The following is a 57671-nucleotide window of genomic DNA, read 5'->3' on the forward strand; positions in this document are numbered from 1 at the left end:
GGATGCGGAAGTGGTCGGGGCGGGGCCAGTTGAAGCCGGTGCCCTGGACGACCTGGATCTTCTCGCGCAGCAGCAGGTCCAGCACGAACTTCTCGTCGTCGTGGATCTTGTGCACCGAGGGGTCGATGCGCGGGAAGGCGTAGAGGGCCCCCTTCGGCTTCACGCACGACACGCCGGGGATCTCGTTCAGCTTCTCCCAGGCGCGGTCGCGCTGCTCACGCAACCGGCCGCCCGGCGCGGTGAGTTCATGGATGGACTGCCGGCCGCCGAGCGCCGCCTGGATGGCGTACTGGGCGGGCGCGTTGGCACACAGCCGCATGGAGGCCAGCATGGTGAGGCCCTCCAGGTAGTTCTGCGCGTGCCGGCGCGGGCCGGTCACGACGAGCCAGCCGGAGCGGAAGCCCGCCACGCGGTACGTCTTCGACAGGCCGCAGAAGGTGAGGACCACCAGGTCCGGTGCGAGCGCGGCGGCCGAGTGGTGCACGGCGCCGTCGTACAGGATCTGGTCGTAGATCTCGTCCGCGAAGACCATCAGGCCGTGCCGGCGGGCCAGGTCGAGGATGCCCTCGATGATCTCCTTGGGGTAGACCGCGCCGGTGGGGTTGTTCGGGTTGATGATGACGACGGCCCTCGTGCGGTCCGTGATCTTCGACGCCATGTCGTCCAGGTCCGGGTACCACTCGGCCTGTTCGTCGCACAGGTAGTGCACGGCCTTGCCGCCGGCGAGCGTCGTCACCGCCGTCCAGAGCGGGAAGTCCGGGGCGGGGATCAGGACTTCGTCGCCGTCCTCGACGAGCGCCTGGACGGCCATGGAGACGAGTTCGGAGACGCCGTTGCCCAGGAAGACGTCGTCCACGTCCACGTCGAGTCCGCGCTCCTGGTAGCGCTGTGCCACGGCCCGGCGCGCCGAGAGGATGCCGCGGGAGTCCGTGTACCCGTGTGCCTGGGGCAGCATCCGGATCATGTCCTGGAGGATCTCCGCCGGTGCCTCGAAGCCGAAGGCCGCGGGGTTGCCGGTGTTGAGGCGCAGCACGCTGTGGCCCGCCTCCTCCAGGGCGTTCGCGTGCTCGATGACCGGGCCCCGGATCTCGTAACAGACCTCGCTGAGCTTGCTCGACTGCCGGAACTCCATGCGGTGCGCACCTCCAGGTTGTGGTGTTGCTTGGTTTTACCAAGTAGGTGCTTGGAAAGTCCAACGCGTTGTCTAGACTGCGTCGCATGTCACCTCGCCGAAGCTACGACCAGTACTGTTCCGCTGCCCGGGCCCTCGACGCCGTGGGTGACCGCTGGACCCTGCTGATCGTCCGCGAGTTGCTGGCCGGTCCGCGCCGCTACACCGACCTGCACGCCGACCTGCCCGGCGTGAGCACGGACGTGCTCGCCTCCCGGCTCAAGGACATGGAACGGGACGGTCTGACGACCCGGCGCCGGATGCCCCCGCCGGGCGCGGTGTACGTGTACGAACTCACCGGCCGGGGCCGCGCGTTGCTCCCCGTGCTGCAGGCGCTGGGCGAGTGGGGCGCCCCTCTCCTGGCGGACCGCCGCGCCACGGACGCGGTGCGCGCCCACTGGTTCGCGCTGCCGCTGCTGCGCTCGCTGGAGGGGCTGGGCGAGGGGCTCGTCCAGGTGTGCCTGGACGAGGGTGAGTTCCACGTCCGCCTCGGGGACACGGACGGGCCGGTGTACGGGGAGGGGCCCGCGCCCGGGGAACCCGACGCCAGGCTCCTGCTGGACACCGGGACGTGCGCGGAGCTGGGGCGGGGCGGGCTGACCGTGCGCGACGCGATTCGGGACGGCCGCATCGTCGTCCAGGGGGAGGCCCCCCTGGCCAAGTCCCTCCGCACCCCCTGACGACCGTCGCCCCGCCGCCGACCGCGGGCGCGCGCCCCGACTTCGACCGCGGGTGCGCCGTGGCTGGTCGCGCAGTTCCTCGCGCCCCTGAACAGGCCCTGGCGGGCCTGCACGGGGCATGGCCCCGTCAGGGGCGCGGGGAACTGCGCGATCAGCCACAGCCGGTCCGCTGGCAAAGGACGGGCCCCGGACGGGGGTGCCGTGCTTCAGGACGAGTGGCCGATGGGCGAGTCCGTCGGCCGGGCGGCGAGGGGGTTGGGCAGGCGTGCCCAACTGTCACCGGGCCGCTCCGGCGACAGCCGCATCAGCGTCAACGCCTTGGCGGGCACCGGCTCCCGGAGCAGCGCCAGGAGATCCGGGCCGCGCGGCAGATCCCGTACGGCCGCGCGCAGCGCCTCCCGCAGCGCCGGCCCCGAACCCGCCGTCGCGGCCAGCGTGCCCGCGACGAGCGAGCCGAAGAGCTTGCTGCGCAGGACCGACTCGTCGTCCGTCACGATACGGCCCGTCAGATCGGGGACCGGGATGCGATGGCGGGCCAGCCGGGCCGGGCTGATCCGGATGTCCGCCAGATCGCGGTAGACGAGCCGCACCGGCGTGCCGGCGGGGGACAGCACCACGAGCAGGTTCTGCCCGTGCGCCTCCAGGGCCACGCCCAGTTCGAGGAGCCGCAGTCCCACGGTGAGCGCGAGCCGGCTGAACTGCGCCAGCCAGGCGGGGGACTGCGGCCGGATGCCCGCGGCCAGGGCGGCGACCGGGACGACCTGCTCGCCCGGCCCCGCGTACAGGTCGGGGGACTCCCGCGAGACGGCGGCCAGATCGGGCGAGCCGGCGCTCACCGCGCCGAGCGTCCTGGTGATGTGCAGCAGCCCGTCCAGTCGTCCGGCCATCGACTCCATGAACGCCGACACCGTCGCGGCCGAGGTGATCGAGTACACCGAGATGTCCCGCACGGAGGAGGTCAGCCGGGCACTGAGCGCGGTCTTGACGTGCGGGCCGCCCGGCACGGCCAGGGTGCGCAGGGACATCAGGGGATGCGCGGCCAGGCCGTTCCCGACGGGCTGCTCGTCCTTCAGCACGTGCCGCGCCTGCCACGGATGCACGGGGATCAGCACCCGCCCCGCCTCCCGGTAGGGCCACGCGCCCGTCGACCGGCAGTCGTCCTCCCGTACGGCGACCATGCCCAGCTCGACCACCGGCCGGTGCTCGGGGGCGTACGCCAGCTGCTCGGCCACCGAGAATCCGGGCCGGGAGCGGCAGTTGGGGTGGAAGGGGTGCCCGTCGACGACCCGCTGTTCCCACTCCCACAGCGCGCGGGGGGCGCCCGAGGGGACCTGGCCGGCCCGGGACAGCGCCAACGAGGCCACACTGTGCGCGAGTTCGGCGGCGAAGGCGCGGCTGTGGGGGAGTTCCAGCGCTGTCATCAGCGCGGCCGGATGCTCGTACGCCGTCCCGGCCAGCTCGACCTCCGTGACCGTCGTGGCCGTCGCGTACGCGTCCGGGCGCGGCCCGTGCAGCCGACGGCCGTCGGCCAGCCGGAGCGTCAGCCCGTCGGGCCCGGCCGCGCGGTGCGTGACCCACGGCAGCGGCTCGTGCGCGAGCCCCCGCCACAGCCGGGTGAGGACGGCCGCCCGCGCGCCGGGGAGCCCGGCCGCGTACGGGGACAGCAGTGCGGGGCGCACGGTGCGCAGCTCGGCGGCGAGCGCGGTCTCGGTCTCGGCCGGGGTGCGGGGAGGTTGCACAGGAGCTCCTGGGGTGAGGGGACGCCGGCACGGCCGGATACGACGCCGGACATCCGGACATACTGAGCGCAAGTGCACCGTAGGCAACGAACGGATCGCGTGGATCTCATGCACCCCCTGCCACCCACGAAGCCCGTACGGCCCCCGCGGCCGATGCCGCCCGTGCCGCCCGGTGACGGCGTCACCGAAGCCGCCGACGTGTACGCGGCGGCGCCGCTGCTCAATTGTCTGCTGCGGGAGATCGGCGAGCCCGAACCGGGTCCGCCGGGACCGGGCGACCGGCGTGTGTACCGGCTGCCGGCCCTGGGACGACTCCTGCGGGTGCGGGGCGGACGCCGTCCCCGCGATCCGGAACTGTTCACCGACGGTGCCTGGCAGCGGCTCGGCCACGCCGGACTGGTCGAGCTCACCTCCCGCGAACTGCGCCTGCGCACCGGCCTGTCCGCCTCCGCACTGACCGCCGAGATGACGGACAGCCGGGACGTGGTGGCGGCGATCCTGGCGGCCCGGGAGGGCGTGGCCCCGCCGGCCGACCCGTACCGGCGCTCCGAGCAGTCCCTGATCACGGGACACCCGTACCACCCCGCCCCCAAGGCGCGCGGCGGCGGCCCGGTCACCGGCTGGCTCCCGTACGCCCCCGAGGCGTACGCCGACTTCCCGCTGGTGCTGCTCGGCCTGCGCGAGGACGCCTGTGCGCAGGACGGCGACACCACGGCCCTGGACGCCCTGGGGGAGGCCCCTGACGGCTACCGTCTCCTTCCCGCCCACCCGTGGCAGCTCGGCCTCGTCGGCGCCCGCCCGCGGATCCGTGAGGCGTTCGCCGACGGCCGCCTCGTCCACCTCGGCCCCTCCCCGTGGCCGGCCTGGCCCACGGCGGCGGTCCGCACCCTGTACGTCCCCGGTGCCGACCTCTTCGTGAAGTTCAGCCTCGACGTCCGTATCACCAACGACATCCGCCGCCTCTGGCGTCACGACCTCCTCGCGCTGCGCCGTACGGACGCCGCGGTGACCTCGGCCTTCGACACCCTGGGCGGCGGTGCGGCCTGGCTGAGCGACCGCGGCTACCGCACGGCGGACTTCGCCTTCGAGGAACTGGCCGTCCTGGTGCGCGACGGTCTGGGTGAGCATGTGACCCCCGGTTCCACTCCCTTGCTGGCGGCCGCGCTGACGGAGGGCACGGCAGGTCCGTACGACCGCGAGGGCACAGCAGGCCCGGACGACCGTGACGGCCCGGACGGTTCGGCCGGCTTCGACGGCAATCCCCTGGACACCCTCGCCGATCCGGCCGCCTGGTGGACGGCCTATCTCCGCCAAGTGGTGCCGCCCGCACTGGAGTTGTTCGCCCGGCACGGGGTCGTGCTCGAAGCGCACCTGCAGAACACGGTGATCGCCGTGGACGGTGAAGGGACACCCGTGCAGGCGCTCTTCCGGGACGCCGAGGGCGTGAAGCTGTTGCCGGACGTGACGCGCGCGGCCGGATGGGAGCGGCTGGTGTACTGCCTGGTCGTGAACAACCTGCTGGAGATCGCGGAGGCCCTGCGGGAGCGCCACCCGCGGCTGGACGTGTGGGGCACCGCGCGGCGGGAGCTGGCGCGGTACGCCCCGGAGCTGCCCGAGGTGACGGAACTCCTCCGGTCCCCGGCCCTGCCCGGCAAGACGAACCTGCTGCTGCGCTGGACGGGAGCGGACGGCGCGGACGCACGCTATCTGCCCGTGCCGAACCCCCTGCGCTCGCCGAACCCCCTGGACGCGCCGGACGCCCCGGGCCGGCCCGGCGCCTGACCGGTGGGACGACCGACGCCCCGCCGGCCGGACGCCCGGACACGAGCGGCGGCGGCTGAATTACAGTGGCGGGTGTGCTGCGCGAAGTGACCGCCGACCGATACGTGACCCCGCTGCGGGCGGGCGGCTCCGTGCCCGGAGTCGTCGAGGCCGACGACCTGGGGACGTACGTCGTCAAGTTCACCGGCTCGGCGCAGGGCCGCAAGGCACTGGTCGCCGAGGTGATCGTGGGCGAGCTGGCACGCGCCCTGGGCCTGCGGTTCCCCGAGCTGGTGCTGGTGCACTTCGACCCCGCGACCGGCGCGCACGAGCCGCACCAGGAGGTCCAGGACCTGCTGCGGGCCAGCGCCGGGCTCAATCTCGGCATGGACTACCTGTCCGGCGCCCAGGACTTCACCCCCGAGGTCGCGAGGGCGTTCGACGTCGACCCGCTGGAGGCGGGCCGGATCGTCTGGCTGGACGCCCTCACGGTCAACGTGGACCGCACGACACACAGCTCGAACCTGATGATCTGGCCCACGCTCGGTGTCGCGCCACCGAAGCTGTGGCTGATCGACCACGGGGCCGCGCTGGTCTTCCACCACCGCTGGGACGCGTCCTCGCCGGAGAAGGCGTACGACTTCCGGCGCCACGCGCTGGGCGGCCACACCCCGGACACGCGCGCGGCGGACGCCGAACTGGCGCCCAGAGTGACCGAGGAACTGCTGCGCGCGATCGCCGCGCAGGTGCCCGACGCCTGGCTCGCGGACGAGCCGGGTTTCGCCGGCCCGGACGAGGTCCGCGAGGCGTACGTCGGCTACCTCCTCGCCCGGGTCCGGGCGTCCGCCGCCTGGCTGCCCACGGACTTCCCCACCCGTGCCCAGCTCGCGGACGAGGACGCCCGCCGGGCCACGCAGACCCGGCAGGGGCGGCCGGAGTGGCTCAAGCGGGTCCCCGACCTGCACGGCAGACCGGCGGCGGAACAGGATTGGTCGGTACACCTCGGATGACCACGGACGACACACTCGCAGGCCCCGGCCGGGCGCACCGCGTGCAGATCGAGTACTGCACCCAGTGCCGCTGGCTGCCCCGGGCCGCCTGGCTCGCCCAGGAACTCCTCACCACCTTCGAGCAGGAGCTGACCGAGCTCGCGCTCAAGCCCGGCACCGGTGGCGTCTTCGTCGTGCGCGTCGACGACGAGGTGGTCTGGGACCGCCGCGAGCAGGGCTTCCCCGAGCCGACGGCGGTCAAGCGCCTGGTGCGCGACCGAGTGGCCCCGGACAGGTCCCTGGGCCACTCGGAGAGGTAGGACACGCGCCCGGACGGTACGTGCCGGGTGGCGGTGCGCTCAGCCGGCCAGCTGCTCGTACGCGGGCAGCGTCAGGAAGTCCGCGTAGTCCTCGTCCAGCGCCACCGTCAGCAGCAGGTCGTGGGCCTGCTGCCAGCGGCCGGCCGCGAAAGCCTCCTCGCCGAGCTCGGCGCGGACGTCCGCCAGTTCCCGGGCCGCGATCTCGCGGGCCAGCTCGGGGGTGGCCCGCACGGTCCTGCCGTCGTGGTCGAACTCGACGCCCGCGTTGATCCACTGCCAGATCTGCGAGCGGGAGATCTCCGCCGTGGCCGCGTCCTCCATGAGGTTGAAGATCGCGACGGCGCCGAGCCCGCGCAGCCACGCCTCGATGTAACGGATGCCGACCTGGACGGCGTTGACCAGTCCGTCGTACGTGGGAGCGGCGTCGAGGGAGTCGACGGCGATGAGGTCGGCGGCCTTGACGTCGACGTCCTCGCGCAGCCGGTCCTTCTGGTGCGGCCGGTCGCCGAGCACCGCGTCGAACGAGGCCATCGCGAGGGGGACGAGGTCGGGGTGCGCGACCCAGGAGCCGTCGAACCCGTCGGCCGCCTCACGGTCCTTGTCGGCCTTGACCTTCTCGAAGGCGACCTTGTTGACCTCCTCGTCCCGCCGGGACGGGATGAACGCCGCCATGCCGCCGATCGCGTGCGCCCCGCGGCGGTGGCAGGTGCGCACGAGCAGTTCGGTGTACGCGCGCATGAACGGCGCCGTCATCGTCACCGCGTTGCGGTCCGGGAGGACGAACTTGCGGCCGCCGTCACGGAAGTTCTTCACGATGGAGAAGAGGTAGTCCCAGCGGCCCGCGTTCAACCCCGAGGCGTGCTCGCGCAGTTCGTAGAGGATCTCCTCCATCTCGTACGCGGCGGTGATGGTCTCGATCAGGACGGTCGCGCGGACCGTGCCCTGCGGGATGCCGACGTGGTCCTGCGCGAAGACGAACACCTCGTTCCAGAGGCGGGCCTCCAGGTGCGACTCCGTCTTCGGGAGGTAGAAGTACGGGCCCTTGCCGAGGTCGAGGAGGCGCCGGGCGTTGTGGAAGAAGTACAGGCCGAAGTCGACGAGCGCGCCCGGGACCGGCGTGCCGTCGGCGTCCACGAGGTGGCGCTCGTCGAGGTGCCAGCCGCGCGGGCGCATCACGACGGTCGCCAGCTCCTCCGGCGCCTTGAGGGCGTACGATTTGCCGGTGCGGTCGTCGGTGAAGTCGATGCGGCGGGTGAAGGCATCGGCCATGTTCACCTGACCGAGGACCACGTTCTCCCAGGTCGGCGCGGACGCGTCCTCGAAGTCCGCGAGCCACACCCTGGCACCGGAGTTGAGGGCGTTGACGGTCATCTTGCGGTCGGTGGGGCCGGTGATCTCGACGCGGCGGTCGTTCAGGGCCTCGGGCGACGGGGCCACGCGCCAGGAGTCGTCCGCGCGGATCGCGGCGGTCTCCGGGAGGAAGTCGAGGGTGGAGGTACGGGCGATCTCGGCGCGGCGCTCGGCGCGGCGGGCGAGGAGCTCGTCACGCCTGGGTGTGAACCGCCGGTGCAGCTCGGCGACGAAGGCGAGGGCCTCGTCGGTGAGGACCTCCTCCTGCCGGGGCAGCGGCTCGGCGTCGACGATGGCCAGCGGGGACGGCGCTGGTGCGGACATGAGCTGTCACTTCCTTCAGCGAACGTGGCACCGGGTGCCAGTCGACCGGATACGGCGGCGAACGCCCCGGACGGGGCCAAGCGCTTCTGATCAGTGGATACTAGTTTCCTCATGGTGGAAGTTCAATGTTTTGTTGACGTCGAGATTGTCCTGATCGAGGGAAGGTGGCGCTCGGTGCCACCCCCTTCACTCCAGGTACTGCCCGGCGTGTCACTCCAGGTGGACGAGGTCCGCCACCGTGTCGATGTCATGGGGCCGCGCCACGTCCGCGCACTCGACGAGCGTGATCGCGTCCGCGCGCGCCCTCAGATAGGCGCGTGCCCCCCGGTCGCCGGTCGCAGTCGCGGCGATGTCCGTCCAGTGGTCGGCGCCGAGCAGGACGGGGTGCCCGCGCCGTCCCTCGTAGGCGGCCGCGGCGAGTGTCGCCGGGGACCCGTAGGCGGCCAGCAGCCGGGCCGTCGCCTCGCGGCCGATGCCGGGCTGGTCGACCAGCGAGACGAGGGCGGCCCGCGCCCCCGTGTCCCGCAGGGACTCCAGCCCGGCCCGCAGCGAGGAACCCATCCCCTCCTCCCACGCCGGGTTCTCCACCAGCACGCACCCGGGCAGTTCCGCCCGCTCCCGTACGGCGTCGGCCCCCGCCCCCAGGACCACGTGGACGCGGGAACAGCCGGCCGCGCGCAGCACCCCGGCCGCGTACTCCACCAGGGGGCGCCCGCGGTGTTCGAGGAGGGCCTTGGGGCGTCCGCCGAGGCGCCGGCCGCCGCCCGCGGCGAGGAGCAGTCCGGCCACCGGGCCGTGGTTGTCCGTCATTCCTCCTGCATACCTGACCCGCGGGCGAGATCGGGATGTCCGGGGTCTGAATTTCGGTCCGCGCAGTGGCGCCCGGCGCACCGGGTGGCGTTTACTGGCCCGCGTCCCCGGCGCCCGACCCACGCCACGGGACGCCGGGCGGGGAGTGGCGGTGTCGTGCGCGACAACGGCGCGTGAGGGGGAGAGCTGTGTTGCGGAGCTTGGGGCAGAGGTCAGTGACCGGCAGCGGCGAGGATCCGAGAGTGGCGGAGCTGAAGAGCGCCGTGTCCAGGCTGCGCCGCGAACTCGCCGCGCATCCGGCCGAGTTCCCGGACCGCGGCATCGCGGAGGACGAACTGGCGGCGCTCGCCGCCATGGCCGGCGGCGGCATCCCCGAGATACCGCGCCTGCGCCGCTCGCTGCTGCTGGTCGCCGGTTCCATCGGCTCGGTCAGCGCGCTGGCCGCGGGGCTCGCCGCCGTACGCAGCGCGGTCGACCTCTTCGGAGAGCCGCCGCGGCACTGAGGTGCTCAGGCCCCCGGGCCCGAACTGGTCAGCACCTCGGACAACTCCCGCGCGACCTGCTGGAGCACGGGCACGATCCGCTCCGTGGCCGTCTCCGTGACGCGGCCGGCCGGACCGGAGATCGAGATGGCCGCCGCGGTGGGGGAGCCGGGCACGGAGACCGCCAGGCAGCGGACCCCGATCTCCTGCTCGCTGTCGTCCACCGCGTAGCCCGCGCGGCGTACCTCCTCCAGCGCGCCGAGGAAGCCGTCCGGGGTCGTGATCGTCTTGTCCGTGGCGGCGGGCATACCCGTACGGGCCAGCAGGGCCCGCACCTCGTCGGCCGGGAGATGGGCCAGCAGTGCCTTGCCGACGCCCGTGGAGTGCGGCAGCACCCGGCGGCCGACCTCGGTGAACATCCGCATGGAGTGCTTGGACGGCACCTGTGCCACGTACACGATCTCGTCACCGTCGAGCAGCGCCATGTTCGCCGTCTCGCCGGTCTCCTCGACGAGCCGGGCGAGGTAGGGGCGGGCCCAGGTGCCGAGCATCCGGGACGCCGACTCGCCGAGACGGATCAGCCGCGGGCCGAGCGCGTACCGCCGGTTGGTCTGCTGGCGTACGTAACCGCAGGCCACGAGCGTGCGCATGAGGCGGTGGATGGTGGGCAGCGGCAGCCCGCTGCTCGCGGAGAGCTCGCTCAGACCGACCTCGCCGCCCGCGTCCGCCATCCGCTCCAGCAGGTCGAAGGCGCGCTCGAGTGACTGGACGCCACCGCCGGCGGCAGCCGGCTTGGCGGCGACATCGGCAGGGGCGTCGCTGGCGCTGGACGTCGGCACGGGCGCGGTCCTTTCAGACGGGCAGGCAGGTGCGCAGCCTACCCGGCGGTGGGTCGGCCGCACGGGCGAGCGCGGCTAATTTCTGCCATACGGAAGAAATTTTCCATTAACTGGAACGACGGTGAGCGGAACCCTTGACGCCATCGGGCGGGGAGGGAAGACTCCTTCAACAGAACGTTGAATTTCGTTTCGTGGACGTGAACGGCGGAAGGAGGCGTCCGGCATGGAAGGGGTTCCGGTGTCCCACGACGACGGCACGGCCGAACTGGTCCTGCGCTCGCGGCGCGTCATCACTCCCGAGGGGACACGCGCGGCCTCGGTCGCCGTCACCGCGGGGAAGATCACGGCCGTGCGCGCGCACGACGCCGAGGTGCCGGCCGGGGCACGGCTGGAGGACTTCGGCGACGACGTCCTGCTGTCCGGGCTGGTCGACACCCACGTGCACGTCAACGATCCCGGCCGCACGGAGTGGGAGGGCTTCTGGACCGCCACGCGCGCTGCGGCGGCGGGCGGCATCACGACGCTGGTCGACATGCCGCTCAACTCCCTCCCGCCGACCACGACGGTCGGCCACCTCCGCACCAAGCAGGACGTCGCCCGCTCGCGGGCACACGTCGACGTCGGATTCTGGGGCGGCGCCCTGCCCGGCAACGTCAAGGACCTGCGTCCGCTGCACGACGCGGGAGTCTTCGGCTTCAAGGCGTTCCTGTCGCCCTCCGGGGTCGACGAGTTCCCCGAACTGGACCAGGACCAGCTCGCCCGCTCCCTCGCCGAGATCGCCGGGTTCGGCGGGCTGCTGATCGTCCACGCCGAGGACCCGCACCACCTGGCCGCCGCACCGCAGATGGACGGCGGGAAGGCCGTCGCGTACGCGACGTTCCTCGCCTCGCGACCGCGCGACGCCGAGAACACCGCCGTCGCGCACCTCGTCGCCCTCGCCGAGCGCCTGGACGCACGCGTCCACGTGCTGCACCTGTCGTCGAGCGACGCGCTGCCGCTCATCGCGGCCGCCAAGCGAAGGGGGGTACGCGTCACGGCGGAGACCTGCCCGCACTACCTGACGCTCACCGCCGAGGAAGTCCCGGACGGCGCCAGCGAGTTCAAGTGCTGCCCGCCCATCCGCGAGGCCGCGAACCAGGACCTGCTGTGGCAGGCGCTGGCCGACGGCACGATCGACTGCGTGGTCACCGACCACTCGCCGTCGACGGCCGACCTCAAGACCGACGACTTCGCCACCGCGTGGGGCGGCATCTCCGGCCTCCAGCTCAGCCTGCCGGCCGTCTGGACCGAGGCCCGCAGACGCGGGCACACCCTGGAGGACGTGGTCCGCTGGATGTCCACGCGCACGGCGCGCCTGGTCGGGCTCGACGACCGCAAGGGCGCCATCGAGGCAGGCCGCGACGCCGACTTCGCGGTCCTGGCGCCCGACGAGACCTTCACCGTCGATCCGGCCGCGCTCCAGCACCGCAACCGCGTCACCGCGTACGCGGGCAAGACCCTGCACGGCGTGGTCAGATCCACCTGGCTGCGCGGCCGACGCGTCATGTCGGAGGGCGCGTTCACCGACCCGGCCGGCCACCTCCTGACCCGCCACCCCCGAGAGGAAGACCCGATCACGTGACCGAGCAGCAGCGACCCCCGTCGGCTCGTTTCACCGGCGACGCGAACCCCTACGGAGGCGGCGACCCGTACGCGGACCACCGCACCGCCGACTTCCCCTTCGCCCGGTACGCCGACCTCGCCGACCGGCGGCTCGGCGCCGGAGTGATCGCCGCCAACGACGAGTTCTTCGCCCAGCGCGAGAACCTGTTGCTGCCCGGGCGGGCCGAGTTCGACCCCGAACACTTCGGGCACAAGGGCAAGATCATGGACGGCTGGGAGACACGGCGCAGGCGCGGTGCCTCCGCCGAGCACCCGTGGCCCGCCCCCGACGACCACGACTGGGCGCTCGTACGTCTCGGCGCACCCGGCGTCGTACGCGGCGTCGTCGTCGACACCGCGCACTTCCGCGGCAACTACCCGCAGGCCGTGTCCGTCGAGGGCACCTCGGTCCCCGGTTCCCCCTCGCCCGAGGACCTCCTCGCGGACGACGTCAAGTGGACGACTCTCGTACCCCGTACGGAGATCGGCGGCCACGCGGCCAACGGATTCGCCGTCGACGTCGAACAGCGGATCACCCACCTCCGCGTCAAGCAGCACCCCGACGGCGGTATCGCGCGCCTTCGCGTGTACGGCGAGGTCGTGCCGGACCCACGGTGGCTCTCGGTCCTCGGCACCTTCGACGTGGTCGCCCTGGAGAACGGCGGCCAGGTCGAGGACGCGTCCGACCGCTTCTACTCACCCGCCACCAACACCATCCGGCCCGGGCGTTCGCACAAGATGGACGACGGCTGGGAGACGCGACGGCGCCGTGACCGGGGCCACGACTGGATCCGCTACCGGCTCACCGCCCGGTCCGAGATCCGGGCGGTCGAGATCGACACGGCGTATCTGAAGGGGAACTCGGCGGGGTGGGCCTCCTTGTCCCTGCGGGACGGCCCGGACGGGGAGTGGACACAGGTCCTGCCACGGACGCGCCTCCAGCCCGACACGACTCACCGATTCGTCCTGGCCGGCCCGGCGACCGGCACGCACGCGCGCGTGGACATCTTCCCGGACGGCGGCATCTCGCGGCTGCGGCTGTTCGGAGCGCCGACACCGGACGGCGCCGCCGCCCTGACGGCCCGCCACCAGGAGCTGGGCGGCTGAGTTCCCCGGCCCGTCCGGCGCCCGCGGACCGGCGGGGAGTCTTCGAGGCCGGGACGGGAAGGGGCGGCGGGGGCGAGGACCCCGCCGGCCGGTCAGGCCGCATGCCCCCCGTCCACCGAGAACTCCGCACCCGTCACATACCCGGCCTCCGCCCCCGCCAGGTACACCACCGCGCCCGCCACCTCCTCCGCCGTCCCGAACCGCCCCACCGCGGTCAGCGCGGCCTGCCCACCCGCATACGGCCCGTCCGCCGGATTCATGTCGGTGTCCACCGGCCCGGGATGGACGATGTTCGCGGTGATCCCCCGCTCGCCCAGCTCCCGGGCGAGCGCCTTGGTCAGCCCGACGAGCGCGGACTTCCCGGTGGTGTACAGCGTGCCCCCGGCCCCCGGCACGCGCTGCGTCATGCACGACCCGATGGTGATGATCCGCCCGCCGCGCGCCATCCGGCCCGCCGCGGCCTGGGAGGCGAGGAAGACACCGCGTACGTTCACGGCGAGCACCCGGTCGATGTCGGCGAGGGAGTAGCTCTCCAGCGGGCCGAGCAGCCCCACACCGGCGTTGTTGACCAGGACGTCGAGGCCGCCCAGCCCTTCCGCGGCACGGGTCACGGCCTCCACCGCCTCCCGCGCGTCGGCGGAGTCCGCGCGCAGGGCGAGCGCCCGCCGCCCCAGGGCCCGGATCCGGCCCGCGACCTCGTCCGCGGCGTCCTTGTCGCGTACGTACGTGAACGCCACGTCCGCCCCCGCCCGGGCGAGCCGTACGGCCGTCGCCGCCCCGATCCCGCGGCTGCCGCCGGTCACCAGGGCCACGGTCCCTTCCATCGTCGCCTGTGTCGTCATGGGTGTCGTCATCTGTGAGGTCATGGGTCCATCACACCGGCCCCGGCCGTGGGACGCTGGCGGCGAACGGACACGGAACTCACCGATGGGCCGCCCCTCACCCGGACTTCAGGCTGTCGGCGACGGCGAACAACGCGAAGGACAGCACCAGCAGCGCGACGCTTCCGTAGATCTCGTGGCCGCCGAGGAAGTCGAGCCGCTGTACGAGGCCCCAGTGGCGGAACCAGCCGGTGAACTCGTGCACCAGGCCCACCCCGCCCTGCACGAGGGCGATCACCCCGAGGAACTCCAGAACCTGCTTCATACGAGGATGCTCACCCCGCGCGGCCCCCGCGGTCATCGGCCACGGGGCGGGGCCCGGCCGACGGAAGTCCCGCCGTGGCGTGGGGAGCCGCGCCGAAAGTCTCCCGTGCCGCCGACTTCGGTAGATGATCCGGCGACAGGGGCGGTGCGGGCGGGCACCGATGCGTAGATTTGCCGACCGTGAGTGATACCGCGCCGCCGAATCCCACGGACCCCCCGGTACGCCGGTGGTTCCTGCCCTCGGCCGTCACCTCCGCGCTCGACCCGGAGCACACCGACCGCAAGGGCCGCCCCCGGCGCACCGCACGGGACTGGGCCGTCGACTTCGCGTGCTTCCTGCTCGCCGTCGGGGTGGGCCTGCTCGGCGCGGACGCGACGGACGGCGACCCGAACATCCCGTACGCCCTGGAACTCCTCGACCAGTGGCTCGGCGCGTTCGCCTGCGCGGCCGTCTGGCTCCGGCGGCGCTGGCCGGTGGGCCTCGCCGTGGCGATGGTCCCGGTCTGCTTCCTCTCCAACACCGCGGGCGGCGCCGGACTGGTCGCCCTGTTCACGCTCGCCGTGCACCGCCCCTTCCGGTACGTCGCCTGGACGGGGGCCGCCCAGCTCGCACTGCTCCCCGTCTTCGCCTGGTGGCGCCCCGACGCCGACCTCCCGTACCTCGGGGTCGTGGGCCTCGGCGCGCTGCTGACCGTCGCGGTGGTCGGCTGGGGCATGCTCGCGCGGTCCAAGCGGCAGCTCATGCTGAGCCTGCGCGACCGCGCGCGGCGGGCGGAGACCGAGGCGGCGCTGCGGGCCGAGCAGGCCCAGCGGCTGGCCCGGGAGGCCATCGCGCGCGAGATGCACGACGTCCTGGCGCACCGGCTGACCCTGCTCAGCGTGCACGCCGGCGCCCTGGAGATCCGGCCGGACGCCCCCCGGGCGGAGGTGGCGCGGGCCGCCGGGGTGATCCGCGAGAGCGCGCACGAGGCGCTGCAGGACCTCCGGGAGATCATCGGGGTGCTCCGGTCCGCCGGGGAGGACGACGAGCCCGGGCGGCCGCAGCCGACGCTCGCCGCCCTGGAGGGGCTGGTCTCCGAGAGCCGCGAGGCCGACATGAAGGTCACGCTGGACAACCGGGTCACCGACCCGGCGACCGTCCCCGCCGCCGTCGGCCGCACCACGTACCGCATCGCGCAGGAGTGCCTGACCAACGCCCGCAAGCACGCTCCCGGCGCGGAGGTCACGGTCACCGTGGCCGGCGCCCAGGGTCCCGGTCTCACCATCTCCGTACGCAATCCGCCGCCGCCCGGTGACGTCCCCCCTGTCCCGGGCTCGGGTCAGGGTCTCATCGGCCTGACCGAACGGGCCACGCTGACGGGCGGACACCTCGAACACGGGCCCGAGGGGGACGGCGGCTTCCTCGTGCACGCGTGGCTGCCCTGGAGGTGACGACACCGCGCCGCCCGGCCCCGACGAGCCGGGAAGAAGGGGGCGTTCGGGCGGGGGAGTGTCATTACGGTAGGCGCATGACTCCGATCCGTCTGCTCCTCGTCGACGACGACCCGCTGGTCAGAGCCGGCCTCTCCCTGATGCTGGGCGGCGCCGACGACCTCCAGATCGTGGGCGAGGCCGCCGACGGCGGCGAGGTCGAGGAACTGGTCGACCGCACCCGCCCGGACGTGGTGCTGATGGACATCAGGATGCCGGCGGTGGACGGACTCGCCGCCACCGAACGGCTCCGGGGCCGTGCGGACGCGCCCCAGGTCATCGTCCTGACCACCTTCCACGCCGACGACCAGGTGCTGCGTGCCCTGCGCGCGGGCGCCGCCGGCTTCGTCCTCAAGGACACCCCGCCCACGGAGATCCTGCACGCCGTGCGCCGGGTCGCGGCCGGCGATCCCGTGCTGTCGCCCACGGTGACCCGGCAGCTGATGGCACACGCCGCGGGCGGCGCGCCCGACACCCGGCGCGCGAGCGCCCGGACGCGGGTCGCCGCGCTCAACGACCGTGAACGCGAGGTCGCCGAGGCCGTCGGCCGGGGCTGGTCGAACGCCGAGATCGCGACCGGCCTCTTCATGAGCGTCGCCACGGTGAAGACACACGTCTCCCGCATCCTCGCCAAGCTCGACCTCAACAACCGCGTGCAGATCGCTCTGCTGGCCCACGACGCGGGGCTCCTGCCGGAGGACGACCGCTGACACGGGTGCGCAAGGGCGAAAGACCGGGGTGCAGCCCCGTCTTTCGAGGGGCGCGGGGAACTGCGCGACCAGCCACGACGGCGCCGCAGCCGACCACGCACCCCACCCGCACTCCAACCCGCCGTGGGCGTCAGTCCCGCCCGCCCGGGACCTCCGACAGCCGAACCGACCGCCGCCCCCGCCGAGACACCTCGCACGCCTCAGCGATCCGCAGCGCGTGCAGCGCCTCACGCCCGTCGCACGGATTGGCCCGCTCCCCGCGCACCACCTCGACGAACGCGTGCAGCTCCGCCTCGTACGCGGGCCCGAACCGCTCCAGGAACCCCGTCCACGGCTTGGTCGCGGCCGGCGGCCCCGCCGGTTCCGTGGAGGCGATCGGCGTCCGGTCGTCGAGCCCCGCCCCGATCTGGTCCAGCTCCCCGGCCAGCTCCATGCGGACGTCGTACCCCGCGCCGTTCAGCCGGGTCGCGGTCGCCGTGGCGAGCGTGCCGTCGTCCAGCGTGAGGACGGCCGCCGCCGTGTCGATGTCACCGGCCTCACGGAACATCGCGGGCCCGGCGTCCGACCCCATCGCGTAGACCTCGGTGACCTCGCGCCCGGTCACCCACCGCAGCATGTCGAAGTCGTGCACCAGCGTGTCCCGGTACAGCCCGCCGGAGAGCGGCAGATGCTCGGCCGGCGGCGGTGTGTGGTCGGACGTCATCGCGCGTACGGTGTGCAGCCGGCCGAGCCGGCCGGAGCGCACCGCCTCGCGTGCGGCCGTGTAGCCGGAGTCGAACCGTCGCTGGAACCCCATCTGCAGGATCGTTCCCGCGGCTTCGACCTCGGCAATGGCCGTGAGGGTGCCCGCCAGGTCGAGGGCGATGGGCTTCTCGCAGAACACGGGCAGACCGGCCCGGGCCGCGCGTCCGATCAGTTCGCCGTGCGCCGAGGTGGCCGCGGTGATGACCACGGCGTCCACGCCCCAGGTGAAGATCTCGTCCACGCCGGGTGCCGCGGTGGCACCTAAGCGGTCCGCGAGCAGCCGTGCCCGTGCGGGATCCGCGTCCGTGACGATGAGGGAGCCGCCCACCTCGCGGTGGCGGCTGAGGGCGGTCGCATGAAATGTACCGATACGACCCGTCCCGATGAGTCCGATGCGCATGGGACAAAGTTGAGGGCGAATCCTACACCCTGTCAACTCTTTGTCCGGACAATCGAACTTCACAACTTCCCGTCAACATGGGCCGGAGCTACGCTCGGCCCGTGCCCAAACCAGATGTGGACCCGACCGCGCCGCTCCAGCTCAGCGTCGACCGGAACAGCCCGGTGCCGCTCTACTTCCAGCTGGCCCAGCAGCTCGAAGCGGCGATCGAGCGCGGTGCGCTGACCCCGGGCAGTCTGCTGGGCAACGAGATCGAGCTCGCCGGACGCCTCGGTCTGTCCCGGCCCACGGTCCGCCAGGCCATCCAGTCACTGGTGGACAAGGGCCTTCTCGTACGCCGCCGGGGCGTCGGCACCCAGGTCGTGCACAGCCAGGTCAAGCGCCCGCTGGAACTCAGCAGCCTCTACGACGACCTGGAGTCGGCCGGCCAGCGCCCGACGACCCGCGTCCTCGTCAACACCGTCGTGCCGGCCTCCGCCGAGGTGGCGGCCTCCCTCTCGGTGGCGGAGGGCAGCGAGGTGCACCGGGTGGAGCGGCTGCGCCTGGCCCACGGCGAGCCGATGGCGTACCTCTGCAACCATCTGCCCCCCGGTCTGCTCGACCTGGACAGCTCGCAGCTGGAGGCCACCGGCCTGTACCGGCTGATGCGTGTCGCCGGTATCACACTGCACAGCGCCCGGCAGTCCGTCGGCGCCCGCGCCGCCACGGCCGTGGAGGCCGAACGCCTCGACGAGTCGGCCGGCGCCCCGCTGCTCACCATGCAGCGCACCACCTTCGGCGACACGGGCCGCGCCGTCGAGTTCGGCTCCCACACCTACCGCGCCGCGCGCTACTCCTTCGAGTTCCAACTGCTCGTACGCCCCTGAACCGGCGCGATTCCGCAGGTCCCCGCCTCGCCCCCGGGGTGATCCCGTACGCCCCCGAGTGCCGTCGCCGACGGCCCCGCTGTCCGGAATCCTTCATTCCGTATCCGATACTTGGTTGTTCCACATATCTGCGGACCGGTCTGCGGAGGGAACAGCGGACGCGTCAGCGGACGGGTCGGCACACGTATCGGCGGCAAGAAGGGCACGGCTTCGTGGCACGGTTTCGGACCTGGGTCGGCATCGCGGTGGCAGGGGCGCTGGGCGCGTCCCTGGCCGGGTGCAGCAGTACCGGCGGCAAGCGCGCCGAGGACGCCCGCAAGGCGGCGTCGGCCCAGGGCGGGGCAGCGGTGGACACCCCCCGCTGGACCGTCGCCATGATCACCCACTCGGGCGATGGCGACACGTTCTGGGACATCGTCCAGAGCGGGGCCGAGCAGGCCGCCGCCAAGGACAACATCAAGTTCCTGTACTCCCACGACGACGAGGGCCAGCAGCAGGCGCAGCTGGTGGACGCCGCCGTGGACAAGGGCGTCGACGGCATCGTCGTCACCCTCGCCAAGCCCGACGCGATGCGGAGCGCGGTCGCGCGCGCGGTGACGGCCGGCATCCCCGTCATCACCGTGAACTCCGGCTCCGAGGAGTCCAAGGCGTTCGGCGCGCTCACCCACATCGGGCAGGACGAGACGATCGCCGGCGAGGCCGTCGGGGACGAGCTGAACGGCCGAGGCCGCAAGAAGGCCCTCTGCGTCCTGCACGAGCAGGGCAACGTCGGCCACGAGCAGCGCTGCGCGGGTGTCAGGAAGACCTTCGACGGCACCGTGCAGAACCTGTACGTCGAGGGCACCGACATGTCGGCCGTCCAGTCCTCCGTCGGCGCCAAGCTCCAGGCCGACCCGTCCGTCGACGCCGTCGTCACGCTCGGCGCGCCCTACGCGGACACCGCCGTGAAGGCCAAGGAGGACGCGGGCAGCAAGGCCGAGATCGACACCTTCGACCTGAACGCCAAGGTCGCCGCCGCGCTGGAGGACGGCACCCTCGGGTTCGCCGTCGACCAGCAGCCGTACCTCCAGGGGTACGAGGCCGTCGACCTGCTCTGGCTGCACAAGTACAACGCCGACACGCTCGGCGGCGGCCGGCCCGTCCTCACCGGGCCGCAGATCGTCACCAAGGACCAGGCCGCCGAGCTGAAGAGCTACGCGGACCGGGGGACCCGATGACCGCGACGGCCCCCTCGGCGGACGAACGGCTGATGAGGACCTCCCCGCTGCGTCGGCTGCTCGGCCGTCCCGAGCTCGGCTCGGTGGTCGGCGCGCTCGCCGTCTTCCTCTTCTTCGCGCTGGTCGCGGACGGTTTCGTACGGGCGGCCGGTCTGAGCACCGTGCTCTACGCGGCCTCCACCATCGGCATCATGGCGGTGCCCGTCGCGCTGCTGATGATCGGCGGCGAGTTCGACCTGTCCGCGGGCGTCATGGTGACCTCGTCCGCGCTGATCTCGTCGATGTTCAGCTATCAGGTGACCGCGAACGTCTGGGTCGGCGTCGGCGTGTCGCTCCTGGCCACCCTGGCCATCGGCTTCTTCAACGGCTTCCTGCTGACCCGCACCGAACTGCCCAGCTTCATCATCACGCTCGGCACCTTCCTCATGCTGACGGGCCTGAACCTCGGCTTCACCAAGCTGATCAGCGGCACCGTCTCCACGAAGTCGATCGCCGACATGGAGGGCTTCGCGTCCGCCAAGGCCCTCTTCGCGTCCGTCCTCACCGTCGGCGGCGTCGACTTCAAGGTCACCATCCTGTGGTGGCTCGGTCTGGTGGCCCTCGCCTCCTGGATCCTGCTGCGTACCCGCGCCGGCAACTGGATCTTCGCCGTCGGCGGCGGTAAGGACGCGGCGCGCGCCGTCGGCGTCCCCGTCGCCGCCACCAGGATCGGCCTCTACATGGGCGTGTCCCTCGCCGCCTGGATCGCCGGGCAGCACCTGCTCTTCTCCTTCGACGCCGTGCAGTCCGGAGAGGGCGTCGGCAAGGAGCTGACGTACATCATCGCCGCCGTCATCGGAGGCTGCCTGATCACCGGGGGCTACGGCTCCGCCATCGGCTCGGCGGTCGGCGCGCTGATCTTCGGCATGACCGACAAGGGCATCGTGTTCGCGGAGTGGAACCCCGACTGGTTCAAGTTCTTCCTGGGAGCGATGCTGCTCCTCGCGACCCTGCTGAACGCCTGGGTCCGCAGGCGCGCGGAGGCAACGGCATGACGCGGCCCACCGATGACACCGGGACCACCGGGACCACCGGAAGCGCCGGAAGCGCCGGGAGTGCCGGGAGTGCCGGGCGCACGCCTCTGGTCGAGCTCGACGACGTCAGTAAGTACTACGGCAACGTCCGTGCCCTGGAAGGGGTCTCGCTGGAGGTCCACGCGGGGGACATCACCTGTGTCCTCGGCGACAACGGTGCCGGCAAGTCGACCCTCATCAAGATCATCTCCGGGTTGCACCAGCACGACACGGGCACCTTCCGCATCGACGGCGAGGACACCCGCCCGGCGTCTCCGCGGGACGCCCTGGACCGCGGAATCGCCACGGTCTACCAGGACCTCGCCGTCGTCCCCCTGATGCCGGTCTGGCGCAACTTCTTCCTCGGCTCCGAACCGCGCAAGGGCTCCGGGCCCTTCAAGCGCCTGGACGTCGACCTCATGCGGCGCACGACCCACGCGGAACTCCTGCGCATGGGCATCGACCTGCGCGACGTCGACCAGCCCATCGGCACCCTCTCGGGCGGTGAGCGCCAGTGCGTGGCCATCGCCCGCGCCGTCCACTTCGGAGCCAAGGTCCTCGTCCTCGACGAGCCGACCGCCGCCCTCGGCGTCAAACAGTCCGGAGTGGTCCTGAAATACGTGGCCGCCGCACGGGACGCGGGCCTCGGCGTCGTCCTCATCACCCACAACCCCCACCACGCGTACCTGGTCGGCAACCGCTTCGTCCTCCTCAAACGCGGCCGGATGGTCGGCAGCCACACCCGCGAGTACATCACCCTGGACGAACTGACCCGCCAGATGGCGGGCGGCAACGAACTGGACGACCTCCGCCACGAGCTGCAGGGCGACACCGCCTGACACGACCCGCACCGCGGCGCCCCCCAAGGGGCGCGGGGAACGGCGCGACCGGCCACGACGGACCGGCGGCCGGCCAGCGGCGGACGGTGGCCCGGGAATGGCCCGACCGTGGCGGAGGAAGCCGCCGTGCGGCGAAACCGCCACGTGCGGCACCGCGGCGCCCTCAAGGGGCGCGGGGAACGGCGCGACCGGCTACGACGGACCGGCGCTTCACAACGGACCGGTCACAACCCGGGGCAGCCGAGCGCAGCGAAGGACGCCGCCGTGCGGCGAAACCGCCACGTGCGGCAGAATCGGCGCGATGAGCACCTACCGCGACCTCGCCCTGCCCCGGGCGCTCGGCTCCGCCAGAGCCGCGGGCGCCCCCATCGGCTCCCGCAGCGCCACCGTCCTGCGCACCGTGGGCACGCGTGAGCGCCGTTCCCACCTGACGGCGCCGCGCGTCCCCACCGTCGGCATCGACATCGGCGGTACGAAGGTGATGGCGGGCGTCGTCGACGCGGACGGCAACATCCTGGAGAAGGTCCGCACCGAGACCCCCGACAAGTCCAAGAGCCCCCGGGTCGTCGAGGACACCATCGTCGAACTGGTCCTGGACCTCTCCGACCGGCACGACGTGCACGCGGTCGGCATCGGCGCGGCCGGCTGGGTCGACGCGGACCGCAACCGCATCCTGTTCGCGCCCCACCTGTCGTGGCGCAACGAACCCCTGCGGGACCGGATCGCCGGGCGCCTCGCCGTGCCCGTCCTGGTCGACAACGACGCCAACACGGCCGCCTGGGCGGAATGGCGCTTCGGCGCGGGCCGCGGCGAGGACCACCTGGTCATGATCACCCTCGGTACCGGCATCGGCGGCGCCATCCTGGAGGACGGCCAGGTCAAGCGCGGCAAGTTCGGTGTCGCGGGCGAGTTCGGCCACATGCAGGTCGTGCCCGGCGGCCACCGCTGCCCGTGCGGCAACCGCGGCTGCTGGGAGCAGTACAGCTCCGGCAACGCCCTCGTCCGCGAGGCCCGCGAGCTCGCCGCCGCCGACTCCCCAGTGGCGTACGGGATCATCGAGCACGTCAAGGGCAACATCGCGGAGATCACGGGCCCGATGATCACCGAGCTGGCCCGCGAGGGCGACGCGATGTGCATCGAACTGCTCCAGGACATCGGCCAGTGGCTCGGCGTCGGCATCGCGAACCTCGCCGCCGCCCTCGACCCGTCCTGCTTCGTCATCGGCGGAGGCGTCAGCGCCGCCGACGACCTGCTGATCGGCCCCGCGCGGGACGCCTTCCGCCGCCAGCTGACCGGCCGCGGCTACCGCCCCGAGGCCCGGATCGCCCGCGCCCAGCTCGGCCCCGAGGCCGGCATGGTGGGCGCCGCCGACCTCGCCCGGCTGGTCGCCCGGCGCTTCCGCCGCGCCAACCGCCGCCGGGTCGAGCGGTACGAGCGCTACGAGCGGTTCGCCGAGTCGCGCCGCGAGACGCAGGAGACGCTGTGACGGCCTCGCTGCCGCGCCAGGCGGCGCCGCCGGACGAACCGCCGCGCCCGCCCGAGAACCGGGGCCACATGATCCGCCGCCGCGCCCTGACCCTGCTGATCATCGTGCTGCTCATCGGCGTCCCGGCCGGCTACCTGGTGATCTCCGCGAACCAGAGCCGTGACAGCGGCAAGGACAAGGAGGAGAAGTACTCGGCGACCGGACTCACCCCCGGCTGGCCCTCCCGGGTCCAGCGCCGCCTGTACCAGGTGCCCATCCCTGGCTACTCGGCCGAGGTCGCCTACTACGAGACGAACAACTGGAAGACCAGCCGTCTCTACGTCCAGTTCCTCACCAGCGACGAGGGCCTGGAGAAGTTCCTCGAGACCATCGGCACCGGCCTCGACGCCCTGAAGAAGGACGACATCGCCATCGGCGCCCGCGACCGGCGGGTCGTCGGCTGGAAGTTCACCGGACCCGGCCCGTGGTCGGGCGTCAACCACGAGCGGAAGAACCCGACGCCCACGCACCACATCGTCGTGGACCGCTCGAAGCCCGGCCATCCCATGGTCTACGTGGTCTCCAGAACGACGCCCTGACCGCCCGGTCCCGCCGCCGCGGACCGTTGTCGGACCCGGCCCGTAGAGTCGAGGACGAGATCGGACGAATGGTCCGTCCGGGGCGAGGGAGGTGGCCGGGAGCATGAGCGCGGTGCAGACGCGTGCCGATTCCGGTACCGGGCCCGAGGTGCCGGTCCGGCTGGCCGCCGTGTTCCTGCCCGCCGCGCTGCCCCGCGGCGGACGGATCGCCTTCTGGGACCCGGACGGCGCCACACCCGTCCCCGCGCCGGACACCGAGCTCACGGTCGTACGGCCGCACGGGGCGGGCGCGCGCAGGCAGTCGGTGCCCGCGCTGACCCTGCCGGTCGCCGACGCCCTGCCCCTGCTGGTGCGGGCAAGGAAAGACCCCGCCGCCCATCCCGCCACGGCCTGCTGGGGCGCCGCCGCCCTGCACGCGCTGCGGCTCGTCGCGCGCGGCCGGCTGCTGCCCGGCCTCACCCCGGAGGGCTACGACGCCTGGCGCGCCGGCCCCCTGGACCCGGACGACATCGCCCACCTGAGGGCGGTCGCGGCGGCCCTCCCGTACGAGGGACACGCCGTCCCCCTGCCGGGCCGCGGGCCGCTCCGGCTGCCCGATCCCGAAGCGCTCACCCGTGCCTTCCTGGACGCGGTCGCCGACGCCCTGCCCCGCACCCCGGCCGCACCGCACGCCGCCGGGAAGCCCTTCGCGGCGAGCGCGCCCCAGCGACTGCCGGGCGCCCAGGACTGGGCGGCGGAGGTCGCCGCCGGCATGGACGCGGGGGTCCGCGTCTCCCTGCGTCTGGACCTGTCCGCGTACGAGCTCTTCGACGACAGCGAGGACGCCCGGCGGGCGGGCGCCGCCGTCGTCCAGGTGCACAGCCTCGCCGACCCCACCCTCGTCACCGACGCGGCGGCCCTGTGGGCGGGCACCGCGGACGCCACGTTCGGCCCGCGCGCCCGGGTCGACGCCGCCCTGGCCGTGCGCCGCGCGGCCAGGGTCTGGCCACCCCTGGACCGGCTGTCCGCGCAGGACGTGCCGGACGTACTGGCGCTGTCCGAGGACGAGCTGTCGGACCTGCTCGGTGTCGCCGCGACCCGCCTCGGCGCGGCCGGGGTCGCCGTCCACTGGCCCCGCGACCTCGCCCAGGACCTGAGCGCCGCCGCGGTCGTCCGCCCTGCGCCGGGCTCGGCCACGGACGGCACGGGCTTCTTCGAGAGCGAGGACCTGCTCCAGTTCCGCTGGCAGCTGGCGCTCGGCGGCGACCCGCTCAGCGAGGCGGAGATGGACGCCCTCGCCGAGGCGCACCGTCCCGTCGTCCGCCTGCGGGACCAGTGGGTCCTCGTCGACCCGGCCCTCGTCCGCAAGGCACGCAAGCGCGAACTGGGTCTGCTCGACCCCGTCGACGCCCTCTCCGCGGCACTCACCGGCAGCGTCGAGGCCGACGGGGAGACCGTCGAGGCGGTGCCGGTCGGAGCACTCGCCGCGCTGCGCGACCGCCTCACGGCCGGCCCGCGGCCCACCGCACCGCCCCCCGGACTGACGGCGACCCTCCGGGACTACCAGCTCCGGGGACTGGCCTGGCTCGACCTCATGACCTCACTCGGCCTCGGCGGCTGCCTCGCCGACGACATGGGGCTCGGCAAGACCGTCACCGTCATCGCCCTCCACCTGAAGCGGGCGCGCACCGAGCCGACCCTCGTCGTCTGCCCGGCCTCGCTGCTCGGCAACTGGCAGCGGGAGATCGAGCGGTTCGCCCCCGGCGTGCCCGTGCGCCGCTTCCACGGCCAGGACCGCTCCCTGGCGGATCTGGCCGGCGGCTTCGTCCTGACCACCTACGGGACGATGCGCTCGGTGGCGCCGCAGCTCGCCCACCAGACCTGGGGCATGGTCGTCGCGGACGAGGCCCAGCACGTCAAGAACCCGTACTCGGCGACGGCCAAGGCCCTGCGCACGATCCCCGCACCGGCGAGGGTCGCCCTGAGCGGTACACCGGTGGAGAACAACCTCTCCGAGCTGTGGGCCCTGCTCGACTGGACGACCCCCGGGCTCCTCGGCCCCCTGAAGTCCTTCCGCGCCCGGCACGCGCGCGCCGTGGAGAACGGCGAGGACGAAGAGGCCGCGGCCCGCCTCGCCCGCCTGATCCGCCCCTTCCTCCTACGGCGCAAGAAGTCGGACCCAGGCATCGTCCCCGAGCTCCCGCCCAAGACGGAGACGGACCACCCCGTCCCCCTCAGCCGCGAACAGGCGTCCCTGTACGAGGCCGTGGTCCGCGAGTCGATGCTCGTCATCGAGACCACGCAGGGCATCGCCAGGCGTGGCCTCGTTCTCAAACTCCTCACCGCGCTCAAGCAGATCTGCGACCATCCGGCGCTGTACCTGAAGGAGACACCGGACCAGCGCCCCAGCGGCTCGGGGTCCGCCCGCGAGGCCGCCCGCTCCGGCAAACTGGCCCTGCTCGACGAGCTGCTCGACACCCTGCTCGCCGAGGACGGCTCGGCGCTCGTCTTCACGCAGTACGTGGGCATGGCCCGGCTGATCACGAACCACCTCGCGGCGCGCGCGGTCCCCGTCGAACTGCTGCACGGCGGCACACCGGTGCCCGAGCGGGAACGCATGGTGGACCGCTTCCAGAGCGGGGCGACGCCGATCCTGATCCTGTCCCTCAAGGCGGCGGGCACGGGTCTCAACCTCACGCGCGCCGGCCATGTCATCCACTTCGACCGCTGGTGGAACCCGGCCGTGGAGGAGCAGGCCACCGACCGCGCCTACCGCATCGGCCAGACCCAGCCCGTCCAGGTGCACCGCCTCATCACCGAGGGCACCGTCGAGGACCGCATCGCCGACATGCTCGCCTCCAAGCGGGCCCTGGCCGACGCGATCCTCGGCTCCGGCGAGGCGGCCCTGACGGAGCTCACCGACCGGGACCTGTCCGACCTGGTGTCACTGCGGAGGTCCACGTGATGTCTCCGACGGATCAGCCGGGCGCCGCCGGTGCCCCGGACGAGCGCCCGCCGTCCGCGCCGCGCGAGTCGACGGACGAGCGCCACGGGGCGGGCGGGCCCGGTGCTGCCGACGAGGAGCGGCCCGCCGACGCCGCTCGGCGGGCCCTGCGGGAGGCCCGGCGCGGGGCCGCCGGCGCTCCGGGGCCGGACGGCTTCGGACCGGGCCCGACGGAGAGGGACTCCACCGCGCCGGACACCCGTCCCGCACCGGGCATCCGGCCTGGCGCGGATACGCGTCCGGCGGGTGCCGGGCACGGGCGGGAAACCGCTGTCGGCGCGGCAGCGCACAGGCCCCGGCCCGGCGATGTCGCCCGTGAGGCGCTGCGGCGCGCCGTGGGCCGTCACGCCGGTGCTGCCGCCACGCCGGCCGAGAACGCCCAGGACGCCCAGGGCGTCCGGAGCGTCCCGGGGGCAGTGGCAGGGGCGTCGGCTCGCCCCGACGCGGCCTCCGAGCCGGCAGACGCCGAGGGGCGGCCCGCGGCGGTCTCCGAGCCCTCGGAGGTCCGTGCCCCGGACACGGTCTCCGAGCCGGCGACGGACACCGGGCGGCCCGACCCGGCCCCGGAGACGGGGGAGGCCGGGCGGCCCGGCGGGGGCGCCGAGTCGTCCGCGGCCGGTCCGGGCGAGGACTCCGCGTCGTCGGAGGACACGCGGGCCCGGGCCGCCGCTGCCGGAACCTCGCGCCCCGGCGACGCGGCCCGCGAGGCCCTGCGTGCCGCGCGCACCCAGGCCGAGCGGGAGCGAACGACCGCTCCAGACAAGGGAGTCGGCGCGCGAAGGCGACGCGGTGGCACGGGGGCCACCCCGCCTGGGCCTCGACCGGCCCGGTCGAGCCATGAGGTGGCCGCCCAGGTGCGGGAGATGGCCGAGAGGCTGGGCAACACCTTCGACCTGTCCTCCCGGATGGAACGGGAGGGGCGGACGGACGAGCCCGGCACGGGACCTGCCGCCGCCGAAGCCCCGTCCGTAGATGAACCTTCCGACGGGGCCCCGTCCGTCGAAGGGCCTTCCGTCGAAGTCCCGTCCGTTGAAGGGCCTTTCGCCGAGGCCCCGTCCGTTGGAGAGCCTTCCGCCGAGGCCCCGTCCGTCGATGAACCTTTCATCGAAGCCCCGTCCGTTGAAGAGCCCCCCGGCGAAGCCCCGTTCGCCGAAGCGCCCTCCGACGAGACTCTGCCGGCCGACGCACCATCCGCCGGGTTCCGGTCCGCCGCCGGGGGACCGGAACCCGGCCGCTCCGGCCGCATCACAACCCCGCCCCTCCACACCCCGCCCGCCGAAGGCGGCGCCCCGGCGCCTCCCGTCGCCCGGTCCATGGCCGCCCCGGCCCGTGACGGGGAGCTGCGGCGTACGTTCCCCGCGCTGGCGGCGCGGCCGCACGGTGTCGCCGGGTTCGCCGAGACGTGGTGGGGCAACGCCTGGGTCGCCGCGCTGGAGGAGACAGCGCTGGACGCGGCGCGCCTCGGGCGCGGAAAGGCGTACGCGGGGCAGGGGCACGTCGACGCCATCACCGTCACCCCGGGACTGGTGCTCGCCTATGTGCACGGGAGCCGCCCGCGGCCCTACCGGGTGCAGATCCGGATGCGTACGCTCACGGACGACGACTGGGAGCGCTTCCTGGACGCCGCCGCCGAACGGCCCGGCCACATCGCGGCGCTGCTCGACAAGGACCTGCCCCAGGCGCTCGCCGACGGCGGAGTGGACCTGCTGCCCGGCCCCGGCGACCTCGTACCGCGCTGCAGTTGCCCCGACTCCGGCCACCCCTGCAAACACGCGGCCGCGCTCTGCTACCAGACGGCACGGCTGCTGGACGAGGACCCGTTCGTCCTGCTCCTGTTGCGTGGCAGGGGCGAGCGGGAACTGCTGGACGAGCTGTCCCGGCGCAACGCCACCCTGGCCGCCCGTTCGGCCCGTTCCGCGGAGCAGCCGGCACTGCCCGGCGTACCGGCCCGCGACGCCGTACAGGCCCGCGTGCGGGCGCCCCTGCCGGCCCCGCTGCCGCCGCCCGCGCATCCGGAGCAGCCGCCGGCCTACCCGGCGTCGCCCGGTGGCCCCGACCCGTTCGCGCTGGACCAGTTGGCCACCGACGCGGCCGCCCGCGCGCACGCCCTGCTCACCACGGGCCGTGACCCCCTCGCCGGGCTGACGCTCTGGCAGGACGCCGTCCGGCTCGCGGCCACCCGCCCGGGTTCCGGCCTCACCGCGACCACCCGCGCCTTCTACGCGTCCCTGGCCGCCGCCGCGGGCCGCACCCCGGCGGACCTGGCCCGCGCGGTCGCCGCGTGGCGCCAGGGCGGACTGGAGGGGCTGGCCGTCCTCGAAGAGCCCTGGGACCCTCCGGCAGGCCGTTTCGACCGGGCCCGCCCGCTCCTCCTCGCGGCCGACTTCCCCGCCTTCCGGCCCTGGCACAACCACCTCACCCACCCCCGCGGCCACATACAGCTCCGCCTGGGCCACGACGGCCTCTGGTACGGCTACGAGTCGGAACCGGACCACGACGACTGGTGGCCCCGCGGCACCCCCGACCTCGACCCGGTCGGCGCCCTCACCGGCCTGGGTTCCCCCACCGAGCTCTGATCGCGAGCTCCGGCCGGCCCGACTACCCCGATTCGCCCGCGGGCCGGCGCCCCGCCTCGTACCATGGCGCCCATGATCCTCAGTGAGTGCCGCCCCGCCCCGCGGTTCCGCGTGCGCACGTCGCACGGCTGTTGTTGATCCTCATCTGACTCGTGGCCCCGTGACGGCGACCGCCGGCGGACGTCCGCCCCGGCCGTAGCCGCTCTCCGGCCGCCCCTCCCGTCCACACGCAGCGCAGGCACAGCCAGGCCGCACGGCCGCGTGCCCGGCCGTCCCGTGCCGCCCCACACCGCGCGCCCGCATACCCGAGAACCCCCGCCCTGAGCCCTCTCAGCCCACCCCACCAGAGACGCAGGAGCCCACCCATGCCCCGTAGCGACATATCCATAAGCACTACCGACGCCACCCCCACAGACGCCCCCACCGGCGCCTCCGCCGAAGAGTCGGCCTACGACCGCCGCAGACTCCGTCAGTGGCTCGCGGGCGAGGCCCGGGCCGACGGCATCGAGCGCCGTGACCTGCTCCGCCTGCTCACGGCGGCCGGACTGGCCACGACCGCCACGGTGGCGGGCACCGGATCCGCCCTGGCCGCCACCGGACCCACGGGACCCACCGGACCCACGGCACGCGCCGGGGACACCGCGGCCGCCGCCGCGGTCCCCGGGATCGTCAAGCCCCTCCCCGACGCCTGGTTCACGGCCCGTGGCACGAACGCCGAGACCAGGTTCGAGGCCCTGGCCGGTACCGGCCACCACACTCCCACGGACCGCTTCTTCGTCCGGAACCACACCTCCACCCCGGTCCTGGACGCCGACGCCTGGACCCTCACCGTCTGGGGAGACGGCCTCGCGAAGGGCCGTACCAGCGAATTCACGCTCGACGACCTGAAGCGGCTGCCCGCCACCACCCGCAGCGCGTTCGTGGAGTGCGCGGGCAACGGCCGCAGCTTCTTCACGACACAGCAGGGCCAGACCGTGTCCGGTACGGCGTGGACGCTCGGCGCGATCGGCGTGGCCCGCTGGCGGGGCGTACGGCTCGGCGAGGTGCTGCGCCGCGCCGGGCTGACCCGTGACGCCGTGGACGTCCTGCCCCGCGGCCTGGACGCCGACTACCTCCTGGCGGACGGCACGAACCTAGGCCGGGTCCGCCGCCCGCTGCCCCTGTCGAAGGCCCTGGACGACGTGCTGCTCGCGTACGAGATGAACGGCGAACCGCTCCCCGCGGACCACGGCCGTCCCGTACGGGTCCTCGTACCGTCCTGGATCGGCATCGCGTCGATCAAGTGGGTCGGTGACATCCAGGTCTCCGCCCAGCCGCTGTACTCCCCGTGGAACACCGACTTCTACCGGCTGTTCGGCACCGCCCACCCGGAGGGCGGCAGCGCCCCGCTCACCCGCCAGACGCTCAAGAGCGCCTTCGAACTGCCGTGGAACGCGAGCCTGGAGAGCGGCGCCGAGCACCGTCTCACCGGCCGCTCGTGGTCGGGCGCGGGCGGCATCGCACGCGTCGAGGTGAGCACCGACGGCGGCGCGACCTGGCGGCACGCCCGCCTCCACGACGCCCCGCGCCGCGCCGACTGGGTGCGCTGGTCCGCCGACTGGCGCCCGGCGGCACCGGGGGCGTACACCCTGCTGGCGCGCGCGACGGACACGACGGGCCGCACCCAGCCGCAGACCACCGTCCACAACACCCAGGGCTATCTTTTCGACGCGGTGGTCCGGCACCCGGTCCAGGCCGTGTGACCTGCCCCGCGGGCCGCCGCCCGACATGTGGCGGCGGCGTGCAGGGCGCGTGGACAATCCCGGCCCGTTTCCGTGTCCATAGGTGCGGAAGTTAGCGTGGAGCGGTGAGTGAGATGAAGTACCCCGCCCTCCAGTACCGCTTCGACGGCCCCGAAGACGCCCCCGTGCTGATTCTCGGTCCCTCGCTCGGGACGACCTGGCACATGTGGGACCGGCAGGTTCCGGAGCTGGTCAAGCAGTGGCGGGTCTTCCGCTTCGACCTGCCCGGCCACGGCGGCGCGCCCGCGCACCCGGCCGGTTCGGTCACCGAGCTCGCCGAACGGCTGCTCGCCACCCTCGACGGGCTCGGCGTCCAGCGGTTCGGCTACGCGGGGTGCGCGCTCGGCGGTGCCGTCGGCGCCGAACTCGCGCTGCGCCGCCCGGACCGCCTCGCCTCGCTCACGCTGATCGCGGCCTCCCCGCGGTTCGGTACGGCCGACGAGTTCCGCCAGCGCGGTGTGATCGTCCGGTCCAACGGCCTGGACCCCATCGCGCGCACGTCCCCCGAGCGCTGGTTCACGGGCGGGTTCGCCGCGGCGCAGCCCGCGATCACCGAGTGGGCCGTGCAGATGGTGCGCACCACGGACCCGGGCTGCTACATCGCCGCGTGCGAGGCGCTCGCGGCCTTCGACATCCGTGCCGAGCTCGGCCGGATCGGGGTGCCCACGCTCGTCCTGGTCGGATCGGACGACCAGGTGACCGGCCCCGCCGAGGCCCGCACGCTGGTCGCGGGGATACCGGACGCCCGCCTCGCGGTGGTGCCCGGCGCCTCCCACCTGGTCCCCGTGGAACAGCCCGCCGCGGTCACCGACCTCCTCGTACGGCACTTCTCCACCGCCTGGCAGCAGCCGGCCTACGACTCGTCCACCGGGCAGATGGCGGTCGTGGTCCCGCAGACGCACCAGGTGGCCGCCGTGCCGCAGCAGATGTCGCCCGTCGCGGAGATCGCGCCCGCCCCGCAGCCCGAGGCGGTCGTGGGCCGGGCCGACCCGTACGAGGCCGGTATCAAGGTCCGCCGGGAGGTGCTCGGGGACGCCCATGTGGACCGGGCGCTGGCGCAGGCCGACGAGTTCTCCGGGGACTTCCAGGAGTTCGTCACGCGCTACGCGTGGGGAGAGATCTGGGACCGGCCGGGCCTCGACCGGCGCTCGCGCAGCTGTGTCACGCTCACCGCCCTGGTCGCCGGCGGCCACCTCGACGAGCTGGCCTTCCACACCCGGGCCGCCCTCCGCAACGGCCTCACCCCGGTCGAGATCAAGGAGGTGCTCCTCCAGGCGGCCGTCTACTGCGGTGTACCGGCCGCGAACAGTGCCTTCCGGGTGGCCCAGCAGGTCATCCGCGAGGAGACCACCCCGCAGGAGTGAGTGCCGCGGAGGGGCCCCTCGGGTGAGCCCGCGCCGGCGCCCGAAGGGAGGATGGGAAGCATGAAGCTCACCAAGATGTCCCACGCCTGTGTCCGCCTGGAGAAGGACGGCCGCACCCTCGTCATCGACCCCGGTCTCTTCAGCGAGGCGGACGCGGCGGCCGGCGCGGACGCGATCCTCGTCACGCACGAGCACCCCGACCACTTCAGCGAGAGCCACCTGCGGGCCGGGCTGGAAGCCAACCCCGGGGCGGAGATCTGGACCCTGCGATCCGTCGCCGACCAGCTCTCGGCCGCGTTCCCCGGCCGGGTGCACACCGTCGGCCACGGCGACACGTTCACCGCTGCGGGCTTCGACGTACAGGTCCACGGCGAACTGCACGCCGTGATCCACCCCGACATCCCGCGCATCACGAACGTCGGCTACCTCGTCGACGGCGGCCGGGTCTTCCACCCGGGCGACGCGCTCACCGTCCCGGACCACCCGGTCGAGACGCTGATGCTTCCCGTACAGGCCCCCTGGAGCAAGATCTCCGAGGTCATCGAGTACGTCCGGGAAGTGGCACCCCAGCGCGCGTACGACATCCACGACGCGCTGCTCACCGACCTCGCGCGCCCCGCCTACGACCGTCAGATCGGCGCGCTGGGCGGTTCCGAGCACCTCAGGCTGGCGCCGGGCGAGACCGCCGACCTCTGAGTGTCAGAGGTGCCCGGTAGGTTGTGGAGCATGCGTATCGCCACCTGGAACGTGAACTCGATCACCGCCCGTCTGCCGAGGCTGCTGCCCTGGCTGGAGAGCAGCGGCACGGACGTGCTGTGCATCCAGGAGACGAAGACCACCGCCGAGCAGTTCCCGTCCGAGCAGCTCCGCGAGCTGGGCTACGAGTCCGCGGTGAACGCGACCGGGCGGTGGAACGGAGTGGCGGTGGTGTCCCGGGTGGGCCTGGAGGACATCGTGCGGGGCCTGCCCGGCGACCCCGGCTACGAAGGCGTGGAGGAGCCCCGAGCGGTCTCCGCGACCTGCGGCCCGGTCCGCGTCTGGTCGGTCTACGTGCCGAACGGCCGCGAAGTGGGCCACCCGCACTACGCGTACAAGCTCCAGTGGTTCGAGGCACTGAAGGCGGCCGTCGCGGACGACGCGGCCGGCAGCCGCCCGTTCGCGGTGCTGGGCGACTACAACGTGGCGCCGACGGACGACGACGTCTTCGACCGGGCCCTCTTCGAGGGCTCCACCCACGTCACCGAGCCCGAGCGCGCCGCGCTGGCCGCCCTGCGCGGGACCGGCCTGACGGACGTGGTCCCGCGCCCCCTCAAGTACGACCACCCGTTCACGTACTGGGACTACCGCCAACTCGGCTTCCCCAAGAACCGGGGCATGCGCATCGACCTGGTCTACGGCAACACCCCCTTCACGAAGGCGGTCACCGACGCCTACGTGGACAGAGAAGAACGCAAGGGCAAGGGAGCCTCGGACCACGCCCCGGTGGTAGTGGACCTGGACGCCTAGCAGCCCCGTAAGGGGCGCGGGGAACGGCGCGCCCAGCCACACGGCACCCGAACCCGGCACCCAGCCAGGGCCCCGCAAGGGCCGCGGGCAACGACGCGCCGCCCAGCCAGGGCCCCGTAAGGGGCGCGGGGAACTGCGCGCCCAGCCACACCCGACTCACCACCCGACTCACCACCTGACCCAGCCGCCCACCCCCAAGCGGCTCGCCCTACAACACCCCGAGATCCACCGACTCGGCCAGCGCAGCGAACCCCGCATCGCCAGGATGCAGATGATCCCCACTGTCATAGGCGGGAAGCATCCGAGCGGGATCCCCCGGATCCCGCAACACCGCGTCGAAGTCGAGCACGGCATCGAACACCGCGGCCCCCGCCCCGGACAGGATCCACCGGTTCACAGCGGAGCGCTCCGCGTCCACGGCGGCCGTGCACCGCGCCTCCCCCGCGCAGGGCGCGATCGTCGCGACGAGCACCCGAAGCCCGCGGCCACGCGCCCGCTCCGCGATCTCCCGCAACCCCTCCACGACCTGCTCCGCACTCGCCCCCCACCGCACGTCGTTGACCCCCTGGAACACGACGACCGTACGCGCGGACGTCTGCGCCAGGACATCCCGGTCGAGCCGGTGCAGCGCACTCACCCCGCCCGTGTCGGTGGACACCCCGTCCCCGACGTACCGGTCCGTGACCACACGGTTCGCCGAGATCCCGTGGTTCAGGACCCCATACCGCGGCACCGCGTCCTGCTGCCGGAGCCGGTCGGCGAGGAGATCGGGCCAGCGCCGGTTCGCGTCCCGCGTCGACTTCTCGCCGTCCGTGATCGAGTCGCCGAGGACCACGACGGACCCCGGCCCGCCACCCACGTCGACACCGGTCAGCACTGGCCAGTTGAGGATCGTCGAGGTGTACGCGTCCGGGCCGGCGTCCGCCGCGTGGTCGCCGGGCTCGCTGACGTACGACTGCTGGACGGCCAGGCTGTGCACGGGCGCCGCCGTCACCGTCCCCGGCAGATGGAAGCTCACCAGCAGATTGCTGTCCGCGGGCACGTCGAAGCCCAGCGGAGCACTGAACGCCTGTGCCCCCGCGGGGATCTCGACGTCCCCCGAGCCCCCGAAGGACAGCGCTGCGGGAGCACTGCGCGGACTCGCCCCGGACCCCTGCACGGCGACCGTCGCACTGCCGACCCGTACGGGTGCCGCGGCGAAGGTGTTGTCGAGCCGGATCCGCACGCGCGGCCCGCCCGCCGAGGTGTGCACCACCAGACGCAGTGTCCGGTCCGTCCACGGCCCGACCGCCGTGTAGCCGGAGGTCGACGCGGCCCAACTGCCGGTCCAGCCGCGGTTCTCGGCCCGTACCGACAGCGCGAACACATGCACGTCGCTGTTGCGCGGCAGCTCCACGGAGTCCACCGCGCGCCCCTCGGCGAGCGGCACGGTCACCACGTACAGCCGTGCCTTCTCGGCGAGTTGACCGCCGGGCGTGTTGACGTGGGGCAGGGCGACGGCCTTGGTGCCGAGCGGACCGCCGCGCCAGTCGGAGGCGGTCAGGTGGTACGACGAGCGCGAACCGTCGCGGTACCGCACCAGGCCCGCGCCGCTCTCCTCGCCGCCGCCCGTGCCGGCCACCAGGAAGGCGAGCGCGTCACCGTTGCCGCGCACCCGGACGGACTGGCCGTCGGCGCGTACGTTGTCGGGCTCGCCCGGCGCCCGGCGCGGCCAGGTCAGCCGGGCTCCCTGGACCGTCAGCGCGCGGCCCGGCGTCCAGCCCGCGGCGGTCAGGTCCTGCGCCGACAGGGAGCGGCCCGAGCCGTCGAAGTCCGCCCCGGTGGGCCTGGTGTCGTCACTGACGGCGGTGTTGTCGAAGAGACGTTCCAGAGGTGCGGGCCGCTGCCCGACCGGTGACGCGGTCGCCGCCGGGACCGTCGTCACCCCCGTCGACAGCAGAGCAAGAGCAACGGCGGTACCCCACACACGTCGGCGCACACCGACTCCTCCCACGCACGGACGGCTCACTGACGGTCATGGACGGCTCTGGTCGGCTCCCGGCCGGTTCACTGACGAGGTGACAGACGCACCGTGAAGCTAAGGAGACGACAGGGGTTCGTCAATGAGGCAGGCGCGAACTACGGGCGAACTCCCTGGGAACAGGCGTTCCGCGCGCCCTGTGGTGCACCGGGTGATGCGGATGAAAGGCTGGGAGTATGAACATCCCTTTCCTGGGCAACTGGCGCAAGAAGCGGGACCCCGCCGGTGGAGTCACGGTCTTCTCGAACGGCGAGAGCGACCACGAGGGGGTGACCGAACTGCTCTCCGAGTGTGAACTGCTGCGCTCCCAGGCCCATCAGGCGGGGATCGAACTCGACGACACCGCCGCCTCCCTGGAGGCGCTGGACCAGTTGCTGCCACGCTGGCGCGACGACGAGGAGAGTCTGCCCTGGCTCGGCAACGACGCCGGCCTCTACCTGGGCACGGTCATCGTCCGCACGGTCCCCGGCGCCGTCTGGGAGGTCTGGCCCGACGGGCAGCCGGTCGTGCGGCTGGAGTCGGGACGGGTGATCGACGTGGTCGTGTCGGGCCGCGCGTGGGCGGACAGCGGCGTCCCCGAACTCTCCCAGCTGTACGCGGAGGTGGCCGAGACGTGAAGCCCTGGCCACCGCTACTCCCGTAAATACGGCTTATGCCCGAAAAGTGCGTGTCGTGTCCTCGCCTCACTTCCGGGTGGATAGTTTGCGGCCATCGCGACACAGCTGAGAGTGGGTGGGGCTGAGCATGGCCGTCGATCCGTTGATCGAGCTGCGTGACGTCAACAAGTACTTCGGGGAGCTGCATGTCCTGCGGGACATCGACCTCACCGTCGGCAGGGGAGAGGTGGTCGTGGTCGTCGGCCCCTCGGGGTCGGGCAAGTCGACCCTCTGCAGGGCGATCAACCGTCTGGAGTCCATCCGGTCGGGTGAGATCCTCCTGGACGGACAGCCGCTCGCGACGGAGGGCAAGGAACTCGCGCGGATCCGCGCCGAGGTCGGCATGGTCTTCCAGTCCTTCAACCTCTTCGCGCACAAGACGGTCCTGCAGAACGTCTCGCTGGGGCAGTTGAAGGTGCGCGGCCGCAAGAGGGCCGAGGCCGACAGGCGCTCGCTCGAACTGCTCGACCGGGTGGGCCTCGCCTCCCAGGCGCCGAAGTACCCGGCACAGCTCTCGGGGGGCCAGCAGCAGCGCGTGGCCATCGCCCGCGCCCTCGCCATGGATCCGAAGGTGCTCCTCTTCGACGAGCCGACCTCGGCGCTCGACCCGGAGATGATCAACGAGGTGCTCGAGGTCATGCGGCAGCTCGCGCGCGACGGCATGACGATGCTGGTCGTCACCCACGAGATGGGGTTCGCCCGCTCGGCGGCCAACCGTGTCGTCTTCATGGACGACGGCGCCATCGTCGAGGACCGCACCCCGGAGGAGTTCTTCACCGATCCGCGCAGCGACCGCGCGAAGGACTTCCTCTCCAAAATCCTCACACACTGAGCGGGGGAGCGTGATCATGATCCGTACGGCACGTGTACGTCCTGTCGCGGCGGCGTCCGGCGTTTTCCCCGCGACCGCCGTCCGCGGCGCCCACGGCCCCCGTGGCGCGTCCCGACTCGCCGTCCCCGTACCGGAGTCGGCGTGCCCGCCCGGCTCTGACGAGGACTTCCGCCGGGCCGCAGGGCCGGCCGCGCCGGGACTCGACTACGCTTTGTCGTTCGTCCCCGAGGTGACGGAGGCTGTCGAAGGCGCCTCGGCCGGCCCGGGGACGCTGCTGCCGGGCACGCGGTAGCGAGGGGCTATGGCCCGTCCGGCAGCAGCCGGAGATCACTGCTCGCACAGCGGGACCGACGGATACGTCGGTCGGCCGCGGGTGAGGAGAAGGTCAGCTGCGCGCCGGTCGGGTTGTGCTCGATGTGCGGCGGGCCGACCGTGCCCACGACCGGGACGTGAAGGTGACGGAACCTACGGGACGGCCCCCTCAGGAGGCGCGGTGGGTGTTCCGTGCGGACGCGGCGGGGGCAGCGGGCAGCGGGGTCTGCGCGGCACGGGTGACATCGGCCACCAGTTCGACGACGTCCGGTCCGTACGCCTGGGAGTTCACGACCTTCAGCAGCAGGACGAAGGAGTTGTCCCCGTGCTTGCGGTACAGCCGCTCGTGGTTGCGGGCCAGATAGCGGGTCGCCGCCTGGTTGGTGATCGCGCGCTGGCCGCAGAAGAGGAACACCGGCCTGCTCGGACCGGGCTGCCCGGCCGTGAGCCGGGCGAGCAGGACGTACTCGGTCAGGCCCGGTTCCATGCGGTGGCGCTCGGTGCCTATCTGGAACGCCAGCCGGTCCGGCCCCGGTTCCGGGTCGGTGTTCACGCGCACACCCGGCAGCATGGCCTGCATATGGGCGGCCATCCGGCGGTTGGACCCCGGGCCGCCGACGCAGAACTCCGTGCGTTCCCCGAAGCCCTGCCGGGCCGCGTCCTGGGTGATCACGTCGGCGTGCGCGTTGCAGTCCTTGATCAGGGCGGCGAGTTCCAGCAGGGCGAACACGTCGTAGCGGTGGACGGCCAGATCGGGGCTGCCGGCGTCGCGGTTGACCACGAGCAGCGACTCGGAGTGGTCGGGCAGCCCGAAGAAGGTCTGCTTGCGGCGGAGTTTCCGCTTCCACAGGTAGGTCCGGGCGATCCAGCCCAGCGAGGCGCTGAGGCCCGCCGCGATCACCCCCAGGACGATGTTGCGCACGTCGTCAGTCATGGGCGCGCATGCTAGCGGGCGCACGCAGCGGTGTTCGAGAGGGACCTGACGCGGCCGTGCCGGGGAAGTTACGCTGCGCGGACGGTCGTTGACTGGAGGTACTGATGGGGCGCTCGGTCAGGCGGAGACTTGCTGTGCTGGCGGTGTCGGCGGCGGTGGTGTCGGTGGGCGCGGCACCGCCCTCTTCCGGGGCAGCCGGGGAAGGCGGGACGGCCGCGGGTGGCCGCGGCCCGGCGGAGAAGGCGCCGGTCGCCGTCGGATACGGCGGAGCCGTCGCGAGCGTCGACGCGGACGCCTCGGCCGCCGGTGTGGAGATCCTGCGGCAGGGCGGCAACGCGGTGGACGCGGCCGTCGCCACGGCAGCCGCCCTCGGTGTCACCGAGCCCTACTCGTCGGGCATCGGCGGAGGCGGCTACTTCGTCCACTACGACGCCAGGTCCCGTACGGTGCACACGATCGACGGACGCGAGACGGCACCCCTGACGGCCGACTCCGGGCTCTTCCTGGAGGACGGCCGGCCGATCCCGTTCGCCGACGCCGTGACCAGCGGGCTGGGGGTGGGCACGCCCGGCACCCCCGCCACCTGGCAGACGGCCCTGGACAGTTGGGGCAGCAAGCGGCTCGGGACGCTGCTGCGGCCCGCCGAGCGGCTCGCGCGGGACGGGTTCACCGTCGACGCCACCTTCCGCTCGCAGACCGAGTCCAACGAGGCGCGGTTCAGGAACTTCCCGGACACCGCCGAGCTGTTCCTGCCGGGCGGGTCGCTGCCGGTGGTCGGCTCGACGTTCAAGAACCCCGACCTGGCCCGTACGTACGAGGAACTGGGCCGCAAGGGGGTGGGCGCGCTGTACCGCGGCGGGCTGGCCCGGGACATCGTCGACACGGTCAACGAGCCGCCGGTGGACCCCGCTTCGGGGTACGACGCCCGCCCCGGCGAGCTGTCGCTGAAGGACCTGGCGACGTACCGGGCGAAGCGCCAGGCGCCCACGAAGACCTCGTACCGCGGACTGGGGGTCTACTCCATCGCGCCCTCCTCGTCGGGCGGCACCACGGTCGGCGAGGCCCTCAACATCCTGGAGAACACCGACCTCTCCAAGGCGTCGGACGTCCGGTACCTGCACCGCTTCATCGAGGCGAGCCGGATCGCCTTCGCGGACCGGGGGCGCTGGGTGGGCGACCCCGCCTTCGAGGACGTACCGACGAAGGAACTGCTCTCGCAGCGGTTCGCCGACTCGCGCGAGTGCCTGATCAAGGACGACGCGGTGCTCACGAGTCCGCTGGCGCCGGGCGATCCCCGCGACCCGGCGGCCTGCTCGGCCGGGGGTACGGCCGCGCCGACGACGTACGAGGGCGAGAACACGACCCATCTGACGACGGCCGACAAGTGGGGCAACGTCGTCGCGTACACCCTCACCATCGAGCAGACCGGCGGCAGCGGGATCACCGTCCCGGACCGCGGGTTCATCCTCAACAACGAGCTGACCGACTTCTCCTTCGCGCCGGCGAACCCGGCCGTGCACGACCCGAACCTGCCCGGGCCCGGCAAGCGGCCGCGTTCGTCGATCTCGCCGACGATCGTGCTCGACCGCCATGACCGGCCGGTGGTGGCGCTGGGGTCGCCCGGTGGCGCGACCATCGTCACGACGGTCCTCCAGACGCTGACGGGGTTCCTGGACCGGGGACTGCCGCTCGTCGACGCGATCGCGGCTCCGCGGGCCAGTCAGCGCAACCAGACGACCACCGAACTCGAACCTGGGCTGTGGGACAGCCCGTTGCGGGGGCGGTTGGAGGCCATCGGGCACGGGTTCCGGCAGAATCCGGAGATCGGGGCCGCGACGGGAGTGCAGCGGCTGCCGAACGGGAAGTGGCTGGCGGCGGCCGAGACGGTGCGGCGGGGCGGCGGCTCGGCGATGGTCGTGCGGCCGGCGTCGTAGCCCGGACCGGTACCGCGATTCCCCGTGTCCCTGCGGGGGCGAGAACGTGGCGTAGCGCCTTCGTAACACGAATGGTGTTTTCTACCGGGTCGGAGTACTCCGGTCCGGCGTGGGGTGAACGCAATGACGGTGGAACAACTCCCGGAGCAGGTCCGGGAGTTCGCGCAGTACCTCGGTGGCCTGCTGTCCCGGCTCGACCAGGGGGGCGGCTGGTGCGGGGTGTTCTGGCAGCGCGACCCGGAGGGGATGCGGGCGTGCCTGGACGGCTGGGAGGTGCCGCCCTGGGACGTCGTACAGGCCGTTCTGCAGGACCTGGCGACCGAGTACGGTGACCGGGCCGCCGCTCAGGAGGCCGAGCGGGCCCGGGCGCTGCACAGCGCCTCGCTCGCCGCGTACGACGCGCGGCCCGGCGGCCGTGACGCCCTGGGCGACCGGCTCGACGTCATGCTGCGCGAACAGCGGTACGCCACCGAACGGCTCGCCGAACTGGAGCGGTCGCTCCCCGCGGCCACCACCCCGGCGGACACCGACGCCCTCCGCGTCGACCTGGCCTGGGCCCGCGACGACCACGACCGGGCGACGGCCCGCTGCGCCGAACTCCGCGCCCGCATGGACGAGTTGGACCGGCGCACGGCAGGTGGCCACGCGCGGCGGACCCAGCCGATCCCGCCCGCCGTGGACGGCGGGGACGCCGTGTGGACCGCCGAGCCGCGGGAGGACCGTGGCGGAGGCGGGCCCGGACCGGCGGGCGCCGCCCGGGTGCGTGCGCAGCGGACGGCGGCGGACGAGGACGACTGGCCGGACCTGTGGCGCGACGCCTCCGCGGACCGGGCCGCAGGACAGGAGACCGGCGTGTCGGCCACCGGCGCGGGCCGTCCCTCCGGTGCCGCGCCCGCCCCACAGGCGTCCGGCACGGCGGCCCGGGAGGCCCCCGAGGCACCCACGGCTCCCGCACCCTCCGCCACCGGACAACGGTCCAAGCGCCGCTTCCGGGGCGGCGCGCGCGGCGGTGCCCGCTTCGCCGGCCTGCCGGAAGCGGAGGCCGGGACGGGCACGGAAGGAGGCGCGGGCACCCCCGTGATGCCCGTACCCCCGGTGGCTCCCGTACCCCCCGCGCCGGCGTCTCAGCCGGTCTCGCGGCCCGCGGAGCGTGCCCCGCGGGGTGCCCGGTTCGCCGGGGGTGCCGCGAGCACCGGGGCCGACAGGGGCGCCGGGGAGGACGAGCGGCCGAAGCCGCGGCGTGAGCCACTGGACGACGAGGCGCGGCGGACCACGGTCGAGACCGTCGCGCGGCTCGTGCGGCTGCGCGCCGGGGGCCGCAGCGGTGAGGCGCACGCCGTGCTGGTGGAGGCCGCGTACTGGCCCGCCGCCCGTCTCCCGCTCCTCGCCGCCGAACTGCACCGCGCCGGTCTCGGCGCCGACTGGGCGAACCTGCTGTGGGAGGCGGTCTCGCTGCCCGCCGACCGGCTGGTCGCCGCGGCCGACGCGCTGGCCGCGGCCGGCCGCACGGCGGACGGCGAGCAGATGCTGCGCCAGGGCGTCGTACGCCCGGCGTCCGAGATAGGAGAGGCCGTCCTGGGTCTCGTCGAGGCGGACCGGCACCGCGAGGTCCGCGCCCTCCTCGACGCGTACGTCCGCGTCCGAGCCCCCGAAGAGGCCGTCCGCAGCATCGAGGCCGACCCGCGGCTTCTCGCCCCGCCGCTCCTGGAGGCCGCCCGCGGTGTCTCGGAGCAGCGCTACTGGGACCTCGTCCACGCCCTGCGGGTGGCGGGCCACACGGCGTGAGGGGGCCGGTCGGTCCGGGTTCTGCGGGCGACCTTCGAAGGCTCACCCACAGGGGTGCGAAACATGATCGACTCCGACCGTTGACGACGATGGTCTTGCCCAGTGCGGCGGCGAGGCTTACTTTCGGGCTCTACGCCCCGTGTCTACGGGCGTAGAAGCTCTCTGACGTCACGTCGAAGGAGCAGCTCATGGCCAACGTCGTACGCGCCGCTCTGGTCCAGGCCACCTGGACCGGCGACACCGAATCCATGATCGCCAAGCACGAGGAGCACGCCCGCGAGGCGGCCCGGCAGGGCGCGAAGATCATCGGTTTCCAGGAAGTCTTCAACGCCCCCTACTTCTGCCAGGTCCAGGAACCGGAGCACTACCGCTGGGCCGAACCCGTGCCCGACGGCCCGACCGTCACCCGGATGCGGGATCTCGCCCGCGAGACCGGCATGGTCGTCGTGGTCCCGGTCTTCGAGGTCGAACAGTCCGGCTTCTACTACAACACCGCGGCGGTGATCGACGCCGACGGCACGTACCTCGGCAAGTACCGCAAGCACCACATCCCGCAGGTCAGGGGCTTCTGGGAGAAATACTACTTCAAACCGGGCAACCTCGGCTGGCCCGTCTTCGACACCGCGGCAGGCAAGGTCGGCGTCTACATCTGCTACGACCGCCACTTCCCGGAGGGCTGGCGCCAGCTCGGCCTCAACGGCGCCCAGATCGTCTACAACCCGTCGGCGACCTCCCGGGGCCTGTCCGCCCACCTGTGGCAGCTGGAGCAGCCGGCCGCCGCCGTCGCCAACGAGTACTTCGTCGCCGCGATCAACCGGGTCGGCGCGGAGGAGTACGGGGACAACGACTTCTACGGGACGTCGTACTTCGTGGACCCGCGCGGCCAGTTCGTCGGTGAGCCGGCCGACGACAAGGCCGAGGAACTCGTCGTCCGCGACCTCGACCTCGGCCTGATCGAGGAGGTCCGACAGCAGTGGGCCTTCTACCGGGACCGCCGCCCCGACGCGTACGAAGGGCTGGTGCAGCCGTGACGACAGACGCCCCCCAGGGGCCGGCACCGGCCCGGAGCGCGGCCGGGGGCCCGGCCCGCGGCCCCGGCAAGGACCTGCACCGGCGCCACCGGGCGGTCCTGCCCGACTGGCTCGCCCTCTACTACGCCGACCCGATCGAACTCACCCACGGCGAGGGCCGCCACGTCTGGGACGCCGACGGCAACAAGTACCTCGACTTCTTCGGCGGCATCCTCACCACCATGACCGCGCACGCCCTGCCCGAGGTGACGAAGGCCGTCAGCGAGCAGGCCGGCCGGATCAACCACTCCTCGACGCTCTACCTCAACGCGCCGATGGTCGACCTCGCCGAACGGATCGCCGGGCTGTCGGGCATCCCGGACGCGCGGGTCTTCTTCACGACCTCGGGCACCGAGGCCAACGACACCGCGCTGCTGCTGGCCACCGCGTACCGCCGCAGCAACCAGATCCTCGCGATGCGCAACAGCTACCACGGCCGGTCGTTCAGCGCCGTCGGCATCACCGGCAACAAGGGCTGGTCGCCGACCAGCCTGTCACCCCTCCAGACGCTGTACGTGCACGGCGGGGTCCGCACCCGCGGCCCGTACGCGGACCTGGACGACGCCGGCTTCGTCGCGGCCTGCGTCGCCGACCTGGAGGACCTGCTCGGCCACGTCCGCGCGCCCGCGGCCCTCATCGCGGAACCCGTCCAGGGCGTCGGCGGCTTCACCTCACCCCCGGACGGCCTGTACGCGGCGTTCCGCGAGGTCCTCGCCGCGCGCGGCATCCTGTGGATCGCCGACGAGGTGCAGACGGGCTGGGGCAGGACCGGCGAGCACTTCTGGGGCTGGCAGGCACACGGCCAGAGCGGGCCGCCCGACATCCTGACCTTCGCCAAGGGCATCGGCAACGGCATGTCCATCGGCGGGGTCGTCGCCCGCGCCGAGATCATGAACTGCCTCGACGCCAACTCCATCTCGACCTTCGGCGGCACGCAGGTCACCATGGCGGCCGGTCTCGCCAACCTCACGTACCTCCTGGAGCACGACCTCCAGGGCAACGCCCGCCGGGTCGGCGGACTGCTCATCGAGCGGCTGCGGGCCGTCGCCGCGCGGTTCCCGGGGGTACGGGAGGTCCGGGGCCGCGGGCTCATGATCGGCGTCGAGCTGGTGAGGCCCGGCACCGACGAGGCGGACCCGGACGCGGCAGCCGCCGTGCTCGAAGCGGCCCGCGCCGAGGGCCTGCTGATCGGCAAGGGCGGCGGTCACAGCACCAGCGTCCTGCGTATCGCCCCACCCCTGTCCCTGACGGTCACGGAGGCGGAGGAGGGTGCGGCGATGCTGGAACGCGCGCTGCGAAGCGCCGGGCTTTGAGGGCGCGGGGAACCGCGCGACCAGCCACGACGTACCCGCACGTACGCACGACCTCGGTCCACCGCCGCATGCCCCTGGGGTGCCGACGACAGGAGAGGAACCATGAGCAGCCGTACCGTCATCCGCGGTGGCCTGGTGATCACCGCAGCAGACGAACTCCACGCGGACATCCTCATCGAGGACACCCGCATCGCCGCCCTCGCCGCGAGCGGCACCCCCGCCGCCGCGGCCTGGACCGCCGAGCGCACCATCGACGCCACCGGCAAGTACGTGATCCCGGGCGGTGTCGACGCCCACACCCACATGGAGCTGCCCTTCGGCGGCACCTTCGCCTCCGACTCCTTCGAGACCGGCACCCGGGCCGCCGCCTGGGGCGGCACGACCACGATCATCGACTTCGCGGTCCAGAGCGTCGGCCACTCCCTGCGCGAGGGTCTCGACGCCTGGCACGCCAAGGCCGACGGCCGATGCGCCATCGACTACGGCTTCCACATGATCGTCTCCGACGTCGACCAGGACACCCTGAAGGAGATGGACCTGCTGGTCGAGGAGGGTGTCACCTCCTTCAAGCAGTTCATGGCCTACCCCGGCGTCTTCTACAGCGACGACGGCCAGATCCTGCGTGCCATGCAGCGCTCCGCCGAGAACGGCGGCCTCATCATGATGCACGCCGAGAACGGCATCGCGATCGACGTGCTGGTGGAGCAGGCGCTCGCGCGCGGCGAGACCGACCCCCGGTACCACGGCGAGGTGCGCAAGGCGCTGCTGGAGGCCGAGGCCACCCACCGTGCCATCAAGCTCGCCCAGGTGGCCGGCGCCCCGCTGTACGTCGTGCACGTCTCGGCGACGGAGGCCGTCGCCGAGCTGGCCCGGGCCCGCGACGAGGGCCTGAACGTCTTCGGCGAGACCTGCCCGCAGTACCTGTTCCTGTCGACCGACAACCTCGCGGAGCCGGACTTCGAGGGCGCCAAGTACGTGTGCTCGACACCGCTGCGGCCCAGGGAGCACCAGGCGGCCCTGTGGCGGGGCCTGCGCACCAACGACCTCCAGGTCGTCTCCACCGACCACTGCCCCTTCTGCTTCGTGGGCCAGAAAGAGCTCGGCAGGGGCGACTTCTCGAAGATCCCCAACGGTCTGCCGGGCGTGGAGAACCGGATGGACCTGCTGCACCAGGCCGTCGTGGACGGGCACATCTCGCGCCGCCGCTGGATCGAGATCGCCTGCGCCACCCCGGCCCGGATGTTCGGCCTCTACCCGAAGAAGGGGACGATCGCGCCGGGTGCCGACGCGGACGTCGTCATCTACGACCCGCACGCCGAGCAGATCATGTCCGCCGAGACCCATCACATGAACGTCGACTACTCGGCGTACGAGGGCAGGCGCACCACCGGCCGCGTCGAGACGGTCCTGTCGCGCGGCGAACCCGTCATCACCGGGCGGGAGTTCACCGGCCGCGCCGGGCACGGCGTCTACACCCCCCGTTCCACCTGCCAGTACCTCACCTGAACCAGGAGCGGCGCCCATGGACTTCGGACTCGTCCTGCAGACCGACCCCCCTGCCTCCCGTGTCGTCAGTCTGATGAAGCGGGCCGAGCGCAACGGCTTCACGTACGGCTGGACCTTCGACTCCGCCGTGCTCTGGCAGGAGCCGTTCGTGATCTACAGCCAGATCCTGGCGAACACCACGAAGCTGAAGGTCGGCCCGATGGTGACGAACCCGGGCACCCGCACCTGGGAGGTCACCGCCTCGACCTTCGCCACGCTCAACGACATGTTCGGCAACCGCACGGTCTGCGGCATCGGCCGCGGCGACTCGGCGATGCGCGTGGCGGGCCGCAGACCGAACACCCTCGCGCGGATCAGCGAGGCCATGAAGGTGATCAGGGCGCTCGCCCGGGGTGAGGAGGCCGACCTCGGCGGTACGGCCGTCCGGTTCCCGTGGATCGGTCCGGGCGCCGAACTCCCGGTGTGGATGGCCGCGTACGGACCCAAGGCCCTGCGGATGACCGGTGAGGAGGCCGACGGGTTCATCCTCCAGCTCGCCGACCTGTATCTCACCGAGTACATGGTCAAGGCGGTGAAGACCGCGGCGGCCGGTGCCGGACGCGATCCGGACGACGTCACGATCTGTGTGGCCGCCCCCGCCTACGTCACCGAGGACGGCTCGCCCGGGGCGCTCGCCCACGCACGCGAGCAGTGCCGGTGGTTCGGCGGCATGGTCGGCAACCACGTGGCCGACCTCGTCGCCAAGTACGGCGAGCACTCCGCCGCCGTCCCCGAGGAACTCACCGACTACATCGCGTCCCGCGAGGGCTACGACTACTCCCACCACGGACGCAGCGGAAACCCGGACACGCGGTTCGTGCCGGACGAGATCGTCGACAGGTTCTGCCTGATCGGCACGGCCGAGCAGCACATCGCGAAACTGAACGCCCTGCGGGAGCTGGGCGTCGACCAGTTCGCCCTGTACGACATGCATGACGCTCAGGAGGCGGTCATCGAGGCGTACGGATCGACGGTCATCCCCGCCGTCAACAGGTAGGAGCGCCACCCGCACGGCCTCTCCCGTCCCGCCTCATCGATTGGCCTGCTCATGACAGAGACCGTCCCTCCGGGGCCGCCGATATCCCCGGCATCCCAGTCCGCCGACGCCGACGGCCGTGTCGAACTCGCCCCCGGTGCCTTCCCCGCCGACAGCCCCTTCGCCAACGAGGACCTGCGTCCCGTCCCGGTCTCCGAGCGCAGGTGGACGACGTACAACTTCGCGGCGCTGTGGATCTCCATGGCCCACTGCATCCCCAGCTGGACCCTCGCCTCCGGCCTGGTCGCCCTCGGCATGGACTGGAAGCAGGCCGTCTTCACCATCGCGCTGGCCAACGTCATCGTGCTGCTGCCGATGCTGGCCACCGGGCACGCCGGACCCAAGTACGGCATCCCCTTCCCCGTGCTGGCCCGTGCCTCCTTCGGACTGCGCGGCGCCAACGTCCCGGCGCTGATCCGGGCGGCCGTGGCCTGCGGCTGGTTCGGCATCCAGACCTGGATCGGCGGCAGCGGCATCTTCGCGCTGGGCTCCAAGCTGACCGGCGGGGAGTGGGAGAACGCGGGGAAGATCGCCGGCAACCCCTGGCCGCTGTGGCTGTGCTTCCTGCTCTTCTGGGCCGTGCAGATCGCGATCATCCACCGCGGTATGGACTTCCTGCGGCGCTTCGAGAACTGGGCCGCGCCCGTCGTGATCGTCGGCGCGTTCGTGCTGCTGATCTGGATCGCCGTCAAGGCCGACGGCTTCGGCGCGCTGCTCGACCAGCCCTCGAAGCTCGGCTGGGGCGCCGACTTCTGGCCGGTCTTCTTCCCGTCGCTGATGGGCATGATCGGCTTCTGGGCCACGCTCTCGCTCAACATCCCCGACTTCACCCGCTTCGGCGCCAGCCAGAAGGCACAGACCTGGGGGCAGAGCCTCGGCCTGCCGACGACCATGACGTTGTTCGCGGTCCTCGCCGTACTGGTCACCTCCGGCTCGGAGGCGGTCTACGGGGAGCCGATCTGGGACCCGGTCGCGCTCGCCGCGAAGACGGACAACGCCTTCGGGCTGGTCTTCGCGCTCTTCATCGTGCTGATCGCCACGGTCTCAGTGAACATCGCGGCGAACGTGGTCTCACCGGCCTACGACCTGTCCAACCTGGCGCCCAAGTTCATCACCTTCCGCACCGGCGCGCTGATCACGGGTGTCATCGGCATCCTGATCTTCCCGTGGAAGCTGATCTCCACCCCGGAGTTCTACATCTTCACCTGGCTCGGGGTGGTCGGCGGGCTGCTCGGCACGGTCGCGGGCATCCTGATCGCCGACTACTGGATCGTCCGGCGTACGGTCCTGCACCTGGCGGACCTCTACACGCCCGGCGGACGCTACTGGTACACGAACGGCTGGAACTGGCGGGCGGTGCTGGCCTTCGCGGTCGGCGGCGTACTGGCCGTCGGCGGCTCGTACTCGAACGTCGACGCGAAGGGGGCGAAGCTCGGCCCGTTCCCGGTCGACGGACTCGTCCCGTTCCTCAAGCCGCTCGCCGACTACGGATGGGCGGTCGGGCTCGCCTCGTCGCTGGTCCTGTACGTCGTGCTGATGGCACCCACGCAGCGAGCGGAACAGGCGGAACGAGCGGAACGGGCCGGGCGGAACGGGCCGGACGGCGGGATCGAACGGGGGAAGCGCACGGGCGGGGCCGCCTGACAGTGCTCGGCCGGCCGCGCCGGCGGCCGCTCCTACTGAGCGGCCTCCAGCGCGGCCATCCCCTCCTTGGCGGCCTTGATGGCCCCCTTGTTGATCTCGTCCGAACCGGGTGCCTTCTTCGTCTCGAAGTCACTGCCGTTGTACGTGACGACCACCAGCGCGTTGGACGCGCGGACGATCACCATGCCCTCGCGGGTCTGCTGCTTGTCGGCGGTGGCCAGGTTCACCACCGAATACGCCTCGTCGCCGACACCGGGGACCCGGCCGCCGCCGCTCTTCTCCGTCGTGCGCTGCTTGTAGGCGGCCAGCGCGCTCTCGTCCGACTTCTTGATCTCGTACGAGATGTCGAGCCAGCGGTAGTCGAAGCCCTTCAGCGCGTTCCAGGAACAGGTGCGGCGCAGCGACTCGTCGGTCGAGGGGATCTCCTTGCCGGCCGTCTTGGCACCGGGCACCAGCGAGGTCACCGTCTTCTTCGTCACGCCGTCGCAGGGCGCGGGGGAGTCCTCGTACGTACGGCTCGCCGCGGCGGTCGCGGGTGCCGACGGAGACGCCCCGCCATCGGGGGCGGCTGACTTCTTCTCCGCGGCCACGGGCGCGGCGAGCGGCCCGGACGACAGCGCCCAGCCCGCCGCGGCGAGCACGACGACCGGCGCCAGACGCGCGGTGAGAGCGAGAGGAAGAGAACGCACGGCGCACATTTCGTGGGGGACGGTGCGGAGTGGTCCGCACAGCGGACGGGAGACGGGACGCCAGTGTCACACGCGTGGCTGTGCGGCGGAAGTGCGAACTCGCTCCGTACCCGCGCGGTGACAGTACCTACTGTTCCTGCCCGGCGCAGAGACCGCCGGGTCCCGGGCCGCTCGTCCCGGCGGCGGGGAGCGGTGGCGTGGGGGCGGCGCAGGGGCGTCTTCCGGTGGGGTCCCGTGTGATGATCGGCTCGTGATCGCGATACGCCCGAGGCCGTCCCGCACCGCCGCCCTCGTCCGCCTGCTGGTGCCGGTGCTGGTGCTGGGGACGAGCGGGTGCGGGCTCTCCGCGGAACTGGACCGCGAGACCAACCCCGAACGCACGCCGCCACCGAAGCCGACCCTGACGGTGGTACCGCCTTCGCCCTCGCCGCCGTCCCCGCAGCCGTCCTCGCCCTCGCTCCCCGAGCCGTCGCCGGCGGTGCCCGGACAGCAGGGGGCGGGCTGCCCGGCGTCCGGTCTGCGCTTCGAGGCCGACCAGGGCGACGCGGCGATGGGACTGCGCGCCATGGGGCTGCACGTCACCAACTGCGGTGAGCGGACCGTCGAGTTGACCGGCTACCCCGCCGTCACCGTCCTGGACGGGTCGGGCGACCCCTTCCCGGGCGTACGGACCGTCCAGGGCACGGACCAGGTGTCCATGGCACCGGAGGACCCCGGTCCCGCCCCGCTGACCCTGAAGCCCGGCGGGACGGCACGCGCGAGCCTGTACTGGCGGATGCACAACCAGGACGGCGTGTACCTCCGCGTCGCCGCGAGGAAGGGGGACGACACCGTGACCGTACGGCCCCCGTATCCGCTGGACATCGGCCCGGAGAACGTCCTCGGGACGACCGCGTGGCAGCCGGTGCCGTAGGACCCGGAGCCTTCGGGCCCCCGCCCGGGGCCGTGTCATGGGTCGGGAGTGGCGGGAATGCGCTCGGGTGTGGACAACTCCGAACGAATCCAGCCGCAACGCCCGCTTCGGTTCCCCGGCGGCCGGTTCCCGGGCCGCGACGGTCAGCGGATCGGGATCGTGCGGGGGACGGTCCGGCGCCGGACCGCCGGTGAGCAGCAGTGCGACCAGTGGGCGGGCATCGGCTTTCATGAAGCGGCGTCCCCCTCGTCCGCGGCCCCGCACCGTCCCCCGAAGTGGGTGCGGCGACCACTACCGGCTCAGCACCGTGACCGGGCCCGGGCGACAGGCCGGGAACGGGAACGGAGTTTCGAGGCCGCCGCCGTTCGAACCGGCGGTCCTTGCCCGGGTGCGGAACCGGCGGTCCCCACCTGGGTGCGACGGGCGACGTGTGCGTACGATCGCCCGATGCCCGCCCCGCTGTGAGGAGTCACCGTGTTCACCACCCGACCCACGCTCCAGGGCACCTTCGGAATGGTGTCCTCCACGCACTGGCTCGCCTCGCAGTCGGCGATGGCCGTGCTGGAGGACGGCGGCAACGCGTACGACGCCGCCGTCGCCGCGGGTTTCGTGCTGCACGTCGTCGAGCCCCATCTCAACGGGCCCGCGGGCGAGGTGCCGATCATCCTCGCGCCGGCCGGCGGGGAGGTGCAGGTCCTGTGCGGGCAGGGTGTGGCACCGGCCGGGGCCACGGTCGCCCACTACCGGGGACTCGGCCTGGACCTGGTGCCCGGCACCGGGCCCCTCGCGGCCGCCGTGCCCGGCGCCTTCGACGCGTGGATGCTGCTGTTGCGCGACCACGGCACGAAGTCGCTTGCGGATGTCCTGAAGTACGCCATCGGGTACGCGCAGGACGGGCACGCGCCCGTGGAACGCGTCGGCGAGACGGTCGAGACCGTACGGGACCTCTTCGCGAGCGAGTGGACGACGTCCGCCGCGGTCTACCTGCCGGACGGCGAGCCCCCGCGACCGGGCGAACTGTTCCGGAACCCCGCACTGGCCGCGACCTGGCGACGCCTGATCACAGAAGCCGCCCGGGACTCCGATGCCGCCCGGGAGTCCGGAGCCGCCCGGGAGTCCGGAGCCGCCCGGGAGTCCGGAGCCGCCCGGGAGTCCGGAGCCACCCAGGAGTCCGGAGCCGCCCGGGACTCCGACGCCGGCCAGGGCATCGAGGCCGGCCGGGGCTTCGAGGCCCCGGGCCTCGGGACCGGCCCGGAGTACGACTCCCGGGTCGCCGAGATCGAGGCCGCGCGGCGGATCTGGCGCGAGGGCTTCATCGCCGAGGCGCTCGTGCGGCAGGCGGCCCGGCCCACGCTGGACACCAGCGGCGAACGCCACCGCGGCACGCTGACGGCGGCCGACCTGGCCGCGTGGTCGGCCTCCTACGAGGCCCCGGCCACGTACGACTGGCGTGGCTGGACCCTGTGCAAGGCCGGCCCCTGGAGCCAGGGCCCGGTGTTCCTCCAGCAACTGGCCCTGCTGCCGCCCGAACTGCCGCGGTACGGCTCGGCCGCGTACGTGCACCTGCTGGTCGAGGGCTGCAAGCTCGCGATGGCCGACCGGGAGGCATGGTACGGGGACGCCGGCACGGTGCCCCCGGCGGAGCTGCTGACGGACCTGCTGTCGGAGGAGTACAACGCCGGGCGCCGGACGCTGATCGGCGAGAAGGCGTCGTACGAGCTGCGCCCGGGAAGCCCCGGCGGGCGGACCCCGCGGCTCAGCGGGCACGCGCGCGCGGTGGCCGCCGGAGAGGGTGTCGCCGTCCCGCCGGCGGCGGGCGCCGGCGAGCCGACCGTGGCCAAGTACCCCACGTCCCCCGTGCCCGGCGAGCCGGACGTCTCCGCGGACGGCGGCACCCGGGGCGACACCTGCCACCTCGACATCGTCGACCGCTGGGGCAACATGGTCTCGGCCACGCCCAGCGGCGGCTGGCTGCAGTCCAACCCGGTCGTGCCCGAACTGGGCTTCCCGCTCGGCACCCGGCTCCAGATGGCCTGGCTGGAGGAGGGGCTGCCCAACTCCCTTACCCCGGGCCGCCGTCCGCGCACGACGCTCACCCCGTCGCTCGCGCTGCGGGACGGGGTCCCCGTCATGGCGTTCGGCACGCCGGGCGGTGACCAGCAGGACCAGTGGCAGCTGCACTTCTTCCTGGCCGTCGCCCTGCGCGCACAGGTACGCGGCGGCCCCGACCTCCAGGGCGCGATCGACGCCCCGAACTGGCACAACGACAGCTTCCCCGGCTCCTTCCACCCGCGGGGCATGCGGCCCGGCAGCGTGACCGTCGAATCCCGCACGGACCCAGGGGTCGTAGAGGAGCTGCGGCGCCGCGGCCACGACGTCCAGGTCGGCGACGACTGGTCCGAGGGGCGGCTGTGCGCGGTGGCACGGGACCCGCGGACCGGGGTGCTGTCGGCGGCCGCGAATCCGCGCGGCATGCAGGGGTACGCGGTCGGACGCTGATCCGGGGCCCGGTCCCGGCGCGCCGGGCGCACGCCCCACGGAGCGCCGCGTGCACACAGCGCTGTGCCGTTCTCACCGTGTGCTGACCCAGGAGACCCAGAGGCACTCGTTGTTCATGGCGATTCCACCCGTGATGCACCCACCCGGCGGGGATTGTCAGTGACACGTGCTCTCATGGAGGCATGATCGAACACATGGAAACCATCGACGAGTTTCTCGCGCACCGCACCGCCGATGTCGAGGAGGCCGTGCGCAAGGCGGCCGCCACCGAGATCATGCCGCGCTTCCGGCGGCTCGCCGCGCACGAGGTGGACCAGAAGACCGGCCCGCACGACCTGGTCACGGACGCCGACCGCAAGGCCGAGGAGTACCTCACCGGGGTGCTCGGCAGGCTGCTGCCCGGCTCGGTCGTGGTCGGCGAGGAGGCGGTCCACGCCAACCCGGCGACGTACGAGGCGATCCAGGGCGAGGCCCCCGTCTGGATCGTCGACCCGGTCGACGGCACCCGCCAGTTCGTGCACGGCGACCCGGGCTTCTGCACCCTGGTCGCGCTGGCCCGGCGCGGAGTCGTCCTGGCGTCCTGGACGTACGCCCCGGCCCGTGACCGACTGGCCGTCGCCGTACGGGGCCGCGGCGCCCTGCTCGACGGCGAACCCCTCCGGTCCGGCGCGCCCGCCCCCGGCCGCGACCTCGAAGTCGCCACCTCCCACCCGGACTACACGACGGACGACCAGAAGCGCGCGCTCCTCGGGCTGCGCACGGCGGGCGTCGCCCCGCGCCCCTGCGGCTCGGCCGGTCTGGAGTATCTCGCCGTCGCCCGCGGCGAGTTGGACGCGACCGCGTTCTCCTGGGAGGCCGCCTGGGACCACGCGGCGGGGATCCTGCTCGTCGAGGAGGCCGGCGGCGCGCACCTGACGCTCGCGGGGGAGCCGTTCCGCATAACCGGCGGGAACACGCTTCCGTTCACGGCGGCACGGGACGCCGCCACGGCCCGCCGGGTGGTGGACCTCCTCACGGCCGGCGCCTGAGGCGTGGTGCCGCGCGAGCCGTGCTGCCGCGCGGCCGGAGCGGGGCCGGGGCCGGACGGCCGAGGACCCGGCATATCCTGATCCCCAGAGGCCATCGGCTGACAAAGGAGTCCGAAGGTGCCGTCGATGCTCGATGCCGTCGTGGTGGGTGCGGGACCGAACGGACTGACGGCTGCCGTGGAGCTGGCCCGCCGCGGCTTCTCCGTGGCCGTCTTCGAGGCGCGCGACACCGTCGGAGGCGGCGCCCGCACCGAGGAGCTGACCCTGCCCGGCTTCCGGCACGACCCGTGCTCGGCCGCGCATCCCCTGGGCGTGAACTCACCCGCCTTCCGCGCGATGCCCCTCGACCGGTACGGGCTGGAGTGGCTCCACCCGGCACTGCCCATGGCGCACCCCTTCCTGGACGGCACGGCGGCCGTGCTGTCCCGGTCCGTGGCCGAGACGGCGGCCTCGTTCGGACCGCGTGACGCGGGCACGTACCGACGGCTCGTGGAGCCCTTCACACACCGATGGGACGCCCTCGTACAGGACTTCATGTCCCTGCCGCTCAGTGCGCTGCCCCGCGACCCGGTCACCCTCGCCCGTTTCGGCCTGGCCGGTCTGCCGCCCGCGACCTGGCTGATGCGCAGGTTCCGCGACGAGCGCGCCAGGACCCTGTTCGCGGGACTCGTCGCGCACGTCATGTCCCCACTCGGCGGCCTCGCCACCGGTGCCGTCGGCCTCGTCTTCGCGCTGGCCGCACACGCGCGTGGCTGGCCCGTCGCCCGCGGAGGCTCCCAGGCGATCTCCGACGCGCTCACCGCGTACCTGAAGGACCTCGGCGGCGCCGTCCACACCGACTACGAGGTCAAGCGTCTCGACGACCTGCCGCCCGCCCGCGCGTACGTCTTCGACACCTCGCCCACCGCGCTGAGCCGGATCGCGGGCTTCGGCCGGTACTACGAGCACTACCGGTACGGGGCGGGCGTCTTCAAGATCGACTACGCCCTCGACGGACCGGTCCCCTGGACCGCGCGGGAGGCCCGCTCGGCCGGCACGGTACAGGTCGCCGCGGACAGCAAGGAGATCGGGACCGCGCTGCGCGCCGCCTCCCGCGAGGGCCGGGCCCCCGACGCGCCGTTCCTGATCACCGTGCAGCCCAGCGTCGTCGACCCCTCCCGTGCGCCCGAGGGCAAGCACGTGTTCTGGGCGTACGCCCACGTCCCGAGCGGCTGGACCGGAGACCTCACGGACACCGTGGAGCGCCAGTTGGAGCGGTTCGCGCCGGGCTTCCGCGACCGCGTCCTCGCCCGCGCCACGGCGGGCCCGCCCGAACTGGCCGCCCGCAACGCCAACTACGTGGGCGGTGACATCGGCTGCGGCGCCGCCTCCGGACTGCAGCTGATGCTGCGCCCCAGGCTGACGCTGTCCCCGTACGACACCCCGCACCCCGCGGTGTTCATCTGCTCCTCGGCCACCCCGCCAGGACCCGGCGTGCACGGCATGTCGGGGCACAACGCCGCCAAGGCCGTATGGAAGAGGCTGCGCCGCTCATGACCACCGTGAAGCTCGTCCGGGGCGACATCACCGAGCAGCGCGTGGACGCCATCGTCAACGCCGCCAACTCCTCGCTGCTGGGCGGCGGGGGAGTGGACGGCGCCATCCACCGGCGGGGCGGCCCGGAGATCCTCGCCGAGTGCCGCGCACTGCGCGCCTCGACGTACGGCAAGGGGCTGCGGACCGGCCGGGCCGTCGCCACCACCGCCGGCCGGCTGGACGCCCGGTGGGTGATCCACACCGTCGGACCCGTCCACAGCCGCAGCGAGGACCGGTCCGGACTGCTGGCGTCCTGCTACCGGGAATCACTGCGGGTCGCCGACGAACTGGGCGCGCGGACCGTCGCGTTCCCGGCCGTCTCAGCCGGGATCTACGGATGGCCGCTGGACGACGCCGCCCGTATCGCGGTCGGGACGGTGCGGGACACCGGCACGGCGGTGGCCGAGGTGCGGTTCGTCCTCTTCGACGAGCAGGCGTACGAAGCGTTCGCCGCGCAGGTCGGCTGACCGGACCCGGACCCGGCCCCCCAGGAACACACAGAGTCCGACAGGGTCATTGCTCCTGTTGTGTTCGGGTCCTAGGGTTTCCGTTGGCTCATCAGGTGCCCCTGTCCTCAGCACTCTCTTTTCGGCCCTCAGTTCGCGCACCCCACTGTCGTACCGAGGAAGGCCACAGCCATGCCGTTCCCGCACCCGCGCCTGTCTCCCGTCAGCCGCCGTCGACTCCTTGAAGGAGGAGCCGCCGCCCTGGGCGCGCTCGCCCTGCCCGCGTCGTCCCCGGCGGCCCACGCGGCCGGCCGGCCCACCGCGGCCGACGATTCCCCCGAGTGGAACGGCGCCATCGACGTCTTCCAGGTCGGCAGCGAGCCGCCGCACACCACGCTCACGCCCTACGCGGACGTCGCGCAGGCCCTGGCGGGCGACCGCACCCGCTCGCCGTACCGGATGAGCCTCGACGGGATGTGGAAGTTCGCCTACGCCGACCGCCCGGACGACCGGGACACCGACTTCCACCGCACCGACGTCGACGACAGCTCCTGGGACACCGTCCCCGTCCCCTCCGTCTGGCAGCTGCACGGCTACGACTTCCCGATCTACATCAACATCACCTACCCCTACTGGGGACCCAACGGCCTGGGCGAGGAGCCGCAGCCCCCCGCGGCCCCGACCCGCTACAACCCCGTGGGCCAGTACAGACGCACCTTCACCGTCCCGCGGGGGTGGTCGGGCCGGCGGACGTTCCTGCACTTCGAAGGCGTCAAGTCCGCCCACTACGTGTGGATCAACGGCGAACTGGTCGGCTACCGCGAGGACTCGTACACCCCCGCCGAGTACGACATCACCCCCCACCTGAAGCCGGGCACCAACCAGATCGCGGTGGAGGTGTACCGCTACTCCGACGGTGACTGGCTGGAGGACCAGGACATGATCCGGCTGAGCGGCATCTTCCGCTCGGTCCACCTCTACTCCACCCCGGCCGTGCACCTGCGCGACTTCAGGCTCGACACCCCGCTGAGCGACGGCTACCGGGCCGCCGAGCTGTCGGTCACCGCGAGCGTGCGCGACTACGGCGGCCCGGGCGGCTTCGAAGACGGCGGCACCGCGTACTCCGTCGAGACCCAGCTCTACGACGCCCGCGGGCACGCCGTCTGGCCGCGCCCGCTCCACCAGGCCGTCGACCTCGGCTCGGCCCCGGCCGGTCAGGACGTGACCGTACAGGCCGCCAGGGCCGTGCCCGCGCCGAAGCTGTGGTCGGCCGAGGACCCGTACCTCTACACGGCCGTGCTGCGGCTGCGCGACCCGGCGGGCAAGGTCGTCGAGACGCTCTCGCACCGGGTCGGGCTGCGCGAGTTCGCGCTGAAGGACGGGCTGATGCGCATCAACGGCCGGCCCGTCTCCCTGCGCGGCACCAACCGGCACGAGATGCACCCCGACCGCGGCACCGCGCTCACCCGCGCGGACATGGTCCGGGACATCGAGATCATCAAGCGGACCA

48 protein-coding genes (2 of these 48 running past the window's edge) are annotated in these 57671 nt (G+C 73.0%); 37 read left to right on the forward strand and 11 right to left on the reverse strand.

Annotated elements, in window-relative coordinates; translation table 11 throughout:
* Positions 1–1132, reverse strand: partial view of a pyridoxal phosphate-dependent aminotransferase gene (locus tag ACFYXC_RS05405; protein WP_389547228.1) — the 5' portion only. Its footprint begins 77 nt before the window's first position; the window shows 1132 of its 1209 coding nt (coding positions 1–1132); it begins with the start codon at positions 1130–1132; the stop codon falls past the left edge of the window.
* Between the two features lie 86 nt (positions 1133–1218).
* Here ACFYXC_RS05405 and ACFYXC_RS05410 point away from each other — a divergent pair, with 86 nt between their 5' ends.
* Complete coding sequence (locus ACFYXC_RS05410) at positions 1219–1851, forward strand: winged helix-turn-helix transcriptional regulator (RefSeq protein ID WP_389547231.1); 633 nt, start codon at positions 1219–1221, stop codon at positions 1849–1851.
* A gap of 206 nt (positions 1852–2057) precedes the next feature.
* Here the strand turns inward: ACFYXC_RS05410 and ACFYXC_RS05415 are convergent, their stop codons facing one another.
* Entirely contained in the window at positions 2058–3590 is a 1533-nt protein-coding gene (locus ACFYXC_RS05415; protein WP_389547234.1) for an IucA/IucC family protein, read from the reverse strand.
* A gap of 108 nt (positions 3591–3698) precedes the next feature.
* On the opposite strand from ACFYXC_RS05415, the gene ACFYXC_RS05420 reads away from it, so the two are divergent.
* From ACFYXC_RS05420 to ACFYXC_RS05430, 3 genes are all read left to right on the forward strand, one after another.
* Positions 3699–5372 (forward strand): IucA/IucC family protein, encoded by a 1674-nt coding sequence (locus ACFYXC_RS05420; RefSeq protein ID WP_389547237.1) that lies wholly within the window; start codon positions 3699–3701, stop codon positions 5370–5372.
* Between the two features lie 74 nt (positions 5373–5446).
* Positions 5447–6361 carry a HipA family kinase gene (locus ACFYXC_RS05425; RefSeq protein WP_389547239.1) on the forward strand — a complete coding sequence of 305 codons (915 nt, stop codon included), beginning with the start codon at positions 5447–5449 and terminating at the stop codon, positions 6359–6361.
* A complete protein-coding gene (locus tag ACFYXC_RS05430) occupies positions 6358–6660 on the forward strand; it encodes a SelT/SelW/SelH family protein (protein ID WP_389547242.1) in 303 nt (100 codons plus the stop codon). Before ACFYXC_RS05425 ends, ACFYXC_RS05430 begins: the two co-directional genes overlap by 4 nt.
* 39 nt (positions 6661–6699) lie before the next feature.
* On the opposite strand, the gene aceB is transcribed toward ACFYXC_RS05430, so the two are convergent.
* Together aceB and ACFYXC_RS05440 are read right to left on the reverse strand one after the other, a co-directional pair.
* Positions 6700–8334 (reverse strand): malate synthase A, encoded by a 1635-nt coding sequence (gene aceB / locus ACFYXC_RS05435; protein WP_388907691.1) that lies wholly within the window; start codon positions 8332–8334, stop codon positions 6700–6702.
* A gap of 210 nt (positions 8335–8544) precedes the next feature.
* A complete protein-coding gene (locus ACFYXC_RS05440; protein ID WP_389547245.1) occupies positions 8545–9144 on the reverse strand; it encodes an NTP transferase domain-containing protein in 600 nt (199 codons plus the stop codon).
* A 188-nt stretch (positions 9145–9332) separates the two neighbouring features.
* Here ACFYXC_RS05440 and ACFYXC_RS05445 point away from each other — a divergent pair, with 188 nt between their 5' ends.
* On the forward strand, positions 9333–9647 hold the full coding sequence (locus ACFYXC_RS05445; protein ID WP_389547248.1) for a DUF5955 family protein: 315 nt from the start codon (positions 9333–9335) through the stop codon (positions 9645–9647).
* Between the two features lie 5 nt (positions 9648–9652).
* Here the strand turns inward: ACFYXC_RS05445 and ACFYXC_RS05450 are convergent, their stop codons facing one another.
* Positions 9653–10465, reverse strand: coding sequence for an IclR family transcriptional regulator (locus ACFYXC_RS05450; RefSeq protein ID WP_389547251.1), 813 nt, complete (start codon positions 10463–10465; stop codon positions 9653–9655).
* Positions 10466–10688: 223 nt separating this feature from the next.
* Here ACFYXC_RS05450 and allB point away from each other — a divergent pair, with 223 nt between their 5' ends.
* Together allB and alc are read left to right on the forward strand one after the other, a co-directional pair.
* Positions 10689–12086 carry an allantoinase AllB gene (gene allB / locus ACFYXC_RS05455; RefSeq protein ID WP_389547254.1) on the forward strand — a complete coding sequence of 466 codons (1398 nt, stop codon included), beginning with the start codon at positions 10689–10691 and terminating at the stop codon, positions 12084–12086.
* Positions 12083–13213 carry an allantoicase gene (gene alc / locus ACFYXC_RS05460; RefSeq protein WP_389547257.1) on the forward strand — a complete coding sequence of 377 codons (1131 nt, stop codon included), beginning with the start codon at positions 12083–12085 and terminating at the stop codon, positions 13211–13213. The genes allB and alc overlap by 4 nt, the downstream gene beginning before the upstream one ends.
* A 92-nt stretch (positions 13214–13305) precedes the next feature.
* Here alc and ACFYXC_RS05465 read toward each other — a convergent pair whose 3' ends face one another.
* Both ACFYXC_RS05465 and ACFYXC_RS05470 read right to left on the reverse strand, forming a co-directional pair.
* Positions 13306–14079, reverse strand: a complete 774-nt coding sequence (locus ACFYXC_RS05465; RefSeq protein WP_389547259.1) for a 3-oxoacyl-ACP reductase family protein — start codon at positions 14077–14079, stop codon at positions 13306–13308.
* Between the two features lie 73 nt (positions 14080–14152).
* Complete coding sequence (locus ACFYXC_RS05470; protein WP_388907675.1) at positions 14153–14359, reverse strand: hypothetical protein; 207 nt, start codon at positions 14357–14359, stop codon at positions 14153–14155.
* 179 nt (positions 14360–14538) lie between these two features.
* On the opposite strand from ACFYXC_RS05470, the gene ACFYXC_RS05475 reads away from it, so the two are divergent.
* Both ACFYXC_RS05475 and ACFYXC_RS05480 read left to right on the forward strand, forming a co-directional pair.
* Entirely contained in the window at positions 14539–15789 is a 1251-nt protein-coding gene (locus ACFYXC_RS05475) for a sensor histidine kinase (RefSeq protein WP_389547263.1), read from the forward strand.
* Positions 15790–15866: 77 nt separating this feature from the next.
* A complete protein-coding gene (locus tag ACFYXC_RS05480) occupies positions 15867–16538 on the forward strand; it encodes a response regulator (protein WP_388907671.1) in 672 nt (223 codons plus the stop codon).
* A gap of 130 nt (positions 16539–16668) precedes the next feature.
* Here the strand turns inward: ACFYXC_RS05480 and ACFYXC_RS05485 are convergent, their stop codons facing one another.
* Entirely contained in the window at positions 16669–17682 is a 1014-nt protein-coding gene (locus ACFYXC_RS05485; protein WP_388907669.1) for a Gfo/Idh/MocA family oxidoreductase, read from the reverse strand.
* A gap of 77 nt (positions 17683–17759) precedes the next feature.
* Between ACFYXC_RS05485 and ACFYXC_RS05490 the strand changes: the two genes are divergently transcribed.
* The 12 genes from ACFYXC_RS05490 to ACFYXC_RS05545 all read left to right on the forward strand — a co-directional run bounded on the left by ACFYXC_RS05490 (position 17760) and on the right by ACFYXC_RS05545 (position 33930).
* A complete protein-coding gene (locus tag ACFYXC_RS05490) occupies positions 17760–18548 on the forward strand; it encodes a GntR family transcriptional regulator (protein ID WP_389547268.1) in 789 nt (262 codons plus the stop codon).
* Positions 18549–18760: 212 nt separating this feature from the next.
* The gene (locus ACFYXC_RS05495) at positions 18761–19765 is read left to right on the forward strand and encodes a sugar ABC transporter substrate-binding protein (RefSeq protein WP_389547271.1); all 1005 of its coding nucleotides are present in this window, start codon (positions 18761–18763) and stop codon (positions 19763–19765) included.
* Positions 19762–20799: an ABC transporter permease gene (locus tag ACFYXC_RS05500; RefSeq protein WP_389547274.1), complete on the forward strand. Its 1038-nt coding sequence runs from the start codon at positions 19762–19764 to the stop codon at positions 20797–20799. Before ACFYXC_RS05495 ends, ACFYXC_RS05500 begins: the two co-directional genes overlap by 4 nt.
* Entirely contained in the window at positions 20796–21656 is an 861-nt protein-coding gene (locus ACFYXC_RS05505; RefSeq protein WP_389547277.1) for an ATP-binding cassette domain-containing protein, read from the forward strand. Before ACFYXC_RS05500 ends, ACFYXC_RS05505 begins: the two co-directional genes overlap by 4 nt.
* Positions 21657–21957: 301 nt before the next feature.
* Complete coding sequence (locus ACFYXC_RS05510; RefSeq protein ID WP_388907659.1) at positions 21958–23142, forward strand: ROK family glucokinase; 1185 nt, start codon at positions 21958–21960, stop codon at positions 23140–23142.
* On the forward strand, positions 23139–23720 hold the full coding sequence (locus tag ACFYXC_RS05515) for a sugar kinase (protein ID WP_388907657.1): 582 nt from the start codon (positions 23139–23141) through the stop codon (positions 23718–23720). Before ACFYXC_RS05510 ends, ACFYXC_RS05515 begins: the two co-directional genes overlap by 4 nt.
* A 103-nt stretch (positions 23721–23823) precedes the next feature.
* Positions 23824–26664, forward strand: coding sequence for a DEAD/DEAH box helicase (locus ACFYXC_RS05520; protein ID WP_389547281.1), 2841 nt, complete (start codon positions 23824–23826; stop codon positions 26662–26664).
* A 362-nt stretch (positions 26665–27026) separates the two neighbouring features.
* Positions 27027–29279, forward strand: a complete 2253-nt coding sequence (locus tag ACFYXC_RS05525; RefSeq protein WP_389548384.1) for an SWIM zinc finger family protein — start codon at positions 27027–27029, stop codon at positions 29277–29279.
* Positions 29280–29644: 365 nt separating this feature from the next.
* Positions 29645–31021 carry a sulfite oxidase gene (locus tag ACFYXC_RS05530; protein ID WP_389547284.1) on the forward strand — a complete coding sequence of 459 codons (1377 nt, stop codon included), beginning with the start codon at positions 29645–29647 and terminating at the stop codon, positions 31019–31021.
* Positions 31022–31134: 113 nt separating this feature from the next.
* On the forward strand, positions 31135–32424 hold the full coding sequence (gene pcaC / locus ACFYXC_RS05535) for a 4-carboxymuconolactone decarboxylase (RefSeq protein ID WP_388908351.1): 1290 nt from the start codon (positions 31135–31137) through the stop codon (positions 32422–32424).
* A 60-nt stretch (positions 32425–32484) separates the two neighbouring features.
* Positions 32485–33120 carry an MBL fold metallo-hydrolase gene (locus ACFYXC_RS05540; RefSeq protein WP_389547287.1) on the forward strand — a complete coding sequence of 212 codons (636 nt, stop codon included), beginning with the start codon at positions 32485–32487 and terminating at the stop codon, positions 33118–33120.
* A gap of 30 nt (positions 33121–33150) precedes the next feature.
* On the forward strand, positions 33151–33930 hold the full coding sequence (locus ACFYXC_RS05545) for an exodeoxyribonuclease III (protein ID WP_388907649.1): 780 nt from the start codon (positions 33151–33153) through the stop codon (positions 33928–33930).
* 208 nt (positions 33931–34138) lie between these two features.
* Here the strand turns inward: ACFYXC_RS05545 and ACFYXC_RS05550 are convergent, their stop codons facing one another.
* Positions 34139–35908: an SGNH/GDSL hydrolase family protein gene (locus tag ACFYXC_RS05550; protein ID WP_389547290.1), complete on the reverse strand. Its 1770-nt coding sequence runs from the start codon at positions 35906–35908 to the stop codon at positions 34139–34141.
* Between the two features lie 218 nt (positions 35909–36126).
* Between ACFYXC_RS05550 and ACFYXC_RS05555 the strand changes: the two genes are divergently transcribed.
* From ACFYXC_RS05555 to ACFYXC_RS05565, 3 genes are all read left to right on the forward strand, one after another.
* Positions 36127–36567, forward strand: a complete 441-nt coding sequence (locus ACFYXC_RS05555) for a DUF6278 family protein (protein WP_389547293.1) — start codon at positions 36127–36129, stop codon at positions 36565–36567.
* A gap of 127 nt (positions 36568–36694) precedes the next feature.
* On the forward strand, positions 36695–37438 hold the full coding sequence (locus tag ACFYXC_RS05560) for an amino acid ABC transporter ATP-binding protein (RefSeq protein ID WP_389547296.1): 744 nt from the start codon (positions 36695–36697) through the stop codon (positions 37436–37438).
* Positions 37439–37454: 16 nt separating this feature from the next.
* Positions 37455–37730, forward strand: coding sequence for a hypothetical protein (locus tag ACFYXC_RS05565; RefSeq protein ID WP_389547298.1), 276 nt, complete (start codon positions 37455–37457; stop codon positions 37728–37730).
* Positions 37731–37919: 189 nt separating this feature from the next.
* On the opposite strand, the gene ACFYXC_RS05570 is transcribed toward ACFYXC_RS05565, so the two are convergent.
* Positions 37920–38684 carry a hypothetical protein gene (locus ACFYXC_RS05570; RefSeq protein ID WP_389547301.1) on the reverse strand — a complete coding sequence of 255 codons (765 nt, stop codon included), beginning with the start codon at positions 38682–38684 and terminating at the stop codon, positions 37920–37922.
* A gap of 104 nt (positions 38685–38788) precedes the next feature.
* Between ACFYXC_RS05570 and ggt the strand changes: the two genes are divergently transcribed.
* The 7 genes from ggt to ACFYXC_RS05605 all read left to right on the forward strand — a co-directional run bounded on the left by ggt (position 38789) and on the right by ACFYXC_RS05605 (position 49011).
* A complete protein-coding gene (gene ggt / locus ACFYXC_RS05575) occupies positions 38789–40618 on the forward strand; it encodes a gamma-glutamyltransferase (protein ID WP_389547304.1) in 1830 nt (609 codons plus the stop codon).
* 123 nt (positions 40619–40741) lie between these two features.
* Positions 40742–42403 (forward strand): hypothetical protein, encoded by a 1662-nt coding sequence (locus ACFYXC_RS05580; RefSeq protein ID WP_389547307.1) that lies wholly within the window; start codon positions 40742–40744, stop codon positions 42401–42403.
* Positions 42404–42591: 188 nt separating this feature from the next.
* The gene (locus ACFYXC_RS05585) at positions 42592–43434 is read left to right on the forward strand and encodes a nitrilase-related carbon-nitrogen hydrolase (RefSeq protein ID WP_388907633.1); all 843 of its coding nucleotides are present in this window, start codon (positions 42592–42594) and stop codon (positions 43432–43434) included.
* 74 nt (positions 43435–43508) lie between these two features.
* The gene (locus ACFYXC_RS05590; RefSeq protein WP_388908349.1) at positions 43509–44786 is read left to right on the forward strand and encodes an aspartate aminotransferase family protein; all 1278 of its coding nucleotides are present in this window, start codon (positions 43509–43511) and stop codon (positions 44784–44786) included.
* Positions 44787–44888: 102 nt separating this feature from the next.
* Complete coding sequence (gene hydA / locus ACFYXC_RS05595) at positions 44889–46292, forward strand: dihydropyrimidinase (protein WP_389547311.1); 1404 nt, start codon at positions 44889–44891, stop codon at positions 46290–46292.
* Positions 46293–46308: 16 nt separating this feature from the next.
* A complete protein-coding gene (locus ACFYXC_RS05600) occupies positions 46309–47328 on the forward strand; it encodes a TIGR03842 family LLM class F420-dependent oxidoreductase (protein ID WP_389547314.1) in 1020 nt (339 codons plus the stop codon).
* 51 nt (positions 47329–47379) lie between these two features.
* Positions 47380–49011 carry an NCS1 family nucleobase:cation symporter-1 gene (locus ACFYXC_RS05605; protein ID WP_389547317.1) on the forward strand — a complete coding sequence of 544 codons (1632 nt, stop codon included), beginning with the start codon at positions 47380–47382 and terminating at the stop codon, positions 49009–49011.
* 32 nt (positions 49012–49043) lie between these two features.
* Here ACFYXC_RS05605 and ACFYXC_RS05610 read toward each other — a convergent pair whose 3' ends face one another.
* A complete protein-coding gene (locus tag ACFYXC_RS05610; protein ID WP_389547320.1) occupies positions 49044–49709 on the reverse strand; it encodes a hypothetical protein in 666 nt (221 codons plus the stop codon).
* Between the two features lie 241 nt (positions 49710–49950).
* Between ACFYXC_RS05610 and ACFYXC_RS05615 the strand changes: the two genes are divergently transcribed.
* The 6 genes from ACFYXC_RS05615 to ACFYXC_RS05640 form a co-directional block, all read left to right on the forward strand.
* The gene (locus ACFYXC_RS05615) at positions 49951–50613 is read left to right on the forward strand and encodes a DUF4232 domain-containing protein (protein ID WP_389547323.1); all 663 of its coding nucleotides are present in this window, start codon (positions 49951–49953) and stop codon (positions 50611–50613) included.
* Positions 50614–51087: 474 nt separating this feature from the next.
* On the forward strand, positions 51088–53112 hold the full coding sequence (locus tag ACFYXC_RS05620; RefSeq protein ID WP_389547326.1) for a gamma-glutamyltransferase family protein: 2025 nt from the start codon (positions 51088–51090) through the stop codon (positions 53110–53112).
* Positions 53113–53294: 182 nt separating this feature from the next.
* Positions 53295–54140, forward strand: coding sequence for an inositol monophosphatase family protein (locus ACFYXC_RS05625; protein WP_389547329.1), 846 nt, complete (start codon positions 53295–53297; stop codon positions 54138–54140).
* 126 nt (positions 54141–54266) lie between these two features.
* Positions 54267–55676, forward strand: coding sequence for a phytoene desaturase family protein (locus ACFYXC_RS05630; protein ID WP_389547332.1), 1410 nt, complete (start codon positions 54267–54269; stop codon positions 55674–55676).
* The gene (locus ACFYXC_RS05635) at positions 55673–56182 is read left to right on the forward strand and encodes an O-acetyl-ADP-ribose deacetylase (protein ID WP_389547334.1); all 510 of its coding nucleotides are present in this window, start codon (positions 55673–55675) and stop codon (positions 56180–56182) included. Before ACFYXC_RS05630 ends, ACFYXC_RS05635 begins: the two co-directional genes overlap by 4 nt.
* A 171-nt stretch (positions 56183–56353) precedes the next feature.
* A protein-coding gene (locus ACFYXC_RS05640; RefSeq protein WP_389547337.1) for a glycoside hydrolase family 2 TIM barrel-domain containing protein crosses the window boundary here: on the forward strand, positions 56354–57671 show its beginning. It continues 2600 nt past the right edge of the window; the window shows 1318 of its 3918 coding nt (coding positions 1–1318); it begins with the start codon at positions 56354–56356; the stop codon falls past the right edge of the window.

Source organism: Streptomyces sp. NPDC002701 (assembly GCF_042889045.1).
GTDB lineage: Bacteria > Actinomycetota > Actinomycetes > Streptomycetales > Streptomycetaceae > Streptomyces.

Bases quoted from the DNA above. Each gene is read 5' to 3' on its own strand.
- ACFYXC_RS05410 (WP_389547231.1), top strand. From the start codon at position 1,219: ATGTCACCTCGCCGAAGCTACGACCAGTACTGTTCCGCTGCCCGGGCC.
- ACFYXC_RS05420 (WP_389547237.1), top strand. From the start codon at position 3,699: ATGCACCCCCTGCCACCCACGAAGCCCGTACGGCCCCCGCGGCCGATG.
- ACFYXC_RS05430 (WP_389547242.1), top strand. From the start codon at position 6,358: ATGACCACGGACGACACACTCGCAGGCCCCGGCCGGGCGCACCGCGTG.
- aceB (WP_388907691.1), bottom strand. From the start codon at position 8,334: ATGTCCGCACCAGCGCCGTCCCCGCTGGCCATCGTCGACGCCGAGCCG.
- ACFYXC_RS05440 (WP_389547245.1), bottom strand. From the start codon at position 9,144: ATGACGGACAACCACGGCCCGGTGGCCGGACTGCTCCTCGCCGCGGGC.
- allB (WP_389547254.1), top strand. From the start codon at position 10,689: ATGGAAGGGGTTCCGGTGTCCCACGACGACGGCACGGCCGAACTGGTC.
- ACFYXC_RS05465 (WP_389547259.1), bottom strand. From the start codon at position 14,079: ATGACCTCACAGATGACGACACCCATGACGACACAGGCGACGATGGAA.
- ACFYXC_RS05470 (WP_388907675.1), bottom strand. From the start codon at position 14,359: ATGAAGCAGGTTCTGGAGTTCCTCGGGGTGATCGCCCTCGTGCAGGGC.
- ACFYXC_RS05480 (WP_388907671.1), top strand. From the start codon at position 15,867: ATGACTCCGATCCGTCTGCTCCTCGTCGACGACGACCCGCTGGTCAGA.
- ACFYXC_RS05485 (WP_388907669.1), bottom strand. From the start codon at position 17,682: ATGCGCATCGGACTCATCGGGACGGGTCGTATCGGTACATTTCATGCG.
- ACFYXC_RS05490 (WP_389547268.1), top strand. From the start codon at position 17,760: ATGGGCCGGAGCTACGCTCGGCCCGTGCCCAAACCAGATGTGGACCCG.
- ACFYXC_RS05500 (WP_389547274.1), top strand. From the start codon at position 19,762: ATGACCGCGACGGCCCCCTCGGCGGACGAACGGCTGATGAGGACCTCC.
- ACFYXC_RS05505 (WP_389547277.1), top strand. From the start codon at position 20,796: ATGACGCGGCCCACCGATGACACCGGGACCACCGGGACCACCGGAAGC.
- ACFYXC_RS05510 (WP_388907659.1), top strand. From the start codon at position 21,958: ATGAGCACCTACCGCGACCTCGCCCTGCCCCGGGCGCTCGGCTCCGCC.
- ACFYXC_RS05520 (WP_389547281.1), top strand. From the start codon at position 23,824: ATGAGCGCGGTGCAGACGCGTGCCGATTCCGGTACCGGGCCCGAGGTG.
- ACFYXC_RS05530 (WP_389547284.1), top strand. From the start codon at position 29,645: ATGCCCCGTAGCGACATATCCATAAGCACTACCGACGCCACCCCCACA.
- pcaC (WP_388908351.1), top strand. From the start codon at position 31,135: ATGAAGTACCCCGCCCTCCAGTACCGCTTCGACGGCCCCGAAGACGCC.
- ACFYXC_RS05540 (WP_389547287.1), top strand. From the start codon at position 32,485: ATGAAGCTCACCAAGATGTCCCACGCCTGTGTCCGCCTGGAGAAGGAC.
- ACFYXC_RS05545 (WP_388907649.1), top strand. From the start codon at position 33,151: ATGCGTATCGCCACCTGGAACGTGAACTCGATCACCGCCCGTCTGCCG.
- ACFYXC_RS05555 (WP_389547293.1), top strand. From the start codon at position 36,127: ATGAACATCCCTTTCCTGGGCAACTGGCGCAAGAAGCGGGACCCCGCC.
- ACFYXC_RS05560 (WP_389547296.1), top strand. From the start codon at position 36,695: ATGGCCGTCGATCCGTTGATCGAGCTGCGTGACGTCAACAAGTACTTC.
- ACFYXC_RS05565 (WP_389547298.1), top strand. From the start codon at position 37,455: ATGATCCGTACGGCACGTGTACGTCCTGTCGCGGCGGCGTCCGGCGTT.
- ACFYXC_RS05570 (WP_389547301.1), bottom strand. From the start codon at position 38,684: ATGACTGACGACGTGCGCAACATCGTCCTGGGGGTGATCGCGGCGGGC.
- ggt (WP_389547304.1), top strand. From the start codon at position 38,789: ATGGGGCGCTCGGTCAGGCGGAGACTTGCTGTGCTGGCGGTGTCGGCG.
- ACFYXC_RS05580 (WP_389547307.1), top strand. From the start codon at position 40,742: ATGACGGTGGAACAACTCCCGGAGCAGGTCCGGGAGTTCGCGCAGTAC.
- ACFYXC_RS05585 (WP_388907633.1), top strand. From the start codon at position 42,592: ATGGCCAACGTCGTACGCGCCGCTCTGGTCCAGGCCACCTGGACCGGC.
- hydA (WP_389547311.1), top strand. From the start codon at position 44,889: ATGAGCAGCCGTACCGTCATCCGCGGTGGCCTGGTGATCACCGCAGCA.
- ACFYXC_RS05600 (WP_389547314.1), top strand. From the start codon at position 46,309: ATGGACTTCGGACTCGTCCTGCAGACCGACCCCCCTGCCTCCCGTGTC.
- ACFYXC_RS05605 (WP_389547317.1), top strand. From the start codon at position 47,380: ATGACAGAGACCGTCCCTCCGGGGCCGCCGATATCCCCGGCATCCCAG.
- ACFYXC_RS05610 (WP_389547320.1), bottom strand. From the start codon at position 49,709: ATGTGCGCCGTGCGTTCTCTTCCTCTCGCTCTCACCGCGCGTCTGGCG.
- ACFYXC_RS05625 (WP_389547329.1), top strand. From the start codon at position 53,295: ATGATCGAACACATGGAAACCATCGACGAGTTTCTCGCGCACCGCACC.
- ACFYXC_RS05630 (WP_389547332.1), top strand. From the start codon at position 54,267: ATGCTCGATGCCGTCGTGGTGGGTGCGGGACCGAACGGACTGACGGCT.
- ACFYXC_RS05635 (WP_389547334.1), top strand. From the start codon at position 55,673: ATGACCACCGTGAAGCTCGTCCGGGGCGACATCACCGAGCAGCGCGTG.